We start from the raw sequence: 54887 nt of genomic DNA, 5'->3' as shown, positions 1-54887 counted from the left end.
ATGAGGAAATGCTGCTGGCGCGCGGCGCGCGCTACGTCGCCGGCGTCGATGAGGCCGGGCGCGGTCCGCTGGCCGGTCCGGTCGTCGTAGCGGCCGTGCGGCTCGATCCGGACAGCATTCCCGAAGGCCTCAACGATTCCAAGAAGCTGAGTGCCGAGCGGCGCGATGCCCTCTATGACGCCATCATGGGCTCGGCCCAGGTCGCTATCGTTTCGGCACCGCCCGGCGACATCTTTACCCGCAATATTCGCGGCGCGACCCTGGCCGCCATGGCGCGGGCGGTTGCGGCCCTGCCCTGCCCGGTCGATCGCGCGCTGATTGATGGGCGCGATGTGCCGCCCGAGCTCCCCTGCCCCGGCATCGCCCTGATCGGCGGGGATAGACGTAGCGTGTCGATTGCCGCCGCCTCGATCGTGGCCAAGGTCACGCGCGACCGCATGTGCGCCATCATGGATTGCGATGCGCCGCAGTTCGGTTTTTCGGGCCATAAGGGCTATGGTACGGTGGCGCATCTGGCCGCGCTGCAGCTGCATGGCCCGAGCCGCCACCACCGGCGCGATTTTGCTCCCGTGGCAGCGCTTCTGCTGCGCGAAACGGTCATTGAGATGGCGGATTAACCCCTCGCTAACCCCTTGCGAACGCTCCATTAACCTCGGCGTCCTATAACGGGCTTGTTAGTACTGCGTTAGGGTTAAGTGTATGTTGCGTACCGCGCGTACGGCCAAAAAGGCCGATGCGGAAAGGCAGGCCACACGCCTGCCGATCGACACTATCCTTGTGGGCGATTGCATCGACCGCATGAATAGTTTGCCGGCCGGCTCCGTCGATCTGATTTTCGCAGATCCTCCATATAACCTGCAACTCGAGCAGGGTCTGACTCGCCCCGATCAATCCAGGGTCGATGCGGTCGATGATGAATGGGACAAGTTCGACAGCTTTGCCCATTACGACCAATTCACCCGCGCTTGGATGAGCGCTGCCAAACGGGTGCTCAAGCCCGATGGTGCGATGTGGGTGATCGGCTCGTATCACAACATTTTCCGGGTCGGCACGGCGTTGCAGGATCTGGGCTTCTGGATGCTCAACGACGTGATCTGGCGCAAGGCCAATCCGATGCCCAATTTCCGCGGCACGCGCTTTACCAATGCGCATGAGACGCTGATCTGGGCGGCAAAAAGCCAGAAAAGCCGCGTCACCTTCAATTATGAAGCCATGAAGCTGGCCAACGACGACACGCAGATGCGCTCGGACTGGCTGTTTCCCATCTGCACTGGCTCGGAGCGCCTCAAGGACGAGGACGACGGCAAGCTGCATCCCACGCAGAAGCCCGAAGCGCTGTTGTTCCGCATTCTCAATGCCACCACCAAGCCGGGCGACATCGTGCTCGATCCGTTCTTTGGCACCGGCACCACCGGCGCGGTCGCGCGCAAGCTCGGGCGTCACTTTATCGGCATCGAGCGCGAGCCCGACTATATCGCGGGCGCCCGCCAGCGCATCGCCACCATTCGCCCGGGCGTTTTCGAAGCGCTGCAATCGGTGACGCCCAAGCGCAAGGAAACCCGCATTCCCTTCGGCTCGCTGGTCGAACAGGGCGTGCTCGATGTTGGCACGCAACTTTTCGACGCCAAGCGACGTTACTGGGCCATGGTTCGTGCAGACGGCTCGCTCGTCTCGGGTCCACACCAGGGGTCGATCCACAGGGTCGGCGCGCTGGTTCAGGGGGCCGAGTCATGCAACGGGTGGACCTTCTGGCACCACGAACAATCCGGACGAATGGAGCCGATCGATACTTTGCGCGCCGACATTCGTCAAAAACTTGATTTGCTTTCTGCCTGATCCTGACCTCCAATCAGCTCACAGGCTCTAAAAACTGGCCGCCGGTTTGCCCCGGCGGCCTTTTTGTTGGCCGTTGCCTTCCGCATGTCCACGCGGTACCCGGGAGCAATGAGCGTCACCATCCGCCCCATAACCCTGGACGATGCCGGGGGATTTCACGCCGCACTCGACAGCGTCGCGCGCGAACGACGGTTTCTACGCCTCACCGAGGCTCCACCCTTGGCGAGGTCGCTTCAATTCGTCGCCAGCAATCTTGCAAGTGGCAACCCGCAATTCGTCGCTGTCGATGAAGATGAGATCGTGGGCTGGTGCGATATCTGCCGCAGCAACGAACAGGATTCGGAGCACTGTGGCGGGCTTGGCATGGGGTTGCTGGCCAGCCATCGCGGCAAGGGGATCGGCACTAACCTAGTGACCGCAGCGCTCGATGCGGCGCGGGGTAAATTCGAACGTGTGGAACTGGAAGTCTATGCCTCCAACATCCCGGCTATCGCGCTCTATCAAAAGACCGGCTTCACCCACGAAGGCCGCCGCCGGCGGGCGCTGCTGCGCGATGGCGTCCACGACGATATCGTGATGATGGGCCTGCTGCTCAGCTAAGCCCAGCCTCCGCCAACACCTTCCTGAACAATGTCGGCAGCGCCTCGCCCTTGAGGGCCCCTGGCGGCGCCCACCAGCCGGCATCGAGACCATCAGGCGCAACCAGAGCCGACCACACCTCCAGCTCCAGCCGGAAATGGGTGAAGACATGGATCACCTGTCCATGCCGGCGCCAATCGCCTTCTGCAGGAAAATCCGGCTCCCCCAGCTTCTCGCCCAAATCTGAAGTCGGCACTTCGGTCATACTGGCGAGCAGGCCCTTGCCCGGGCGGGATTGCAGGTAAACATCGCCAGCCGCGTCGCGCATGACAAAGGCATGGCCCTTGCGAACCGGGCGCTCGGCCTTGACCGGCTTGACCGGATAGCGCGTCGGTTCGCCCTGTTCCCGGGCTTTGCAGCCATCGTGCAAGGGGCAGACCAGGCACATGGCGGCGCGCGGGGCGCAGATGGTGGCGCCCAGGTCCATCATGGCCTGGGCGAAATCCCCGGCCCGCTCCGGCACGGCCAGTTGCAGGGCGCCGCGCAACGCGTCCTTGGCCTCGCGCACCGGCACGTCCAGCGCATAGTAGCGCGCCAGCACCCGGTCGAGATTGCCATCGAGCACGGCAACACGTTCGTCAAAGCAGATCGCGGCAATGGCGGCGCTGGTATAGGCGCCGATGCCGGGCAGGTTCTGCAGGCCGGCGGCGCTGTCGGGAAACACCCCTCCATGCTCCGCCACCACGGCCCTGGCGCAGGCATGCAGATTGCGCGCCCTGGCATAATAGCCAAGCCCAGCCCATTCACGCAGAACGTTGTCGAGCGGGGTGGCCGCCAAGTCCTGCACGCTTGGCCAGAGCGTGGTGAAGCGTACAAAATAGGCCTTCACGGCCGCCACCGTGGTCTGTTGCAACATCACTTCGCTCAACCACACCCGATAGGGGTCGGGCCGTATGCCCTGGCGCCGATCCGCCGGCGAAACCCGCCAGGGCAAATCGCGGGCATGGCGGTCGTACCAGGCGAGCACGGAAGTTGAATCAAGGGGTTGGGAATGTGCGAGGGGCATAACCCCTCATACCCTCTTGAGGAAATCAGTGCGCGCCAAAAAACTCGGCAATCACCGGTGCAATGGCCTCGACGCTGACATCATGCCCCTGCCCGGCCATAATATGCCGGTGCGCCCCCGGCACGCCGGCAGCGACCCAAGCCGCCCCGGCGTCAATAAATGGAAAGCTGCTGTCGCCGTTCACGACCAGCACGGGCACGCCAATCTGCTGCCAGCGTGCCGGGTGGTGATCGCCATCGGTTGCCTCCGCCAAGATCCGATAGTCGTGCTCTATGGTCCCGCCCACCGCCGCAAAACCCGGCCAGGCCGGCGATTGCTTGAACCCGGCCAGTTCCTCGGGTGACATGAACGCGCCCATGAACAGGCTCATCATCGCCTCGGCTTCGCCCCGTTCTGCCAGTGCCGCCATTTCGCTGTGCTGCCTCCATGAGTCTGCCGAAGGCTGGTCGACATCGATCGGCGGCTCATAGAGCATCACCGAGGTCACCTTGCCGGGCAAGGCAACACCGGCCTCAAGCGCCAGCACCGCGCCCGACGACGTCCCATAGAGCCCCGCCCGACCGCCGAACAGATCGATCAGCGCTTCGATGTCCTCGATTTCCCGGGCAACGGCATAGGGCGCCGTATCGGTGGATTGCCCGCGTCCCCGCCGATCAAAATTGACGAGTGTGAACCGGTCCGAGAGCTGATCGATCAGCCTTGGCGTCGTTGGATCGATTGAGCGATATTGCGTGGCGCCGGCAACCATCACGATCACCGGGCCGCTGCCTTTTGCCTCGTAACCGATGGTCGTTCCGTCCTTCGAGATAAGCGTGGGCATATCAACCGTCTCCTGTGTTCCTGGCGGATCGACGAAACACCGAACAATAATTCGACATTAGCGGGGTGGGCTTGTGCATCCAGCATCACGAGCGATATCTGGTGCATGGCAAAAGACGCGCTGCCCGAACCCAAACGCCGCAACAAGACGCTCTCGGTTTCCGACGCGCTTTCGGGTGCGCTCGACCCGGTGCTGAAAAAGCGCGGCTTTGCCGGGCGCGACATCATCGCCCAGTGGCGCCACATTGCTCCTCCGCCTTTCGACCAGACAACCCTCCCCGACAAATTGAGCTGGCCGCGCAGCAATCACGGGGCCGAAGGCGCCACGCTCTATCTGCGTTGTGCGCCGGGCCAGGCCCTGTTTGCCCAGCATGAGGCGCCGGCCATTGCCGCCGCGGTCAATCGCTATTTCGGCTATGTGCTGGTCAATGATGTCAGATTGTCGGCCGCGCCATTCACCCCCGGTTCAGGCCAGAGGGTGCAAAAACCGTATCAACCGAGCCAGAGCGAACTCGCAAAGGTCGGCAAGGCGACCGAAATGGTCGAAGATGACGATCTGCGGGAAGCGTTGAGGACCCTGGGTCTGGCGCTCTCGCGCAGGTCGAACATGAAGAAACAATAATATCGTTCACCCCCAAGTGATGAGCGTGCCCACTTGCCGACACCATCCCTGTGTGTAGTGTCCCCCAGCAAAAATTTTCAGGAGCCTGAGACGTGAAATTCAACCGCCGCGAAACAATCATCCTGGCCGCTGCCGCTTCGGCGGTGAGCCTTTCGGGCATTTCGGCATCGCAGGCTGCTGAAGGCGACATGGTCGATCAGGCCGCGTTGATGGCGCCAGCGGGTGGCCTCACGGACAAGGTCGAAGGCAATGCCGAAGCGCCGGTCACCGTCATCGAGTACGCGTCACCGACCTGTCCGCACTGTGCTTCCTTCCACAATACGGTCTACGAACCGTTCAAAGAACAGTATATCGACACTGGCAAGGTCAAGTTCATCGTGCGGCCATTCGCCCGCAATGCACTGGACGCCGCCATCTTCCTGCTCGCCGAGGCAGCCGGGGAAGAGAACTATCACAATGTGGTTGCAACCTATTTCAAGACCCAGAACGAGTGGGGCATGTCCGACAAGCCGCGCGACGCTATCTACTCGGTGGCCCAGCAGCTCGGTTTTACAGAGGAAAGCTTCTCGGCTGCCTTGACGAATCAGGAGGTGTTCGCCGGGATCGAAGCTCAGCGCGAGCAGGCTCTGGATGAGTTCGGGCTGACGGGGACACCAACCTTCTATGTCAATGGCAAGACGCTTTCGGGAGGCAAGACGCTCGAGCAGCTCGCTGCCGAGATCGACCCGCTTGTGCCCGCTGATTTCGTCGCCCCGGCTGCAGCTGACGCAATGGCACCCGCAGCCGATGCGATGGCGCCTGCCAACTAATTTTGCCTTCAGGCGGGTGAACCCATGAAGTTCTCCCGCCTGAAGCTGCACGGCTTCAAGTCTTTTTCCGACGAAACTGTGCTCGTCATGGAGCCAGGCCTGACCGGCATTGTCGGACCCAATGGCTGTGGCAAATCCAATCTGGTCGAGGCCATGCGCTGGGTGATGGGCGAAAGCTCATACAAGGCCATGCGCGCCTCGGGCATGGATGATGTCATCTTTTCCGGCTCCGGCAATCGCCCGGCGCGCAACAGCGCCGAAGTCACCCTTGTCCTTGACAATTCCGACCGCACCGCGCCCGCCGTTCTCAACACTGCCGACGTGCTTGAAGTCACGCGCCGCATTGAGCGCGAGTCAGGCTCGGTCTATCGCGTCAATGGCAAGGAAGTGCGCGCCCGCGACGTGCAATTGCTGTTTGCCGACGCGTCCACTGGCGCCCATTCCCCCGCGATGGTGCGGCAGGGACAGATTGGCGAGCTGATCGCGGCAAAACCCACCGCCCGCCGTGCCCTGCTCGAAGAGGCCGCTGGCATTTCGGGCCTGCACTCCCGCCGCCACGAGGCCGAATTGCGTCTGCGCGCCGCCGAAGGCAATCTCGAACGAGTTGATGACGTTATCGCACAGGTAGAAAGCCAGCTTGAAACCCTCAAGCGCCAGGCGCGGCTGGCCAATCGCTATCGCGGCCTCTCGGGCGACATTCGCCGCGCCGAGGCGACCCTGTTTCACATTCGATGGGTGGCCACGCGCGCTGCAGAAAAGGAAACCGAAGCGGCCCAGGCCGTGCTGATCCGGCAATTGGCCGATGCGACCCATGCCGAGCTCACTGCGCAAAAATCCGTTGCAACGGCGGAAGCCGCCCTGACGCCGCTGCGCGAGCGCGAAGCGGTCACCGGGGCCGTCTTGCAGCGCTACACCATTCTGCGCGAGCAATTGGCCGAGGAAGCGCGCCGCATGGGCCAGCGCCGGGCCGAACTAGAGGATCGGCTGCGCCAGATTGCGGCGGACGGCACCCGCGAACGCGAATTGGTCGGTGAAGCCGAGGTGACGCTGGCCGCCTATGCCGAGGAACAGACCCAGCTTACCGCCGAACAGCAGGCCGCGCAGGCCGCGTTCGACGCCGCCCGCGTTGAGGCCGAGGCGGCCAAAGCCGCTGTTGCCGAAGCGGACGCCGCCACGCGCGAGGCCGCCGATGCCCTGGCGCAGATGCGCGCCCGCCGCATCCAGGCCGAACGCAATCTGAGCGACGCCCGCAACCGCCGCGCCCGACTGGCCCAGCAACTGGCCGAGGTCGAAGCCGATCAGGCCCGCGTCATTGCGGCGCTCGAAGCCGATGAATCGCTTGCTGCCCGGCGCGCCGCGCTCGAAGCGGCGCAGGCCGCTACCGCGACGGCAGAGACCGCGGCACTCGCTGCCGAGGAGGCTTCCGGCGCCGCTCAGGCCAAGCTCGACGCGGCCCGGCCGCGCCTGTCCGAACTCGATGCGCTGGTGACCCGGCTTGAGGCCGAGGCCTCGACGCTGGGCAAGATGCTCAATACCGGCGCCAGCCTCTGGCCCGCCGTGGTCGACGAACTCTCGGTCGAGCCCGGCTATGAAACCGCGCTGGGTGCTGCGCTGGGGGATGATCTGGAAGCCTCGTCCGATGCCGGGGCGCCGATGCACTGGTCCATCGCCATTGACGGCTATGACGACCCGGCCTTGCCGCAGGGCGCCGAACCGCTTTCGCGCCATGTCACCGGCACCGGATTGCTCAAGCGCCGGCTCGACCAGATCGGTCTGGTCGATGCGGTCGACGGGCCGGGGCTGATGAAGGCGCTCAAGCCCGGCCAGAGGTTGGTAACGCTGGACGGTGCGCTGTGGCGCTGGGACGGTTTCATTGCCGCCGCCGATGCCCCGAGCGCTGCCGCGCAGCGTCTGGCCCAGCGCAATCGCCTGGCCGAACTCGACGAGGAAATCCTGCGCGCCAAGGGCGAGCGCAACAGTTGGCGCCGGGATGTCGATGCCCTGGTGGCCGCGCTCGACACGGCCCGCCAGAGCGAGCGCACCTGCCGCGAGGACTGGCGCAAGGCTCAGCACGCGATCGGCGCGGCGCAGGCCGAACTCGACAAGGCGCAGCGCGCCATGGGCGATCTCGCCACCCGCCGCTCGACGCTTGAAGAAGCCCAGGCGCGGCTGGCCGCCAGCGTCACCGAAGCCGAAGCCATGCTGGCCGATGCCGAGGCCTCGCTGGCCGAAGCTGGCGACGAAACCGAAATGGCCGCTGCCGCGGCGGCAGGCCAACAGAAGCTGACTGCCCTGCGCGACAAGGCCGACCAGGCCCGCCTCAAGCTCAGCACAGTGGAATCGGCGGCGCGCATGCGGGCCGCGCGACTGGATCAGCTCGAGCGGGACAGCGCTGCATGGCAGCGCCGCCGCGATGGCGCGCAAGCGCAATTGGCCACGCTCGACCAGCGCATGGCCGAGGTGCAGGCCCAACTCGGCAATCTGGCAGAGGCGCCGGAGGGTTTCGACAGTCGCAAGGCCCAATTGGATGACCAGATTGAAATCGCGCAGGTGGACCACAAGGCCGCGGGCGACCGCCTGAGCGCGGCCCAGACCGCCTGGCGCGACGCCGAAAAAACCCTCAAGGGCGCAGGTGACACGCTCAATGCGGTTCGCATCGAGCTGACCCGCATCGAGGAGCGGCTGAAAGGCGCAATCGCCCAGCGCCAGCAGATCGAGCGCCAGGTCGAGGAATCTCTGGGCATTCCGGCCTCGAAAACGCTCGAAGCCTCAGGCATCCGCCCCGCCGAAGCGCTGCCCAATGAGCATGCAACCGAGCAGAAGCTGGACCGGCTCAAGGCCGAGCGCGAGCGGCTGGGCGGGGTCAACCTGTCAGCGGAAAAGGAAGCCGAGGAGGTCCAGGACAAGCTGGACACCATGGTGCGCGACCGCGACGACATCATCGAGGCCATTGCCAAGCTGCGCGGCGGCATTGCTGCGCTCAACCGCGAAGGCCGGGCCCGCCTCAATGAAGCCTTCGGCAAGGTCAATGCGCATTTCCAGGAGCTGTTCACCACCCTGTTCGGCGGTGGGACGGCCGAGCTGAGTTTTGTGGAAAGCGATGATCCGCTTGAAGCGGGCCTGGAAATCATAGCCCGTCCGCCCGGCAAGAAGCCGCAGACCATGACCCTGCTTTCGGGCGGCGAGCAGGCACTGACTGCGATGTCGCTTATCTTCGCGGTGTTCCTGACCAATCCCGCGCCGATCTGCGTGCTCGACGAGGTGGATGCGCCGCTCGACGACGCCAATGTCGAGCGCTTCTGCAATCTGCTCGATTCCATGCGCCAGCGTACCAATACCCGCTTCATGGTCATCACCCATAATCCCATCACCATGAGCCGGGTGGATCGCCTGTTCGGCGTCACCATGGCCGAGCGCGGCGTATCGCAACTCGTCTCGGTCGATCTGACGACGGCAGAGAGCTTCCGGGAAGCGAGTTGACCCGTCGATCGGCGGTGCTCTTCACCACCCCGCGCAAAGCCAGGCAGGGGGAGAATCCCCCCACCCTGCCCTGACTCTGCCACGATCGCGGTGTGGACAGCATGCCGCACCCCCACCACACAGCAAATCGTCTTGTTAAAACAGACACTTACATAAGCCGCGCGCGCCTTGACACCAATTGGGGCCACCACTATGTTGCGCGCGACTTAAAAGGGCGTCCGGAAATTCCGGAAAATGGCCGGCCAAAGGGAGCAGCGGATGACCAGTTCGCCAGACGACCAGGGCCGATCAGAAAGCGCCCGGGGGGTGACGCACGATCTTGCATCGCGTATCGCCTCTGCCAAGCGGGAGCGCGACCGGGAGGACAACAGATCCGCCCGAGATGCTTCCCCGGAGATGAGCGGTATGGCGCGCGGCATGCGCATCGGCACCGAGTTCATCGCCGCGGTCCTGGTGGGCGCCGGTCTCGGCTACCTCATCGACCTTGGCCTGGGAACCAGCCCCTGGGGCTTGCTCATCCTGCTGTTGATGGGCTTTGCCGCTGGAATCCTGAACGTCATCCGTGTGGTGGCGGAAATGAATGCCGCATCGCCTGCCCCCAAGGGTGCCGATCTTGGCCCCGAGGCGGAAGACGAAGAGCGGAATGAGAATTGATGACGCTTAGAGGGCTCCATGGCCGGTACTGACCCGATCCACCAGTTTGTCATCTATGACATCTTCGAGCTGTTCACCCTTGGTGGTGACGGCACCGAAGGGTCGGGAACGACATTTGCGTTCACCAATTCGGCACTGTTCATGGTGCTGACCGTGGCCACGATCACCCTGTTCCTGCTGCTCACCACCTCGGGCAAGAAGCTGGTCCCGACCCGCGCGCAGCTTACGTCCGAACTGTTATACGAGTTCGTGGCGGGGATGGTCCGAAGTTCTGCGGGCACCGCCGGCATGAAGTTCTTCCCGCTGGTGTTCAGCCTGTTCACGTTCATCTTTGCCGCCAACATGTTCGGCATGGTACCGTATTTCTTCACCGTCACCAGCCACATCATCGTTACCTTTGCCCTGTCGATGCTGGTGTTCCTCACGGTCATCATCTACGGCTTCGTCAAGAACGGCCCCAAATTCCTCAAGCTCTTCGTGCCTGCCGGTGTGCCGGGCTATATTCTCCCCATTGTGACGCCGATCGAGGTCATTTCCTTCCTCTCGCGTCCCATCAGCCTCTCGGTTCGTCTGTTCGGCAACATCCTTGCCGGCCACATCACCCTCAAGGTCTTCACCGGCTTTGCGGTCATGATGATTGCGGGCCTTGGCGCTTTCGGCTGGGCCGCCGCTATCCTGCCCATGCTGATGGCAATCGCCCTTACGGGCCTCGAGTTTCTCGTCGGTGCAGTCCAGGCCTATGTCTTTGCGGTCCTGACCTGCATGTATCTCAACGACGCGATCCACCCGTCCCACTAACCACCCATTCCCGGTGGATGACCCACCGGAACCCAAAAGTCGCTTGAAAGGACATAAAAATGGAAGCTGAAGCCGCAAAGTACATCGGTGCTGGTATTGCCACCTTCGGTATGGCTGGTGCCGCCCTGGGCGTGGCCAACATCTTCGGCAACTTCCTCTCGGGTGCCCTGCGCAACCCGTCGGCTGCTCCGAGCCAGTTCGGTAACCTGATCTTCGGCTTCGCCGTGACCGAAGCTCTGGGCATCTTCTCGTTCCTGGTTGCCCTGATCCTGCTGTTCGTCGCCTAATAGCGCGGCTGCACCAAGATTGCCGCAGCCGGACACAAAGTTCGGCTGCGTTCCCTTCTCCAGTCAATCGTGACTGGATGACCGGATTTAACGGGACCTCTACCAGATGGTAACGCAAGCCTACGCTCAAGAAGCGGAAACCCCGGCAGACGACCACGGCGCAGAAGCCGCGGGCGCCGCTGATGCCGTGCATGTCGAGGACGGCGTTCACGCCGATCCGACCGCAGACACGCATGCCACGACCGAAGCATACGGCGATGCCGGCCATTCGGACGTGTTCCCGCCTTTCGACCCGGCCACTTTCCCCAGCCAGCTTCTCTGGCTCGCCATTACCTTTGGCGCGCTCTATCTGTTGATGAGCAAGCTGGCCCTGCCCCGCATTGGCGGCATTCTGGACAACCGCAAGACGCTGATCGACACCGATCTGGCGGCTGCCGATGCGGATCGCCAGAAGACCGACGCTGCCATCGCGGCCTATGAGAAGGCCCTGGCGGAAGCCAAGGCCAAGGCCCAGGGCATTGCCAACGAAACGCGCGAATCCATTCAGGCCGATCTCAGCGCCAAGCGCGCCGCCGCCGAGGCCGATCTTTCTGCCAAGGTCAGCACTGCTGAAGCCAGCATCGCCAAGACCAAGGCCGAGGCCCTCACCCATGTCGACGAAATCGCGGCCGAAACGGCTCAGGCCGTGGTTGGCCAGATCGTCGGCGATGTTCCAGCCGACAGCGTTCGCGCTGCCGTGGCCAAGGTTAAGGGGTAAGTCTGATGCCAGATTGGTTGGATAACAGCTTCTTTGCCATGGTCGGCCTGGTGATTTTCCTGGGCCTCATGGTGTTCTTCGGCGTGCCGGGGATCATCGCCAAGATGCTCGATGGCAAGATCAAGCAGATCGAGACCGATATCGCAGAGGCCAAGCGCCTGCGCGAGGAAGCCGCCGCCCTGCTCGTTGAATATGAGCAGAAGCGCGTCGCTGCCGAAAAGGAAGCCGAAGGCATTGTTGCCGCTGCCAAGGAAGAGGCCGAGCGCCTGACCGTGGAAGCCCAGGCGTCGCTGGCTGATCTCGTCGCTCGCCGCACGGCTGCGGTGGAAGACAAGATTGCCCAGGCCGAAGCACAGGCGATTGCCGAAGTGCGGGCCCGCTCCGCCGACATCGCCATCGAAGCCGCCCGCAGCGTTCTCTCCGACGAGATGAACAAGAATGGCGGCAAGGTCGTCGACGCGGCCATCGCCGATGTGGCCAGCCGGCTGAACTGATCCGGTTCGAATTCGAATGACAAAGGCGGGCAGCGATGCCCGCCTTTTTTGTTTTCGGAGCCTGCTCGCGAGACCTCAACAATCACAAGAGCGGCACCTCCCCCTTGACGGGGGAGGTTGGGAGGGGTGCCCACGGGCCGGATTCTGAAGACGCGAACACCCTCCCCATCCCTCCCTGTCAAGGGGAGGGTGTTCCATCCAGTGCGCTTGCGCAGCGGGGACAAAACCAAACCCCAATTGACGGCCCGGTGAATCTCCACCATGGTGCCGACAACTGCGGGAGAGACTGGTCACGCGCCAGCGCCGAAGGAGCAACCGCCCCGGAAACTCTCAGGCCAACGGACCGCAGTTGGGTCAAACACTCTGGAAAGCAGGCTGATCCAGCCTCTCCGAAGGAGCAACCGGCGCTCAGCCGGGAAATCTCTCAGGGCAAGGACAGAGGGGGCACGTATTCCGCTTTGCAGCGGAGCCTTGACGTGTCGCCTTTGAACCCGAGTGGTGCCCATGGCCGAAGCCAGTTCCGAAGATCTTTTGCGTACCCCGCTCTACGAGCGTCATGTGGCTGCCGGTGGCCGTATCGTGCCGTTCGGCGGTTATGCCCTGCCCGTGCAATATCCCACCGGCATCATGGCCGAGCACAAATGGACCCGCGAGCAGGCTGGTCTGTTCGACGTGAGCCATATGGGTCCAAGCTTTCTCACCCTCAAGGATCGCAGCGGCGATGCCGCGGCCGATCATGCCGCCGTCGCCGCGCTGGTCGAGCCGCTGATCTGCGGTGACATTGCCGGCCTCAAGCCCGGCCAGGTCCGCTATACACTGCTGCTGAACGAAAGCGGTGGCACCCTGGATGACCTGATGGTCGCCCGTTCACCCCGCTTCCCCGGCGCCCTCTATATCGTGGTCAATGCCGGCACCAAGGAGGCCGACTTCGCGCTGCTGGCAAAGGCCGCCGGTGACAAGGCTGATTTCCAGCGGGTCGATGACAATGCGCTGCTGGCTCTCCAGGGCCCCGAGGCTGTCGGCGTGCTTGCTGCCATGGTGCCGGGCGTGGTCGAACTGGGCTTCATGCAGTTCGGCGCGTTCCAGTGGGATGACGAGGAACTGATCATTTCCCGCTCCGGCTATACCGGCGAGGATGGTTTCGAGCTGCTCTGCTCAGCCAAGAATGCTGCCCGCCTGTGGGACGCGCTCCTGGCCGACCCACGCGTCAAGCCAATTGGGCTGGGCGCGCGCGACAGTCTGCGCCTTGAGGCCGCCCTGCCGCTCTATGGGCATGATTTGGATGAAACCGTCTCGCCCATCGAGGCCGATCTGGGATTTGCCGTTTCAAAGCGCCGTCGCGAGGCGGCCGACTTTCCCGGCGCAGCCCGCATTCTCGCCGAACGCGAAGGCCAGCTCACCCGCAAGCGCGTTGGCCTGATCGTCCAGGGCGCCCCGGCCCGTGAGGGTGCCGAAATTCTCGATGCTTCGGGCAAGACCATTGGCGTGGTGACCAGCGGCGGCTTCGCGCCGTCACTGGGCAAGGCGATTGCCCTCGGCTTTGTGCCGCTCGAACACACCGCCATTGGTACAAAACTCCAGGTTTCGGTGCGCGGCCGCGCCCAGCCGGCCGAGATCGTGCCCACGCCCTTTGTCCCCCACCGCTATTTCCGCAAGTCAGTCTGAGGCCCCCGCCATGACCACCAAATTCACCCCCGACCACGAATATATCCGCGTTGAAGGCTCCACCGGCACTGTCGGCATCACCAGCTATGCCCAGGAGCAGCTGGGCGACATCGTCTTTGTCGAGCTGCCAGAAGTGGGCAAGGTGCTGAAAAAGGGCGACGAGGCCGCCGTAGTGGAGTCGGTCAAGGCCGCTTCGGAAATCTATGCCCCAGTGTCAGGCACAGTCACCGCGGTCAATGATGCGCTCAACGGTGAACCGGGCATGGTCAACGCCGATCCGGAAGCCGGCGGCTGGATGTTCAAGATCGAGGTCAGCGAGCCCGGCGAACTGGACAAGCTGCTCGATGCCGACGGCTATGCCGAACTGACCGTGTAGCGTTTTCGCTCGCGCGAACGCACCGGCTCCAGCGACCCCTCGCCCCTTCGCCCCTCAAGGGAGAAGGGAGCAAGCCGCCAGTGAACCAATCAAACCACAGCAAACTGGAACCTCCCATCCATGCGCTACCTTCCCCATTCTGCCCATGAGCGCGCCGAGATGCTTGGCGTCATCGGTGCAGCCGATATCGAGGCGCTGTTTTCGGCCGTACCGAAATCCGCGCTGAAATCGTTCAGGCTCGACCTGCCCGACCACAGCCCTGAATTTATGGTCGAGGCGCATATGCGCGCGCTGGCCAACAAGAACCAGGCAGGCGGCGACGGCCCGTTCTTTGTCGGCGCCGGCGCCTATCGCCACCATGTGCCGGCCACAGTCGATCACCTGATCCAGCGCTCGGAATGGTTGACCGCCTATACGCCCTATCAGCCTGAAATCTCGCAGGGCACGCTGCAGATGCTGTTCGAGTTCCAGACCCAGGTGGCCAAGATCACTGGCATGGATGTGGCAAACGCCTCGCTCTATGACGGCTCGACCGGCACTGCCGAGGCCGTGCTGATGGCCCGCCGCCTCACCCGCCGCAGCAAGATTGTCCTCTCGGGCGGCCTGCACCCGCATTACCGCGACGTGGTCAAGGCCTATCTCAAGGACGACGCGGATCTCGTCTGCCTCTCCCCATCTCCCGAGGGCCAGGGCGACATTCTTGAGCATATCGACGGCAACACGGCCGCCATCGTCATCCAGACCCCCGATTTCTATGGCCATCTCCGCGATCTCAAGGGCGCTGCCGAGGCCGCCCATGCCCAGGGCGCGCTGCTGATCGTGGTGGTCACCGAGGTGGTCTCTCTGGGCCTGCTCGAAGCGCCTGGTGCCCTGGGCGCCGATATCGTGGTGGCCGAAGGCCAGTCCATCGGCAATGCGCTCAATTTCGGCGGCCCCTATCTTGGCCTCATGGCCACTCGCAAGGAGTTCATCCGCCAGATGCCGGGCCGGGTCTGCGGCGAAACGGTGGATGCCGACGGCAATCGCGGTTTTGTCCTCACCCTTTCCACCCGCGAGCAGCATATCCGCCGCGAAAAGGCGACGAGCAATATCTGCACCAATTCGGGCCTGTGTGCCCTCGCCTTCTCGATCCATATGGGCCTATTGGGTGAAGCCGGCTTCGTGCGCCTCGCCCGCCTTAACCATGCAAATGCGATCCGCCTCGCCGACGCTCTCGACGGCGTACCCGGCGTCACCCTGCTCAACCAGACTTTCTTCAACGAAATGACCATTCGTGTGACCCAGCCCGCTGCTGGTCTGGTCGAGCGCCTTGCCCGACGCGGCATTTTGGCGGGCGTCCCTGCCAGCCGTCTGTTGCCCGAGGATCCCGAGGTCAACAACCTCCTTATCCTGGCTGCAACCGAACTGACCACCGAAGCCGATATCGCTGCCCTTTGTACCGCGCTGACGGAGGAACTGGCATGAGCATGAACAATCAGGGCCGCCCCACTGGCATTGGCACAGCGGGCACAGGTGCGTCCGGCTCGGCATTGCTGCCAGACGAACCGCTGCTGTTCGAAATTGGCGATACCGAGCATTCCGGTGTCGACCTGCCCGAGGTGACGCTCACCAATGATCGCCTGGGCGGGTTTGGTCGGAACACCCGGCTCGATCTGGCTGGTCTCACCGAGCCGGAGGCGATGCGCCACTACGTGCGCCTGTCGCGCCTCAACCACTCGATCGACAGCGGCATGTACCCTTTGGGCTCGTGCACAATGAAGCACAATCCGCGCCTCAACGAGAAAATGGCCCGCCTGCCCGGTTTTGCCGATATTCACCCGCTGCAGCCGGTCTCCACGGTGCAGGGCGCCCTGGAACTGATGAACCAGCTTTCGTACTGGCTGATGACGCTGACCAACACGGCCGCCGTAGCCCTGTCACCCAAGGCCGGTGCGCATGGTGAGTTGCTGGGCATGATGGCGATCAAGGCCGCCCAGGAGGCCAAGGGAGAAACGCATCGCAGAATAGTGCTCGTTCCCGAAAGCGCCCATGGCACCAACCCGGCCACTGCCGCCTTCCTGGGCTATAGCGTCAAACCGATCCCGGCCCGCGACGACGGTACGGTTGATGTGCAGGCGGTCAAGGACGCCCTGTCCCCGGACGTTGCCGCGATCATGCTGACCAATCCCAATACCTGCGGATTGTTTGAGCCGCAGGTGATCGAGATTGCCCAGGCCGTGCATGATGCCGGGGCGTTCTTCTACTGCGACGGTGCCAATTTCAACGCCATCATGGGCGTGGTGCGGCCGGGCGACCTCGGCATCGATGCCATGCATATCAACCTGCACAAGACCTTCTCGACCCCGCATGGTGGCGGTGGGCCGGGCGCCGGTCCGGTGGTGCTCTCTGAGGCGCTGGCGCCTTTTGCACCCGTCCCCTTCGTCCGCAAGGGCCAGGATGGTCTGGAGTTGGTCGAGCATGTCGAGGGCAAGGCCCTGGGCCGTGTCACCGCCTTCCATGGCCAGATGGGCATGTATGTGCGCGCGCTCACCTATATGCTCAGCCACGGCGCCGACGGGCTGGCGCAGGCAGCCGAGGACGCCGTGCTCAACGCCAATTACGTCAAGGCGCGGCTCGAGCACGCCTTCTCGGTGCCCTTCCCCGACTACCCCACCATGCATGAGGCCCTGTTCGACGACAGCTTCCTCAAGGGCACCGATGTCTCCACGCTCGATTTCGCCAAGGCGCTGATCGACGAGGGTTTCCACCCCATGACCATGTATTTCCCGCTGGTCGTGCATGGTGCCATGTTGATCGAGCCCACCGAGAGCGAAAGCAAGCAGACGCTGGACCGCTTCTGCGACGTGATGGCCGAACTGGCAACGGACGCGAAGTCCGGAAATTCGGCCCGCTTTACAGCTGCGCCGATGAAGGCGCCGCGCCGACGGCTGGACGAAACCCGCGCCGCCCGCCAACCCATTCTCAAATGGGAACGCCCGGCGGATGTGCCACAGGCCGCCGAATAGCAGAAAGGCCCGGAGCGATCCGGGCCTTATTCATCTTGGGGTGCCAGGGCTGTTATCCCCGGGTGTCGAAACCAACCCAGATGGTGATGGATTCGCCGCCCAGATAAGGGATGGTCACGTTCTCGACCACCTTGACGAATTCGGCGGTCTGGCTCGGCGGCGTCAGCGGCACGCTCAGCGTGTATTTCTCCGAGAAGATCGCCTGTCCATCGCGCTCGACGGCGAAACGGATCGGCGCGTTGACGCTGGACTGCGAGCCAGCCGGCCCCAGCAGCACGCGCCCGGTAACGCCCATGTTGACGGTGATCTGTCCGTTCGAGACCACGCAATTGCGCGAGGTCTCGTCAATCACCCCCTGATATTGCAGGGCTTTGGCATCTCCCACGCGTCCGCTGCCATAATAATACATGGCCTCGCCACCACGCCGCACCTTGATGGGCGGGCATTCTGTCGCGATGACCGGCAGGGCGCTGGTCTGGGCCTGGGCAACGGCTTCGGGCGTTGCGGCGGCGTTTTGCAGATCGGCGTTCGAGGCGGCACCGCCACCGAACATGGAGCCCATGGAGCAGCCGGCCAGCAGCACGGCAAGCCCGCCAAGGGTAGAGAAACGCAGAATGGACGTCAGGGTCAGGGTCGTGATCATTGTCTTGGTTGGCTCCTGGCGACTACGCAACGGCTTCGAGAGCCATAAGAATAGCGGGTGCACCGGTGGCCGTCACGCCGGGTGCGTCTTCCACGAAGACAGCATCGACCATACCATCGCGAGCGATTAATGCGGCGCGGGCAAAGCGCGTCCCCATACCGGCCCCGCTCATATCCTTTTCAAGGCCAAGTGCCTTGGCGAGGGCGCCATTGCCGTCGGCAAGAAAGATAATGTCATCAAGCGCTTGGGTTGCTTCGGCCCAGGCCTTGACCACATGGTGGTCATTGGTGGCAGCGCACACGATCCGGTCGACACCGGCGGCGCGCAATTTGGCGGCATTGGTCACAAAGCCGGGCAGATGGTTGACGTGACAGGTCGGGGTGAAGGCGCCTGGGACGGTAAACAGCACAGCTGTGCCTTGTCCCAGTATTGCGTCACTGGTGGTGTCTTGCACACCGTCCGCCGTCACAAGCTTGGTCCCAACGGACGGGACCGGTTTGCCGCGTTCGATCATCGGTGGATTTGCCCCATAACTGGCGGCCGGGCCGCCCTACTCCATTACGCTTGCACCTGCGATATGCGGCATTGGCCATCGACACAAGGCCATTGGCCTATTCGGCCAATTCGTCCACATCCGCATCGGGGCCGGTTTCTAGTGTCCGGCTGACCTGATAGGCGCCCCTCGGCGACATGAAGGAGAATTCGACCTCCATGCCTTCCAGGGCACTATTGTCGGTTTTGCCCAGGATGGGAAGCAGCACTAGGTTGTCTTGCGGGCTTTTTTGCGGCGCCCCGAACAGGGGACCATCCAGATCGGTAGCCGCGATCAGGCTGGAGGGATCGAGCAGGGTCGGGTCGATTTCCACGGCAATGGCGCCCGCATCGAGCAGAAGCGTCGCCGCGCCGATCGGCTGGGCGGCGCCATCCCAGGCGATGGGCACATCGGCCAGGGCCTGATCGATCCGCAAGGCATTGGCGCTGTCGGGCGCCATTTCCGCCAACGGCAAGGTCAGGCGCGCCTGCGCCGGCACGCAGATATCCGAGCAGACGCCAAGCGTGGCTTCGATGTCGACCAGCCCATCCTCGCTGGCTACAGCCAGTTCGAGGGGCAGAACCGTGTGCCCGTAATAGACATAGTCGAGATAACCGGCGACCTTCTCGCGCTGGGGCAGAGGCCAGTGCTGATCTACGAGGGTCACGCCCCTCGATCCGGCAAAGTCGAGCTCAAGCGGCAGCCCTGTCTCACCCGGCACGCGCCAATAGGTCTTGGTGTCCTCCGGCATATCGATTTCAAGCGCAAAAAGCGCCTTGCCGGAGGCATCGGGCGCGCCCGCGCTGATCAGCCGCACAGCTACGCCGGGGGCGATCTCCTGCCATGCGGTCTCACCCGCCTGGGCGGGCAGGCAGGCAAGGCAGGCGGAGATTAGCAGCGCAATGGAAATTCGCATGACAAGGCATTAGCGCATGTAAGTATGAACAGCCAGATAGCGCCGCATCAGGCCTTCGTGAAGGATGTGACGGCGCGTGCGCTTGGCAGGCCGGAACCCGGCGCATACAATTGACCCCATGAAATCACTCGAAGGTCAATTCCTGGTCGCCATGCCCGACATGGCCGATGAGCGCTTCGCCGAAAGCGTGATCCTGATCGTGGGTCACGGCGAAGAAGGCGCGATGGGCCTGGTGGTCAATCATGAACTGGCCAATCTGCGCTTTGCCGATATTCTGGACGAGCTCGATCTGGGTGATCCGGACGCAGTTATCCGACTGCCCGAGAGCATTCGTGACCGTGCGGTGATGCGCGGCGGGCCGGTCGAGAAAGGACGCGGCTTCGTGCTGCATTCGGGTGACTACCACAGCGGCAATACCTATAAGGTCACCGAGGAAATCGGTCTGACCGCCACGCTCGATATTCTCAAGGCGATGGCCTTCGGTCCCGCGCCAAAAGCCGCACTTTTTGCTCTGGGATGCTGCGGCTGGTCGCCGGGGCAATTGGAAGACGAGATCAGCGCCAATGGCTGGCTGACTGTCCCGTTCCAGCGCGACTTGCTGTTCGAGGTGCCGGTGGAACGCCGCTATGACCAGGCCCTCGCGAGCCTCAATATTACGCGGGCCACCTTGAGCACCGAGGCCGGGCACGGGTAATCCCCCGCGCCGGGCGCGGCCCGCTCACTTCCCCATCTGCGCGGCGAGCTTCTTGCCCAGTTCGACACCGACAACGGCCGGACCGAAGGCAAAGCCCTGGGCATAGCGGCAATTGAGCTGGCGCAGGCGCTCGATCTCGTCGAGACTTTCGACACCCTCGGAAATGACCATCAGATCGAGATCATTGGCCAGGGCCACAATCGCCCGAATGATCGGTCCTTGGGTATGGGCAATGCCGGTATCGCTGCCCATCCTCACGAAAGGCGCGGGGATCTTGATGGTGTCGAAGGGGAAGCGGTGCAGATAGCTCAGCGACGAGTGTCCCGTGCCGAAATCATCGAGCGCCAGTCCCAGCCCCATGCTGCGCAACGCCTCGAGCATGTAGGCGGAGTGCTCGGGATTGGTCATCACCTGGCTTTCGGTGATTTCGAGCTTGAGATGGCTGGCCAGATCCCGGTCCTGCGCCACCAGATTGCGCATATCGGTCAACAGGGTGTCGGTCGCCAATTGGGTGGGCGAGAGATTGACCGAGATGAAGAATTCTTCGGGCAGGCCGAATGTGGTCAGCCAGTCCTTGGCCTGAGCGGCTGACTGCTCGAAGGCCAGCCGTCCGAGCTTTTCGATCTGACCTGAGCGTTCCGCCAGCGGCACGAATTCGTCGGGGGTCACCAGGCCCCGCGTGGGGTGGTTCCAGCGCATCAGCGCCTCTGCCCCGGCAATCTGGCCGGACTGGATGTCCATCACCGGCTGGAACTGCACATGCAGCTCGCCCTGCTTCAGCCCGCGCTCCAGATCTTCCTCGCTGGCCTTGCTGTAGGACGCGATAGAGCGGGCCGAAGCACGATAGGCCTCGATCCGGTCGCCGCCCAGCCGCTTGGCGTAATACATCGCCAGTTCGGCGTCGCGCAGCACATCAGCAGCGGTCGAGGGATTGCTGTCATAGATGGTGACGCCGATCGAGGCGGTCAGCACCAGGTCGCGATCGCCGAAATTGAACGGGGCCTTGAGCGCCTTGCGGATCTGCTCAGCAGTCTCGGCAATCTTGGCGGCCGCCTGTTCAGAAGCCAGGATCACCGCATACTGGTCGCCACCGATGCGTGCCACCGTGTCGAGCGGCCGCATGATCCGGGCAATGCGGCGCGATATCGCGAGCAAGACCGAATCCGCCGCCGCATGACCGATACGCTCCTCAAGTTCCATGAAGCGATCGATATCGATCAGAAAAACCGCCGGCTTGGTGCCCCCGGGGGTGCGCGCGCGGACCAGCGAACGTTCCAGCCGATCCAGGAAGAGCTGACGATTGGGCAGGCCGGTCAGGCTGTCATGCACCGCGTCATGCAACAGGCGCTCACGCGCCGCGCGGTCCTCGGTGACATCCTGTAGCGTGCCGACGATGCGGTTAACCTGGCCATCGCCACCCAGCACCGGCTTCACCCGCATGCGGAAGGTGCGGTAATTTCCATCATGACCGGCCACCCGCATGTCGGCCGACACCTTGCCACGGCGCAGTTCGACCAGCGTGTCGAAGGCGGTGCGGAAGCGGTCACGATCATCAGGATGCACCCGGTCGAGCCAGCGCTTGATGGCCCCGCGCAGCGCCCCGCGCTTTTCACCCAGTCGTGTCGTCAGTTCGTCGCTGACGGTGACGCGGTCACGCTCGATATTCCAGTCAAAGACGAAATCGCCCGAACCGGTCAGGGCCAGTGCGCGGCGTTCCACCTCGCTCAGCGTGCCGATCGACACCTGCCCTTCCGAGAAGGCGTGCTGAACGGCGGTAAAGCCGAGCAGCATGACGATCAGCACCAGGCCGCCACCTACGGCAGGCTGGGCGACATCATTGGTTACCTGTCCCGAGATCACCAGCCAGGCGTAGAACAGCCAGGCGATATAGATGATCCAGGTGGGCACCAGCAACACCGCGCGGTCATAGCCGCGCAGGGCCAGGAGCAGAATCAGGAAAAAGCCTGAGACCCCCAGCAGGGCCAGCACCAGCCGGGAGATGGTTGCGGCAATGGCGGGCTGGAAAAAGGCAAACAGGAACAGGGCCAGGAATAGCGCGGCCAGCCCCAGGGCCAGGTGAATGAACCGCAGATGCCAGCGATGGAGGTTGAGATAGATGAACAGAAACCCGGCCAGCGTGGTGGCGATGCCCGCCTCCGCCGCCGCGCGCCAAGGTTGCATGCCATTGGCCGACAGCCCCAGAATGCGCCCCAGCAAGCCGAAGTCGATCAGCAGATAGGCCAGCACGGCCCAGGCAAAGGCAGCCGTAGCCGGGAACACGCCCCGCCCCTTGACCACGAACATGATGGTGAGAAACACCGAAGCCAGCGCGGCCACGCCCAGCACCACGCCACGGAACAGGGTGAAGGCATTGATATAGTCGCGATAGGCGTTCGGCTCCCAGAGATAGAACTCGGCAAGATCGTTTGACGCCAGCTCGACGATCACCGTCATGGTGGCGCCAGGGTCCAGGGTGACTTCGAAGACATCAGCTTCCGGGTCGGGCTGGCGCTCGGGACGAATCCCGGCGCTGGGGGTAATGGCGGTGACGCGGTTTTCCCCCAGATCGGGCTGGAACACGCCCGAACCCGGCAGGCGGAAAAAGGGCGCCACGAGAAGGCGCTGGATCTGCTGGTCGCTATCATTGCGCAGTGCGATCAGAGCAAAATAGGGATCGGACTGGGGGTCGCTGGCCAGCACTTCGATGCGGCGGATAATGCCGTCGGCGTCGGGCGCGGTGGACAATTGAACGCGCCCACCCCGGCCGGGCACGATCTCGACCACGTCGGAAAGATTGACGGCGTTGACATCCTCGGGAACCGAGATGACCTCGAAGCCCTTGGCGGGCGCGAGGCCGAACAGCGCGAACGCTAGACAGAACGCGAATGCAAGAAAATGACGCATCAAAAGCAGTTAAATCCGGCGCTAGGCTTCTTTATGGCGGCAGTCCGGTGACAGCGCGTGCGGTGCGGACAGGCCCTTGTCTTCTTGATCCTCCAGCGGAACGTTCACTTGGTACGAGAGATTGACGCTTGCGACAAGCGTCCTTGCCTGTTGCCATCGCGCAACACACAGGGATTTGGGGTCAAACGAAGCGGGAATGATCGATATGGCGCTGGCCCAGCCGCGCCAGTTCCCAGCGCTCTCGCGTCAGGCCCATCAGCACGTGATCTTCCCAGCGCCCATTGATCTGCAGATAGTTCTCGGCAAAGCCTTCTTCGACAAAGCCATTCTTTTCCAATACGCGCCGCGAGGCGATATTGCCGGGCAGGAAGGCGGCATGAATGCGATGCAGGTCGAGCGCTTCGAAAATAAACGGCACCACCACACCAACCGCCTCGGTCATCAGGCCCTTGCCGGCATGGTTCTGCCCCATCCAATAGCCCAGACTGACGAACTGGGCGGCGCGGCGGCGAATATTGGACAGCGTGATGCCGCCCACCAATTGCTCGTGCCGCCCGCCGGTGAGAAAAATAAAGAAGGTGTAGTCGGTCCCCTCTTCCACCTCCTGCCGGGCGCGGCGGACGCGCATGGCATAGACGCGGCGGGCCAGGTCGAGTTCCGTCCAGCGCGGCTCGTACGGGCGCAGGAACTCCTGGCTGTCGCGGCGCAGCCTGTGCCAGGCCTCATAGTCACGCATTTGCGGCAAGCGCAGCAAGACGCGCTGCCCGCGCAGGGTGACCAGAGGCGCCGGCGAGGACCAGGGCCAGAACATGGGATCAGCGCTTGAGCGTATCGCCGATGCTTTCGACATCGGCGAGGCGGCTGATCGGCCCGATACCGGCAAGCGTCGGGGTGCCCGAGGTGAAAATCTGCTCGGCCACGTCCCGCACCCGCTGGGCGGTGATGCGGTTGATGCGCTCCACGGTCTCATGCATCTCGATGGGGCGGCCCCATAGAATCTGCTGGCGCGCAAGCTGTCCGGCGCGGGCCGAGGGGCTCTCGAGCGACATCAGCAACCCGGCGCGGATCTGATTGCGCACGCGCACCACTTCCTCATCGGTGATGGTTTCAGTGGCACGACGCAATTCATCGGTCACAACCGGCATAAGCTCTGCCACTTCATCCTCGCCGGTGGCCGCCGCGACGCCAAACACGCCGCTATCGGCAAAGGCCCAGTGGAAGGAATAGACGGAGTAGCAGAGGCCCCGCCTTTCGCGGATCTCCTGGAACAGGCGCGAGCTCATGCCGCCGCCAAGAATAGAGGCCAGCACCTGGGCAGCATAAAACCCGTCCGAATTATAGGCACGTCCCTCAAAGCCAAGCACAATATGGGCCTGCTCGTGGTCGGAAATCAGCCTTTCCTGGCCGCCGTGATACTCAGCCCGCTGCGGATCCGGAGCGCCATTGGGCGCGAGATCGGCAAAGCGCTGCTCGGCGACCCGCACCAGCCCCTCGTGATCGACATTGCCGGCGGCGGCGATCACCATGCGGTCACCCACATAATTGCGGCGCATATATTTGCGGATCATGTCCGGGTTGAATTCGCGCACCGAATCCACTGTGCCCAGAATGGTGCGGCCGATGGGCTGGGTGGGATAGGCCGCTTCCTGAAACAGGTCGAAGACATGGTCGTCCGGATTGTCGCGCGCAGCGCCAATCTCCTGGACGATCACCTGCTTTTCGCGCGTCAACTCGCCCTCATCAAGGGTCGAATTCTGCAGAATGTCAGCCAGGATATCGGCGGCCAGGACGACATCGTCCTTGAGCACACGGGCAAAATACCCGGTATGCTCGATGGATGTCGCGGCGTTCAGATCGCCCCCCACATTCTCGATCGCCTCGGCGATCTCGAGCGCCGAGCGCGAGCTGGTGCCCTTGAAGGCCATGTGTTCGAGCAGATGCGAGATGCCATGCTCGGTCTTGCGCTCGGACCGCGCCCCGGCCTTTACCCAGACGCCCAGAGAGGCGCTTTCGAGATGGGGCATATTGTCGGTGAGCACCACCATGCCGTTTTTCAAGGTCGTCGATCTTACGCTCACACTGGTCCTCCTGAACCGGCGGCCGAAACGACCGCGGCTCTTCCGTGTCGTTCAAGCGCGGCTGCGGGCCACGATGAAGTCTTCAATCTGACGCTGGTCATTGTCCAGCACCGTGACCCGTTCAGGCCGCTCGTAGAGATCACCCAGCCAGTCGGGCAGAGCGGGCTCAATGCCCGATGCCTTGGCCACTGCGGCCGGAAACTTGGCCGGATGCGCCGTTGCCAGCGTGATCATGGGAATTTGACTATGTGCCTGGCTGCGCGCCACCCCGACGCCGACCGCCGTATGCGGATCGAGCAGGTAGCCCGAGCCCTTCTGGGTTTCGGCAATCACCTGGCGCGTTGCCGCCTCGTCGGTCGTGCCGGCGGCGAAATCACGGCGAATGGCCGCAATGGCCGTATCAGGCAGATCGAAGCCGCGCGACTGCTTGAGCCCCGCCATCATGCGATTGACCATTTCGGCATCGCGCCCGGCGCTCTCAAACAGCAGGCGCTCGAAATTGGACGAAATCTGGATATCCATTGACGGGCTGATGGTGGGCGCGACGCCCGCCATTTCGTAGCGCCCGGTGTCGAGTGTGCGTTTCAGGATATCGTTGGCATTGGTGGCAATCACCAGCTTCTCGATCGGCAGACCCATCTGCCTGGCGCAATAGCCGGCAAAAATGTCACCGAAATTGCCGGTCGGCACGGTGAAGCTCACCTTGCGCTGCGGTGCGCCAAGTGAAACGGCGGCCGTGAAATAATAGACGATCTGCGCAACGATCCGGCCCCAATTGATCGAATTGACGCCAGACAGGCGCACCCGGTCACGGAAGGCGTGATTGTTGAACATGGCCTTCACCGCGTCCTGGCAGTCGTCAAACGTGCCTTCAAGCGCGATATTGTGGACATTGTCGTCGAGCACCGTGGTCATCTGCCGGCGCTGCACCTCGGAGGTGCGCCCCTTGGGGTGCAGAATGAAGATGTCGGTGGTGTCGCGCCCTCGAAATGCCTCGATAGCCGCGGAGCCGGTGTCACCCGAAGTGGCCCCGACAATGGTCGCGCGCAGGCCCCGCTCGGCCAGAATGTGATCCACCACCCGGCTGAGGAACTGCATGGCCACATCCTTGAAGGCCAGCGTCGGCCCATGGAACAGCTCGAGCACAAAATGGCCCGGCTCCAGCTCCACCAGCGGCGCCACTGAGGGATGGCGGAAGCTGGCATAGGCCCCGTCGATGATGGCTTTGAGCTTGTGCGCGGGAATCTCGTCGCCGGTAAATCGGGAAATGACCGCATAGGCCACATCGGCATAGGGCTTGCCGGCAAAACCGGCGATCTCGTCGGCGCCGATCTGGGGCCAGGAGGCCGGAACATAAAGACCGCCATCAGCGGCAAGACCTGCCAGAACTGCGTCGGAGAAGCCGAGCGCTGGCGCCTGGCCGCGCGTGGAAACAAACTGCATCGGGGGGAAGAGCCCTTCTAGAATTGTCGCAACCTAGTCAAACCAGACCGTAGCTGCAAGGTTTGGCCAGCATCAAGCGAATGGTACCGGCGCCCGGCGTTGCCGCCACAGCCAGAAACCGAGCATCACGACAGCGACAATGGCAAAGCCATACCAGGTCAGCGCATAGCCGAAATGATTATTGGTGAAGCTCACCACCGTCTCCCCGCCCTGGGGCAAATCGCCCGAGCCAGCGGCCAGCAGATCGACATAGAAGGGCGCGATCGGGGCCAGGGCCGGATCGACCATGGCCGCCAGCCGCTCGGGATTGCGCACCCATTCGATGCGGTCGGACATATTGGGTTCCGGCGCCATGAAGCCGACCGCCTCGCCGGGACGGAACAGCCCGGCAATGGTAACGCTGCCCGGATCGTCGCCGTGCAGATCGCCGAGCGCCGCCTGTTCCTGATATTCCTGTGGCACGAAACCGCGATTGACGAAGACTGTTCCCCCGGTATCCAGCTCGAAGGGCGTGACCACCCAGTAGCCGGGGCCCGAGAAGCGGCCGCGTGCATTGGCAAGGCTGGTGAACACCGTCACCGTCTGCGTATAGCGATAGCTGCCGGTGAGGGTGACGGGCTGGAAGTTCCACTGCTCCATATCGAGAGCGGGCCAGTCCGCGGCTTCCGGCGCGGTGACCGGGTCGGAGGCCAGCCGTTGGTCGACGGCGGCCACCAGGGCTTCCTTTTCCGCCAGCCGCGCCATCTGCCAATTGCCCAGAAACACGCAGACGACGGCCAGGCCCAGCATCAGCGCGGCAAATAGCCAATCGGTCCAGCGCTGCCCCGATCGGCGCTCAGCTTCAGCTTTGCTCATTGCGGGTCTCCAAAGAAAAAGGGCGCAGCCATGCCGCGCCCCTTTTTCATCATACGCCTGGCCTTAGTGGCTCAGGGCGACGCCCCAGGCGCCCCAGACATAGACCGAGGCGAACAGGAACAGCCAAACCACGTCCACGAAGTGCCAGTACCAGGCGGCGAACTCGAAGCCGAGGTGACGTTCCGGCGTAAACTGGCCCATTTCAGCGCGGATCAGGCAGACGGCCAGGAAGATCGTCCCGATCAGGACGTGGAAGCCGTGGAAGCCGGTCGCCATGAAGAAGGTGGCGCCGTAGTAATTGCCCGAGAACGAGAAGGCAGCGTGGCTGTATTCGAGATACTGCACGAAGGAGAACAGGATGCCCAGGGCGACGGTCAGCACCAGGCCCCAGCGCAGCCCCTGGCGGTCGTTCTCCAGCAGCGCATGGTGCGCCCAGGTGACGGTCGTGCCCGAGGTGAGCAGGATCAGCGTGTTGAACAGCGGCAGGTGGAACGGATCGAACAATTCCACGCCCATCGGGGGCCAGTGACCGCCAGTGGCAGCGACGCGGGCATATTGCTCGACATCGTCTAGGCGGAAGAAACCGTCGAAATAGGCCCAGAACCAGGCGACGAAGAACATCACTTCCGAAGCGATGAACAGCATCATGCCGTAGCGGTGGTGCATCTGCACGACCGGGGTATGGTCGACGCCGTTATTGGCTTCCTTCACCACGTCGGCCCACCAGGCGTAAAATGTGTAAAGCACACCGGCCAGGCCAATGAAGAACAGCCAGGGCGTCCAGTCCTGCATCCAGGCAATGGCACCGATCATCATCACGAAGACCGAGACCGAAATTACGAACGGCCAGGGGCTGGGTTCGACCATGTGATAGTCATGGTTCTTCTCAATGGCAGCCATGGTCAGCTTCCCTCACTGTCTGAAGCGTAGAACGTATAAGAGAGTGTGATCTCTTTGATGGTGTCGAGTTCGCGGTTTTCATCGATATCAGGATCGACGAAAAACACGATGGGCATTTCAACTGTTTCACCAGGCTGAAGCGTCTGTTCGGTGAAGCAGAAGCACTCGATCTTGTTGAAGTAGTATCCCGCTTTTTCCGGCACCACGTTGAAGATCGCCTGGCCGGTGACCGGCTTGTCGGAATTATTGGTTGCGATGTAGTTGACCGTATCGACCCGACCGATCTGGTCGGTGATCGGCGCTGCCGCGGTCACGGTCCAGTCCAGTGCGCGGTCGATGTTGACATCGAACCGCACCTTCATGTCGCGGGCAATGACACCCTTGGGATTTTCCGAGGCCACCTGGGTGGTCCCGCCAAAGCCGGTGACCTGGCAGAACAGCTGGTAAAGCGGCACCGAGGCAAAGGCCAGCCCCACCATGCCAGCTGCCACGCCAGCCAGCATCACGGCCACGCGCTTATTGCGCTTGCCCGGTTCGGTCTGGTGGTAGGACGCGGTCGTATCGGCCATCACATTGCCCGGTCGAACAGGGCCGGACCCATCTTGATGACGGTCAGCACGTAAAAGGTCAGGGCGAACAGCGCCAGGGCTCCGGCCAACGCCAGCGAACGCCGGCGGCGTTGCTTGCGGAAGGCCTCCTGCTGCTCTTCGGTCATCCCGTTGGGGGCGAGCTTGGCGCCGGTGGATTCAGCCATGGTCAGATTACTCCCAGCCGCAAGGCGATATTGTCAGTCAGCAGCGCCAGGAACAGCACGAAGAGATAGCTCAGGGAAAAGGTGAACAATGTTCGCGCGGTGCGGCGCATGGAGATGCTGTCAGGCGCGCGCAACAGGCGCAGGGACAGCCAGATGAAGCTCAGGCCGGTCAACACGGCAACCGTGCCGTAGATCCAGCCCGAAAAGCCGAGCAGATTGGGCAGCACGCTCGAGGCGGCCAGGACGATGGAATAGCCAAAAATCTGCCACTTGGTGGATTTTTCACCTGCCACATTCGGCATCATGGGGATACCGGCGGCGCCGTAATCGCCCTGCTTGTAGAGCGCCAGCGCCCAGAAATGCGGCGGGGTCCAGAGGAAGATGATGAGAAAGAGCGCAAAGCTTTCCCAGCTCAGCGTGCCTGTCACGGCGGCCCAACCGACCATGGGTGGAAACGCCCCGGCGGCGCCACCAATAACGATGTTCTGCGGCGTCGAGCGCTTGAGCCACATCGTATAGACGACCGCATAAAAGAAGATGGTGAAGGCGAGAAACCCGCCGGCGACCCAATTGGTCGCCAGCCCCAGCAGGGTCACCGAGAACACCGAAAGGATCAGGCCGAAGGCCAAGGCCTCGCCGGCGGTCATGCGGCCAGCCGGGATCGGGCGGTTCTGCGTGCGGCTCATCACCGCATCGATATCGGCATCGTACCACATGTTGAGGGCGCCCGAGGCGCCTGCCCCGATGGCAATGCAGACAATGGCGACAAGGCCGACAAAGGGATTGATCCCGCCCGGCGCCACCAGCATGCCCACCAATGCCGTGAACACGACCAGCGACATGACACGCGGCTTCAGCAGCGCGAGGTAGTCCTCGACGCGCGCACCGCCTGCAAGGGCGGGAACATCACTGCTGTTGTCGATATAAGCCACGGGTCTTTCCTTGGTGAACGGACCGCACCCTGGGGCGCGATCCGCAATTCTGTCCGTCCGGAGCGCCTAGTGCGCGTCCTTGCTCTCGATCTTGGGCAGCGTCGAGAACTGGTGGAACGGCGGAGGCGAGCTCAGGGTCCATTCCAGAGTGGTCGCGCCATCACCCCAGGGATTGTCACCGGCTGGGCGCTTCTTCCGGCTGGCTTCCCAAGTGGCGTAGAAGAAGATGATCATAGCCACGAAGGTCACATAGTAGCCGATGGATGAAACACGGTTCCACAGCGCGAAAGCATCGGGGTAGTCGATATAGCGGCGCGGCATGCCGGCGAGACCCAGGAAGTGCTGCGGGAAGAAGATCAGGTTCACACCGGCGAACATGACCCAGAAGTGCAGCTTGCCCAGGAACTCGTTGTACATGTAGCCGAACATCTTGGGGTACCAGTAGTACCAGCCGGCGAAGATCGAGAACACGGCGCCAAGCGAGAGCACGTAGTGGAAGTGGGCCACCACGTAATAGGTGTCGTGCAGCGCACGGTCAGCACCGGCATTGGCCAGCACCACGCCCGTGACACCGCCAACGGTGAACAGGAAGATGAAGCCGATGGCCCAGAGCATGGGAATGCGGAAGGTGATTGATCCGCCCCACATTGTGGCGATCCAGGAGAAGATCTTCACGCCTGTGGGAACCGCGATCACCATGGTGGCGGCCACGAAGTAGCGCTGAACGTCGAGGCTCAGGCCCGTGGTGTACATGTGGTGCGCCCACACGACGAAACCGACGAAGCCAATGGCCACCATGGCATAGGCCATGGCCATGTAGCCGAAGACGGGCTTGCGGGAGAAAGTCGCCACAATGTGGCTGACGATGCCGAAGCCCGGCAGGATCATGATGTACACTTCAGGGTGACCGAAGAACCAGAACAAGTGCTGGTAAAGGATCGGATCACCACCGCCATCGGGGTTGAAGAATGTGGTGCCGAAATTGCGGTCGGTCAGCATCATGGTGATGGCGCCCGCCAGCACCGGCAGGGCCAGCAGCAGCAGGAAGGCGGTCACCAGCACGGACCATGCAAACAGCGGCATCTTGTGCAGCGTCATGCCCGGGGCGCGCATGTTGAGAATGGTGGTGATCAGGTTGATCGCACCCAGGATCGAGCTCACACCCGCCACGTGCAGCGAGAAGATCACGAAGTCGGTTGCGGGGCCCGGATGACCACTGGTGGAGAGCGGCGGGTACGCCGTCCAGCCACCACCAAAGCCAAGAGCACCGGCCGGACCTTCGAAGAACATCGAGAGCACGGTCAACAGCAGGGCCGGCGGCAGCAACCAGAAGGCCACATTGTTGATGCGGGGGAAGGCCGTATCAGGCGCACCGATCATCAGCGGGGCAAAATAGTTGGCAAAGCCACCCATGGTCGCGGGCATCACGGTGAAGAACACCATGATCAGGGCGTGGGCGGACACAAACACATTGAACATGTGCTTGCCGGCATCCAGAGCAGCATCACCCTCCAGACCATAAGACATGGCAGCCAGGCCATGGAAAATCTGGATACCCGGCTCCTGCAGCTCCATGCGCATGGCACCCGAGAGCAGACCGCCGATGACACCGGCAATGATCGAGAACACGAGATACATGATCCCGATGTCCTTGTGATTGGTCGAATAGACCCAGCGCCGCCAGCCCGTAGGGGTATGGTGATCGTGGCTGGCGTGGCCGTGCCCGGTGGCGTGGGCTTCGAGGTTAGCGGTATTTGCCATTGTCTTGTCCTCTGACCCTTCGCTTAGAGAGCCGGCAGCACGGAGGCTGCTTCGGCATAGTTGCGGCTTTCGGCGAACGCGGTGATGAAGGCTTCATACTCTTCGGCACTCACCACACGCACGGCGATCGGCATGTAGGCGTGGTCCTTGCCGCACAGCTCGGAGCACTGACCGTAATAGATGCCGGTTTCGCGCGCATTGAACCAGGTTTCGTTGAGGCGACCCGGGACAGCGTCGACCTTGACGCCGAACGAGGGCACCGCGAAGGCGTGGATTACGCCGGTCGGGCTGGAGGTCACCTGCAGACGCACAGTGGTATCGACGGGCACGACCAGCTCGTTATTCACGGCCAGAAGGCGCGGCTGGCCGGGTTTGAGCTCGGCGATTTCCTCTTCGGAGAGAATGTTGGAATCGAAGGCAACGCCCTGATCCACATATTCATAGTTCCAATACCACTGCTCGCCGGATGCCTTGACGGTGATGGTTGCTTCAGGAACCTCGACTTCGCCGAGCGAGAAGATGTTGGCGCCAAGATACTTGCGCTCGCCATCGGGTACGGTCATCTGGTCGGACAGCACCCCGAAGGACGGGATGGCAATGACCACCAGGATCAGGATCGGCACGACCGTCCAGACCACTTCGATCAGCGTGTTGTGGGTGAAGCGCGCCGGCACGGGATTGGCCTTGGCGTTGAACCGCACCACGATGACCACCAGCAGGGCCAAAACGAAAAGCACGATCAGCGTGATGGTCCACATCAGGATGCCATCATGGAAGGCAACGATGGAGTCCATGATCGGCGTCACCGATTCCTGCAGGTGGAACTGGCCCGGTGCAGCGTACCCACCGGCATCATCCTGGGCTGAAACCGCAACCGGCACCAACGCCGTCGCGCCCGCAATCGCGGCACCCATCTTCCTGAAGAACTGTCCGGTCACCATATACCCCCTATCGACACGTTCTGGCGGCGTGCACCGAAGCGGGAGGGACTTATAGCGGCATAGCGAACGCCGCCCCGACTCAACTTCGGAGCGCAAAACTCGTGCTTGACCTAAATCACATTGCTTACCCCGAGTCTATTCTGTGCTTGGGGGTGCGCACTGCGGCATATTGGTGCTGCCTGATGCTGCCCTCGCCTCATGCGCGCCGCAGTTTCTACCCACAACGGGCCGGAAATCTGGGGGTTTGGTTGACAGCTTCGAGTGCGTGTCGGAAACAGGCTGACCCCACGCGCAAAACGTCGATTCGACGGGAGAATTGGAAGAAGTGATGGTCTGGGCAAAGCGGCTTGGTGTGATCGGTGCATGTGCAATGGCCCTGCTGGCGGCGCCCGCCCTGGCCCAGGGCACCGTGCGCGCGGAATATGGCGACTGGCAGATGAGCTGCGATACGCCACCGGGCGCCAGCTTTGAACAATGCGCCATCATCCAGAATGTGCTGGCCGAAGATCAGCCCAATGTGGGCCTCTCCGTCATTGTGCTGCGCACGGCTGATCGTGAAGCGCGGCTGCTGCGGGTTCTGGCGCCGCTGGGCGTGCTGCTGCCCAATGGCCTGGGCCTCAATGTCGATGGCACCGATATGGGGCGCGTCGCCTTCGTGCGCTGCCTGCCCAATGGCTGCATAGCGGAAGTTGAACTCGATGATGACATCATCAGCGTGCTCTCCGAGGGAACCACTGCCATCTTCGTGGTCTTCAAGACCCCCGAGGAAGGCGTTGGCATTCCGGTCTCCCTCGACGGATTTTCCGAGGGCTTTGCAGCCCTACCCTGATTACGGAGGCAAAATCGCGTGAGCAACGAGGAACGCGGGGCCCAGCGGCATCGCACCCTGAAACGCGGCAAGATCGTCTTCAATGACGGCCGGTCCACTTTCGACTGCGTAATCCGCAATCTCTCGGACACAGGCGCCAAGCTGACCGTGACGAGCGCCTTTGGTGTGCCGCAGCGCTTCGTTCTGGCGATGGCCGATGGTCGCAAGCTGGACTGCGAACTTGCCTGGCACAGCGAAACCGAGATCGGCGTGCGTTTCATCTGAGGCAAAAAACCGGGCACATGCGCTGCACGGCCCGGCAAGTTTTCAGGAAACGGGGCCGGTGGGAAAACCGGCCCGGGAGATGGGACGCGCACCGGCAAAAGTGATCGTCCCAACTTTCGGCGCGGCGTTCAGCGATAGCCGCGAATTCCCATGTGCTCAGAGGCGGGCGTTGCGGGCCCGGGCAGCATTGAGGACCATGCCGGGGGTCCGGCCGTTGCGGGCCTGGCTGGCCTCGACAATGTCGCCACGGGTGATCCCGAGATCATCAAGCTGGGTCGTATCGAGTTCCAGCAGCCCACGAAGTGTCTTGCGACGGGCGCGCGCCAGCTTCGCGCTGGCGAACCAGGCGGAAAGAGCACGTACAGGGTTGACGTGCGAGCCGGCCACAACTGACCGCTCGCCGGGAAGCGAAAGAGCCATCTTCTTCTCCAATGGACAGGACTGGCCGCCGGAGGGAGGCCGGCGTGCGTCGACACGACGTTGTATCGATGATCCCTAGATAAGGCTCTGGACTTCCATTCGTCCAACAAATAGATTTCATCCACTCGATCAATTTGGGTGATGGAACGATGGCTGCCCCTCTTGACCTCGATCAGTTGCAGAGTTTCTGCGCCATTGCCGATTGCGGTAGCTTCACGGAAGCGGCGCGGCGGGTGAACAAAACCCAGTCCGCCGTGTCAATGCAGATCAAGCGCCTGGAAGAGAGACTGGGCCAGACTCTGCTCGCCCGCGATGGACGCAGTGTCAGCCTCACCCACCACGGCGAGGTGCTCTATGAGCGGGCGCGCAAGATGCTGCGCACCAATGCGGAAATCCTCGACCACTTCAACGACAGCGATTTGGCCGGCTCCATCCGTTTCGGTGTGCCGGACGATTATGCCGTGCGCTTGCTTCCGGTCATCCTCTCAAGCTTCCAGCGCACCCATCCGCGTATTGCGGTGGACGTGAGCTGCATGGCCTCGGAGGAATTGCTGAACGGGATGAAGGCGGGGCGCTACGATCTCATCGTCTTCACACAGGGCACCGATCACAATTTCGGGGAGCTGTTCCGCACGGAAAAAATGTTCTGGGTGGCCAGCCATGGCGGCCGCGCTTTGGCCAGCGAGCCACTGGCCATCGCCTGCGGACCCAATTGCTGCATCTGGCGCAAGGACGCCATGGAACAGCTCGACCGCAGCGGGCTGGACTATCGCGTCGCCTATACCTCGTCCAATGCCACGGCGATCTCCTCGGCGGTTCTGTCCGACCTTGCCATCGGCTTCCTGCCCGAAAGCGCCCTGCAGCCGGGCATGCGCGTGATCGGCGAAGAATATGGCCTGCCCCGGCTGGCCGATGCGCAGATCGCCCTCACCCGCGCCAGCCACGCCTATGGCGGCATATATGACGCGCTGGCCAATCACATCGTCCAGTCCATGGGCAATCTGGAGGGCGTGGTCCAGGTGGAAGCGGCCGAGTAGCAGCTTGACCCGTTCCCGGCTTTGTCGCACCAGAGGCATATGTCCCAGCTTCTGACCAATGCCGCCGAGTTCACCGTTTCCGAGATTGCCCAGGCGGTCAAACGCACGGTCGAGGATGAATTCGGCCATGTAAGGGTGCGCGGCGAGATATCCGGCTTTCGCGGGCAGCATTCCTCCGGTCACGCCTATTTCACCCTAAAGGACGATGCGGCCTCCATCGACGCCGTCGTCTGGAAGGGCAATTATGCGCGCCTGGCCTTCAAGCCAGAGGAGGGTCTGGAAGTCATTGCCACGGGACGGCTGACCACTTTCCCGCGCTCCTCGAAATATCAGATCGTCATCGAAAACATCGAGCCGGCCGGCGCGGGCGCCCTGATGGCGTTGCTCGAAGAGCGCCGCAAGAAGCTGCTCGCCGAGGGGCTGTTCGCCCGCGAGCGCAAGCGCCCCCTGCCCTATTTGCCCAAGGTCATCGGCGTCATTACCTCACCGACCGGCGCGGTGATCCGCGATATCCTGCACCGGCTTGATGACCGGTTTCCCAGCCATGTGCTGGTCTGGCCCGTACGGGTGCAGGGCGACACCTGCGCTCCCGAGGTGGTCAATGCCATTGAGGGCTTCAACGCGTTGCTGCCCGAGGGACCGATTCCCCGGCCCGATCTCTTGATCGTGGCGCGCGGTGGCGGCTCGATCGAAGATCTCTGGGGGTTCAACGAGGAGGCCGTGGTTCGTGCCGTTGCCGGCTCGGAAATCCCGGTCATTACCGCTGTCGGCCACGAGACGGACACGACGCTGGTTGACTACGCCTCGGACATGCGGGCGCCCACGCCGACCGCTGCTGCCGAAGCCTCGGTGCCGGTGCGCGCCGAGCTGATCGCCTATGTCGATGACCAGGGCCTGCGCCAGCGTCAGGCGATGCGGCGGGAGCTGTCGAGCCTCAAGGACCGTTTGCGGGCCGCCGGGGCTGGTCTGCCTCGCCCGGCAGATCTGGTCTCGACGCAACGACAGAGCCTTGATCTCGCCAGCAGCCAGCTTTCCGGAGCGCTCCGGCACTTCGTTCAGGCGCGGCGCATCCGCTTTTCAAATCTGGCGGCCTCGGTGCAGCCGCGCCTGGTCCGGCAGCGTCACGTTGAACTGGGCGAACGCCTGGAGGCACTAGGGCGCCGCAGGACGGCGGGGCTCCTGACCACAATCGACCGCGCGCGCCTCACCTTTGCGCCGCGCGCGCGTCAATTGCCCCAAGCGGCCGCCACTGCGCTCGAGCGCAAACAGACGGCCCTGGCGCGCCTGCTGCCCCGACTGTCCGACCAGCCGCTGCGCGCCGAACTGCGACACGCCCAGGGGCGGCTTTCGCCCATTGGTGCCCGGCTCGACGCTGCTGCAATGCAAACTGCCCAGGCGCGCCGCGTGCAATGGGAGCAATTGGGCAAGCTTTTGGAAACCCTGAGTTATCGAAATGTCTTGGCACGCGGCTATGCACTGGTACAGGACGAAGCCGGCCAGATCGTCACCAGCCAGGCGGCGACCCGGCCGGGGGATACGCTCAAGCTGAGCTTTGCCGATGGCGAGGTTGGCGTGGTCGTTGCCGGCGCCCCCGCAGCCAAGCGGAAACCTGCCCGGTCCGGCCCGGATGATGGTTCACAGGAAAGCCTCTTTTGATGAGCATTTCAGTCCGGTATAACAGCGCGTCAGCCGAGGAATGAGAAAATGAACATTTTCGACAAGGGGTTTGCGCCTGCAGAAGCGAACCTGCGCTATCTCGATGGCGATTATGTCGTGCTCAAGCCGGGCAGCTTTGTGCGCTGCGCCATCACGGGAAAGCCAATACCGCTCGATGAACTGTTCTATTGGAGCGTGGACCGGCAGGAACCCTATGCCGACGCCATTGCCGCCAATACGGCCTTTGAACGCTTCGGCCGGGGCCATTAGGAGTGGTCGAGGCGGCGCCGCGTCAGCGCTTCTTGGTCATTTCGAACGGGCATGGCGAGGATTGGATCGCCTCCGCAATTGCCAAACATCTCACCGATAGATTTCTGGTCGAAGCCTGGCCGGTGCTGGGGGGCGGCAATGCCTATGCCGGCATCTGCCCGATCGTGGGACCAAGAGCCCGGCTTGAATCGGGAGGCGCACGCACGGCCAAGGGCTCGCTGCGCCGCGACCTGACCAAGGGCGGGCTGGCCACCATTCCTCCAGCCCTGCGTTACATGCGCTCGATCCGAAATCGCTATGACCGCATTCTGGTGGTGGGTGACGCCATCGTGCCCTTGCTGGCCTGGATCACCGGCCATCGCGGCCTTTATTATGTCGACTGCTACAAGACGGGCGCGGCCCGTCTCTATTCGGGCCTGGAACGGCATGTGATTTCCCGCACCTGCCGCCGGGTGTTTTGCCGGGCCGATAATCTTGCGGAAATTCTGCGCCAGGTGGGCGTCGAGGCGACCGCGCCGGGCAATCTGATGATGGATACCATCCCCTATGGCGACTACGACGCCCAGAGCCGCCGCAGCCAGCCGCTTGCAGTGACGCTGCTGCCCGGCAGCCGGGGCGAAACGCCGGCCAATTTCGCCCGGCAAGTAGAGGCATTGCGCCGCATGCCGGTCGAGCACCGGCCCGATGCCTTTCTGGCCGTAGCGGGGGAAATCCCGGTCACCGACCTGGCCGAGGCCAGTGGCCTGCAACGAACCAACCTGCTCAGCGCCGAGGGCGACGATCTGGGCAGCCTCTCGGACGGCGATGTCACGGTACATCTGCTGCGCGGCCGGGCCATGGGCAATGTGCTGGCCGTTTCCGACATCGTGCTTTCACAGGCCGGGACCGCAACTACCCAGGCGCTCGGCCTGGGCAAGCCCGTCATCTACATGACCAGCCCGAAAGACCGGCAATCCCGCTTCGAGGACGAACAGCGTCTTTATGGCGAGGCCCGCATCGCCGTACCTGGCGAGGCCGACGCTATCGCCAAGGCGCTCGGAAGGCTCATCGATTCTCCCGATGAACGCGCGCGCCTCGGCGCCATTGGCCGGGAACGTATTGGCGGCGCGGGAGCTATTGACGAGGTTCTGGCTGCGCTTGGATCCTGACCCGCGCCTGATGGCCCAAGGCCATCAGCCCACCCAGGGCCGCAGCGAACAAGGCAGTCTGCGGCAGCACGCCGAACATGGCATTGGTCAGCCCAAGCGTGGCATAGCCAATGATCAGCACCACAGCCGCAAGCCACAATCCCGGAAAATCTCGCAGGCGCAGGCCCCTCAGGGCGAGTGCCGGCGAAAGCAGCAGCAGGAAATAGGCGGCAAGGCCCAAAGCACCCCCCAGCGCAGCAAAATCGGCGATATCGCTATGCAGGTTTTCCAGCGTATGGAGCGATGTCATATCCGGGTAGAGTTCGCGCACCAGGGGCATCATCTGCCCATAGCCGATCCCCACAATGGGCGCGGATTGCAGCGCCTGCCAGCCCGCTTCATAAAGAGCCGTGCGATAGGGATCGTTTGCCGTCATGAACCCCAGCAAGGCCGTGACCGGATCTTCTGCGGAAAGGGCCGAGGCCAGACTGGACGGGATAATCAGCAACCGCTGCACCAACAGGCTGTCCGCTGCCAGAACGACGAACAGCACCGCACCCGCGACTGCGGCGGCAATGGTCGCGAAGGCGAGGCGCCAACTCTTGAAACCGATCAGCAGGATCGGCAAGCTGACCACGGCCAGCGACAACCAGGCGAGTAGCGGTCCTCTTGAGCCGGAGAGGACCACGCCCACCAGGGCCAGCGCCGGTCCGGCTAGATAGATCACACGCCACCGCGCCGCGTTGGACACCATGCCCACGAGGGCCAGAAAGCCCAGAATCGTGGTGATGCCGCCAAAATGGATCGGATTGTTGCCCACGCCAGCGCGAGCCGTTCCGGTGGACATTGCCTCCCACAGGCCAAAGCCGACAGCGCTGCCCACACCGAAGAGGCACAATAGTGGGAAGATATGGGTACCGAGCCTGTCGAGCCCCGCCCGGCCTCGCTCCAGAAGCGCCGCAATGCCCGGCGCCGCCAGCATGGGCAGGCAGGCAGCCAGCGGCAGCAGGTCCATGGAAGAGCGATAAACTAAGGGCAGAGTCGCAGCCAGCAGCAGCAACGCGGCATAGATCATGACTGCGGCAGGTCCAACCAGGGCCCTGCTGCTGGCGAATGCGGCAAGGCCGAGGCCGACCAACCCGCAGACGATGACGACATAGTCCGCAATAAAGGGCGCCGTACCCATGAAGCCGAGCCCAGCCACCAGGGCTAGTCCGCCAATGGCGGACCAGGGATCAAGCCTCAAGTTCAGGCCCCGGCCTTATCGCTATCGGGGTCCAGCAGGCGGTGCAGATGCACGATGAAGTAGCGGGTCTGGGCGCTATCGACGGTCTGCTGCGCCTTGGCCCGCCAGACTTTTTCGGCCGCGGCGTAATTGGGATAGACGCCCACGATGTCCACCTGGTCGAGATCGGCAAAGGTGATGCCGTCCGTGCTGGCGAGCTCGCCACCAATCACCAGGTGCAGCAGTTGCTTGTCGGTCGTTTCAGCCATCGGTCAGTCTCGCGTTTGAGGCAATTGCGTTTCGGCAGTATCCGCGCTGTCCTGGGCTTGGGGGCAACCATAAACCTTGATCAGCGCAGCATGCACGAGGGGTTTTAGGCTGATGTCCCCCAGGGCCGCAAGCGCCCCGTGACGCACATCTCGTTTGTTCAATTGTGGGAACCCGATGCAGACATCGGCGAAGTCGAGACCGCACTCACTCAGGATAACCGCTGCTCCGGCTATGTCCCAATCCTGCGAGCCGCGCCGGGCCACCGCCGCATCGAGCCTTCCAGTGGCTACCTGCACCAGCCGGTAGGCCAACGAGGGATAAGCAGGGCCGCGTGCATAATCGAGGCCAGCGGCCTGCAATTCCTGATGCACCGCACCGGGGGCCGGGATCAGCGGCGGCGCTCCCGCCCTGCGGGAGCGGGTCAAGGGTTTGCCGTTGAGCCGCGCGCCGCCACCCTTGTGAGCGTCATAGAGCTCGTCGCGCGCCGGCGCGTAAACCACGCCGGCAACCGGAACCCCGTTCTCCACCACCGCCAGCGAGACAGTCCAGTAGTCCTCGCCGCGGAGGAAGGCGCGGGTGCCGTCTATGGGATCGACCACAAATACCCGGTCACAGTCCAGACGCGAAGGATTGTCGACGGTTTCCTCACTGAGCCAGCCATAAGCGGGCCGCGCCTGCAGCAGGTTTGCCGCCAGGAACCGGTCGACCACGATATCGGCCTCGCTCACGGGCGAGGCATTGTCCTTGGTCCAGGACTTGATATCGCGCCTGAAATAGCTCGAGGCGATGATGCCCGCTGCCACCGCCGTCGAGCGGAGCAGTTCAAGATCATCATCATAGGGTGGGGCGAAAGCCGGCATTGTGCGGGCCTTTTAGGCTTGGTGGCGCTTTTCCACAAGAGCGCGCCGCTCAGAGGCAAATGTGGCAGGGTAAACAGGGTTGCAAGAGGCTGGGTTAACCGCTTCTGACTGGGTGCAATACCCTGCTAACCCTCCGGTAAAACAACATAAATTTAACCCAACCGATTAAGGCCGTGGGTAAGGGGCTGGGGTAGATTGGCCCTACAAACGGAGCACAAAAAACAAGCTCTCGAAGTTACAGGAAGGCATCAAAAAATGGTTCATGGCGTTGCGATGGAAGGCACATCAGTGGTTCTGGCCTTTGGCCGCCCGGCCGTAGCCGAGCGCCGCTTCATGGCGGCCAACGACAACGGTCCCAAGGACCCGGTCAAGACTGTCACCGTCCGCAAGATGCTCGAACAGAGCGGCGTGGCGATCAAGATCAAGGTGCCGGTCACCGAATTCATCGGCGTGGCCGTGGCCACCGCGATTTCCGAAGACGGCATGCTGACCAGCTCGATCGAACTGGTCCATTCCGATGCGGAATTGAACTACAAGGTGTTCGAGGAAGAGGGCAACCACAACGTCGTCGCCGAATGGCAGAACTGGGGCAAGAAGCTCCGCCTGCCGCTGTTCATCAAGGCCGGCGATGGTGCCTATATGCCCTATAGCCAGCAGGTCGATGGCGTCATGCTGGGCCATACCGCCCCGCGCCGGAAGCTGGCCGCCGATGCTTCGCGCCGCCCCCGCTTCCTCAACCGCCGCAAGCCCGGCCAGGCCGACGCGCACTAAATCTATTGCTCTCCAAAGCAAGCCGAAAAGGGTCAACCGGTGGTGCGGTTGGCCCTTTCGGCTTTTCTGGCGGCAACTACCACACCCACTCGGCCAGCAGCGCCAGTGTCAGCGCCATGCCGACATAGTGGTTGTTGTAGAAGCGGTTGAACGGATTGAGCGGAACCTCCTTGTCCAGCGTCCAGAGCTGCCAGGCCAGCAGGCCCGCCGCCACCAGCGAGAGACCGGCGAAGATCACTCCACCGCCCGCCATCAGTGAGGCCACATTCCAGAGCAGGAAGGCTCCGGCATAGAGCACCGCCACGGCCGGGCGCACATTGTCGCCGAACAGGCGCGCGGTGGATTTGACGCCAACCAGCGCATCATCCTCGATATCCTGCAGCGCATAGATGGTGTCATAGCCGATGACCCAGAGGATGGTGCCGAGGTAGAGCACCACCGGCGCCCAGCTCAGGCCCCCGGTCTGGCTCGACCAGCCCACCAGCGCCCCATAGGAAAAGGCGAGGCCGAGGAACAGTTGCGGCCACCAGGTGATCCGTTTCATGAAGGGGTAGATCGCCACCAGCACCAGCGAGGCAATGGCGGCGTAAACCGTGAAGCGGTTGAACTGGAACAGGATCGCCGAGGCCAGCAGCGCCTGGGCCACCAGAAAATAGAAGGCCTCGCGGGACGTGACCTGTCCCGAGGGAATGGGGCGCGAGCGGGTGCGGGCGACCTTCATGTCGATGTCGCGATCGACAATGTCGTTGAAGGTACACCCCGCGCCGCGCATCAATATGGCGCCGAGAAACATCAGAATGGCCGCCCACCAGCCAAAGCCAAATGCCGGTTGGGCGAGCGCAGCCAGCCCAATACCCCAGGCGCAGGGCCAGAACAGCAGGTAAAAGCCGATAGGCCGGTCCCAGCGTGCCAGCCGGCCATAGGGCTTGATCGGCTCGGGCGCATAGCGATCAAGCCAGTTGTCCTTGCTTGCGTCGGCCACGGTGCCGGTGGGGTCTGGGGTATTCATGTGCGTCTCTCGCGTGCCACCGATTTCCCCTCTCCCCTTGTGGGAAAGGGACGGATTTTCTGCGTTCAGCAGAAAATCAGGTTGAGGGGTTCTCTCCACGCATACAGCGTTTATGGTGGCGCGCAAAACCCCTCATCCGCCCCTTCGGGGCACCTTCTCCCACAAGGGGAGAAGGAAAAATGGTGCCTAGTCATGCCCCGCAGCCACGCCTCTATTCCGCGCCTGTTCGTCGAATCCGATCTTGCGGCCGGGACAGAACTGACCCTGAACAAGGACCAGTCGCTCTATCTCGCCGCGGTCCTGCGCAAGAGCGTGGGCGATGCGGTGGTGCTGTTCAATGGCCGGGACGGCGCCTGGCTTTGTCGGCTGACCAGCGATTCGAAAAAGTCGGTCGCGCTGGCAATCGTCGAGCAAATCGCTCCCCAGACCCCGCCATCCGATCTCTGGTATGGCTTTGCCCCGCTCAAGAGCGAACGGCTCGATTACATGGTCCAGAAGGCGGTCGAGATGGGCGTGGGCACCATCCAGCCGGTCATGACCCAGTTTACCCAGCTTCACCGCCTCAAGGCCGAACGCCTTGCTGCCAACGCCGTGGAGGCGGCCGAGCAATGCGAAGTGCTTAGCGTGCCGCAGATTGCGCCGGCCATTGATCTTGATACCCTGCTCGATGGCTGGGTTGCGGCGCATGGTGACCGCAAGCTGGTATTCGCCGACGAAGGCGAAGCGTCTTCCTCGCCGGTCATTGCCATGGAACAACTGGGCGGGCAGCGTATTGGCCTCCTCATCGGCCCGGAGGGCGGATTTTCAGACACCGAGCGGGAAAAACTGCGCGCCCTGCCCTTCGTTGTCCCCATCAGCCTTGGGCCCAGAATCCTGCGCGCCGACACCGCGGCCGTGGCCGGCTTGGCGGTCATACAGGCGATCATCGGTGATTGGCGATAAAAGGCGATTGCTTTCCGTCTTGCTCTCGCTATGTTCGCGCCCCAGTTTAGACCCTCGAACATGAGGACCATATGGCCGGTGCCGACACCCCCTCGCCCCTGATTTCTTCACGGGCAGATCTTATCGAGGCGATGGAACGCGGCGCCAAGCCGGCGGATCAGTGGCGCATCGGCACTGAACACGAAAAGCACGTGTTCCATACCAATCCGTTGCGCCCGGTTGCCTATGAAGGCGAACAGGGTATTCGCGCGCTTCTGGACGGCATTGAGAAGGAGACAGGCTGGCATCCCTTCTATGATGGCGACCACCCAATCGGTCTTCGGAACAACGAGATCGCCGGCGGCATTTCGCTCGAACCGGGTGGCCAGTTCGAGCTTTCCGGCTCGCCCATGGCCGACCTGCACGGCACGGCCGCCGAACTGGCAGAGCATATGCGTGTCTCCAAGAAGGTCGCCGAACCGCTCGACATTCACTTTCTCGGGCTGGGTGTCACGCCGATCTGGGCCGTGGACGAGATCGCCTCCATGCCCAAGTCGCGCTACGCCATCATGACCAAATATATGGGCCAGACCGGCACGCTGGGCACATCGATGATGTATCGCTCGGCCACGGTGCAGACCAATCTCGACTTTTCCGGCGAAGCCGACATGGTCAAGAAGCTGCGCGTCTCGCTGGCGCTACAGCCTATCGCCACGGCCCTGTTTGCCAATTCGCCATTCGCGGGCGGCCGCGACACCGGCTATCTCAGCTTCCGCAGCGAAATCTGGCGCAATACCGACGATGAGCGCACCGGCATGCTGCCCTTTGTGTTCGAACCCGGCTTCGGGTTCGAGCGCTATGCCGATTACGCGCTCGACGTGCCGATGTATTTCGTCATCCGCGACAAGAAATACATCAACGTCGCCGGAGAAAGCTTCCGCGACTTTCTCGATGGTCGCCTGCCGCAGCTTCGGGGCGAAAAACCGACCATCAAGGATTGGGAGGATCACCTTTCGACCCTTTTCCCCGAAGTGCGCCTCAAGCAGTTCCTGGAGATGCGCGGCGCCGATATGGGCGATGAGGCCCATGTGGTGGCGCTCTCCGCCTTCTGGACGGGCCTGCTCTATGACGACATCTCTCTGGAAGGCGCCTGGGAATTGGTGCGCAACTGGACCGATGATGATCGTGAGCATTTGCGCCGCGAAGTGCCCCGGCTCGGGCTCAACACGCCGTTTGACCGCTCCTCGATTTTCGACGTTGCCGCCCAGGCCGTGGGCATCGCCGAAGCGGGCCTGGTGCGCCGCAACCGCCTCAACGCCAAAGGCCAGGACGAAACCATCTATCTCGCCCCGCTCGAAGAAACCGTGCGCAGCGGCAAGGCCCCGGCCCAGCGCTGGCTCGACAAATTCCACGGCGAATGGAAGGGCGACCTGACGCACATCTTCGAGGAAGCCGAGCTTTAAGGGAGTCGCGTCCGGCGGGTGAGCGGGCCTTCCCGGCTATAACCCGCAGCTCCCCCTTGCCCTAGCCCGTACTTTCCTGCATCACGCCCGCAAACGGCACGGAGGCAAGACATGCGCGTAATGGTCATTGGTTCGGGTGGGCGCGAACATGCCCTGGCCTGGAAGATCGCGCAGTCGCCGCTGGTGGATGCCTTGTTCGTTGCGCCGGGCAATGGCGGGACGGAGGGAGTCGCCACCAACCTCAACATCGACATCACCAACCATGCCGCGGTCATCGCCGCGGCGCAGGAACACGCCATCGACTTCGTCGTGGTCGGCCCCGATGCGCAGGTCGTGGCCGGGCTGGGCGATGACATTCGTGCCGCTGGCATCGCCTGTTTCTGCCCGTCCAAACAGGCCGGTCAGCTTGAAGGTTCGAAGAGCTTCACCAAGGCGCTCTGCGACGAGTTCGATATCCCCACAGCCGCCTATGGCCGGTTCGAGGACGAGGCCTCGGCCCTCGCCTATCTCTATACGCAGGGCGCGCCCATCGTGATCAAGGCCGATGGCCTGGCTGCCGGCAAGGGTGTCACCGTAGCGATGAGCGTCGAGGAGGCAGAGGCCGCCATTATCGACTGCTTTGCCGGAGCCTTCGGCGCATCTGGCGCGTCCGTGGTCATCGAGGAGTTCATGCAGGGCGAGGAAGTCAGCCTTTTCGTGCTCACCGATGGCAGCGCCATTCTGCCCCTCACGACCGCTCAGGACCATAAGCGCGCCTTTGACGGCGATACCGGCCCCAATACCGGCGGCATGGGCGCCTATTCGCCGGCCCCGGTGATGAGCCGCGAAATCTATGACGAGACCATGGCCCGCATCGTCGAGCCGACCGTGCGCGGCATGGCCCAGCGCGGCACCCCCTATGCGGGTGTTCTCTATGCCGGACTGATGCTGACCGAGGCCGGGCCCAAGCTTGTGGAATACAATGCCCGCTTCGGCGATCCGGAGTGCCAGGTGATGATGATGCGCATGGAGAGCGACATCGTGCCCCTGCTCCACGCGGTCGCCACCGGCACCCTGGCCGGCCAAAATGTCGCCTGGAAAGACCAGTTTGCGCTGACGGTCATCATGGCCACCCAAGGCTATCCCGGCGACTACGGCAAGGGCAGCGAGATAAAAGGGGTCGACGGCCTCGATAATAATGCGCTGACCGTGTTCCACGCCGGAACGAAGCGTGATGGCAACCGTTTACTGGCCAATGGTGGGCGCGTGCTTAATGTTACCGCGCTCGGGGCATCGGTCAAAGAGGCACAGGAAAGTGCTTACAGAGGCGTGGACGCAATTGATTGGCCAGAAGGCTTCTGCCGACGCGACATCGGCTGGCGCGAAATCGCCCGAGAAGGCTGAACCATTTTTCAATCTTAAATCACTAAGCTTGCTGCGAACCGTCTTTGACGCGGCCCCGCCGCAGCGCCCGCTGACGCCATTGCAACAGCGCGGCATGGCGCTGGCGGACAGGCTGCGCATGAAGGGTGCGGAGCGTGGCAGGATGAACACGAGCAGCGAACCGAAAATCGGAGTGGCCCTGGGCGGCGGCTCGGCCCGTGGCCTCACCCATATTCCCTATATCGAGGCCATGGACGAACTCGGCCTCAAGCCTACGGTAATATCGGGCACCTCGATCGGCGCCCTGATCGGCGCGGGCTGGGCCTCGGGCATGACTGGTCGGGAATTGCGCGAGCATTCCTTCGAGGTGCTGGGCACGTTGCGCACCATTGCGAGCAGGCTCTGGGCCACGCAGATCCGCGGCCTTGGCGGCATGCTCAAGAATGGCATCTCCATGCAGATCGAGGCCACCAGCGTGGTCGACGCTTTCCTGCCCGACAATTTCCCGCTCGAGTTCAAGGACCTCAAGGTCCCGCTTTATGTCGTGGCCACCGATTTCCAGTCCTGGCACCAGGTGGTGTTCAATTCGGGCCTGTTGCGCCCCGCCATTGCTGGTTCCCTGGCAATACCGAGCTTTTTCAAGCCGGTGGTCTATAATAATCACCTGCTGGTCGATGGCGGTGTGGTCAATCCGCTACCGCTCGACCAGGCCGATATCGGCACCGATTTCCTGATCGGCATCGATGTGGCCGGCGACCCTTCGGCCAACATCACCAAGACCGACCACAAGGCCATCGACATCTGGTTCGGCTCGGCCCAGATCATGATGCATTCCCTGACGGCACACATGATGGCGGCCTATCCGCCCGACATCTATATCCGCCCGCGCGTCTCGCATATCGGGGCCATGGAATTCTGGCGGGTGCGGGAAATCATCGCCCATGCCGATGCGGAAAAAGACCGCTTCAAGCGCATGCTGGAGCACAGGATCGAGGCCTATATCCAGGACCGCATCGAGCCGATCGACAGCAATCCCAGGGACTGACTCTATTCAGCGACCTGCACCACGACGCTGCCCCGCTTGCGGCCGGTATCGGCATGGGCATGGGCGGCCGGCATGTTGGTGAAGGCATAGACCTTGTCGATATGCGGTCGGTACTGGCCCAGCGCGGCGAGGCGCCCGAGTTCGACAATATCCTCAAGCCGCTCATCGGCCGGCCCGGCAATCATCCGCTTTCCTTCGGGTCCCTTGCGCAGGCTACCCAGCATTTCCTTAAGCGTCCCGGCAATGGCGAGATAGCGTCCACCGGGCTTGAGCAACTTCTGCGCCCTGGCGAAATCCATCGCTTCAACCGTGTCGGCGATGACGTCAAAACGCGCGTTGTGCCGGCTCACATCGGTGCTGTGATAATCGATCACGGTGTCGGCACCATGCGTCCTGACCAAGTCCAGATTGCCTGCGCTGGTCGTGGCAGTGACATGCACCCCCGCCAGCTTGCCCAGTTGCACCATGGCCGAACCGACAGCACCCGCCCCCCCGAGCACCAGCATGGACTGCCCTTCCCGCACGTCACCCCGGCGCAGATAGGTCAGGGCCGTGGTGCCGCCGAAACAGAGCGCGGCACCGGTCAGCATGTCGACGCCTTCAGGCAGATGAGCGACTGGCCCGGTTTCCTTGAGCAGCACATATTCGGCATGCGTACCCATCCTGCCGCCGGGAAAGGCATAGACCGCCTCGCCGGGCGAAAACCGTGTTACGCCCTGCCCCACGGTCTCGACCTTGCCCGCAAGTTCCGTCCCCAGGATCGGCTGGCGCGGCCGGTTCCAGCCCAGCGCCAGGCGGCCGAGCGTTTTCATGCCCGGTGGAAAGTCGCAGGCGCGGATGCGGCGGTCTCCCGAATTGACCGTGGTCGCATGTACTTTCACCAGGATTTCTCCGGGCTGGGGGACGGGCTTGCCGACCTCTTCGAGGCGTAGCACTTCGGGGCCGCCATAATCGCGGGCAAACCAGGCTTTCATTTCAGGCTCCTTGGGGCCGCTAGCGGCCCTGTTTCTCATCGGCCTTCCACTGGAAGACCGCACCAATCTCGACGCCAAAGACCTCGGCAATGCGGAAGGCGGCCTCCAGAGAGGGAGAATACTTGTTCTGCTCGATGGCGGCGACGGTCTGCCGGGTCATGCCGATGGCATCGGCCAGTTGCTGCTGGGTCATCTCGCCATGCTCGAAACGCAGCCGCCGAATGGTGTTGGATATGGGAGGCGGCGCCGGCATCACGCATACCGCCGGTACTGGATGATGACGATGATCTCGCGCACGACGGCCGCAAAGGCGGTGACGAAGAGGATCAGATTGACCAGCATGATCGCCGTCGCCCCCACCGGATCGAGGGTGAAATCGGCGCGCGCGATATCGGTGATCCACTTGCTCGCCAGCACGATGGTGACCAGAAGGATTTCGAGCAGCGCCAACCCGAAGCGGTTCGAGATGGCCTCGATCCGCACTTCCATTTCGTCAGCCGGCGGGTCGAATGCCTGCCCGCCCAGCCGCGCCGCGATGATCGCCGCCGGCAACATGATGACCAGGGCAATCCCGAAGCACCACAGGAAGCGCCAGAACAGAATATCCCCATCCAGTTGGCGCGCGGCAAAGTCGGCCCAGGCGCTCCAGAAATACCAGCCAAAAATCACCAGCGAAGTCGTTACCGCGATCCACGCTACTTTTTCCCGCATCGCCATTCGACGTCTCCATGGAAAAGATTACCGCCGCCATATCGATCATTTCGAACATAGTGTCAAGTATGTTTAACATTACGTTCGATATTTCACGCATCAGCTGGCGGGGTGAATACCGCGTAATAAACCGTTTGCTTAATTATCTATATGGTTTATTATTAGACACATGGAAGACGCAGAAGCACTCGATGCCGTGTTCGCGGCACTGGCGAACCCCACCCGGCGTGCCATTCTAGCCCGGCTCTCCAAGGGCGACGCTACGGTGAATGCGTTGGCAGAACCGTTTGACATGAGCCTGCCCGCCATCTCGAAACATCTCAGGGTTCTTGAACAGGCAGAGCTGATCACGCGCAGCAAGGACGCGCAATTTCGTCCCTGCAGGCTGAATGCTGAGCGGCTGAAGGACGTGGCCCTATGGACCGAACAATATCGCCACATCTGGGATGCCAGGTTTGACGCCATGGCCAGGGCAATCGAAGATTTAAGGGAGACCACGGATGACCAAGGCACCGGAATGGGTGAAGATCACGCGTGAAGTCGATGCTCCGATCGATCTGGTCTGGGAGATGTGGACCGACCCGGAACAGTTCAAGAAATGGTATGGCCCCAGGGGGATGACCGTGCCGACCGCCCAGATGGACGTGGTGGTGGGTGGCACACGGAAAATCTGCATGGAAAAGCGCTCCCCCGACCGCACCATGACGATGTGGTTTACCGGCGTTTACAAGGAGGTCAGCAAGCCCGGCCGCCTGGTCTATACCGAGAGCCTGTGTGACGCCGATGGCGTGTTGATCGCGCCTCAGGCCATGGGCATGCCGGACGGACACCCGGACATCACCGAGGTCATCGTCGAACTCGCCGAAGCCGGCGAGAGGACGGTGATGACCATGACGCATGTCGGCGTGCCCGAAGGCACCGCGGGCGGAGGCGGCTGGTCACAGGCCTTCGACAAGCTCGCGGAGCTGCTCGCCGGAGCTTAGTCCCGCAGCTTCCTGAAGAAATCCACCAGCATCGTCTCGGCGCGGCCGGCCGACAGTCCGCCGATCACCTCGGGGCGATGGTGGCAGGTGGGCTGGTCGAACAGGCGGATACCGTTCTCGACCGCCCCGGCCTTGATATCCTCGGCCGCGAAATAAATCCGGCGCAGTCGGGTGTGGGCAATGGCCCCGGCGCACATGGCGCAGGGTTCGAGCGTCACATAGAGGTCGCAGCCATCCAGCCGCCCGGTGCCGCGCACCGCCAGAGCCGACTTGATCGCCAGCATCTCGGCATGAGCGGTCGGGTCGGCCAGCGCCCGCATGCGATTGCGCTCGGCAGCCAGAACGGTCTGCCCCTCGACAATGACCGCACCCACCGGCGCCTCGCCCTGGGCAGCGGCCTCTTCAGCCAGGGCCAAGGCCAGTTCCATGGGCGAAGGCGCGCTCGACATCCGTCTCGTCCTCAGTTTCCCTTGCGCCGGCCCGCCGCCAGCGTCGCAATGCCAATCCCGCCCAGAATGATCGCCGAGCTGACCACCAGCCGCGCGTCGAGCGCTTCGCCGATGAACAGCACAGCGCCGAAGGCCGACAAAGCCGGCACGGAAAGCTGCACGATGGCCGCCCGCGTGCGAGTCAGGGCCGGAAGCACCGCATACCACACCGCATAGCCAAGACCAGAGGCAACTGCGCCCGAAGCAATGGCATAGACAAGCCCGTCCCATCTGGGTGCATTGTCCCATACGCCGATCACCAGCAGCAGTATCGCCACCGGCGCGCAGCGTAGAAAATTGCCCGCCGTGTCGTCCAGCGGCCGCTCCGATCCACGCCCAAGCAGGGAATAGGCGGCCCAGCACAGCCCAGCCAGCACCATGAGCAGGGAACCCAGGGGATCCGGCGCGGTGAGGCCGGGCGAAACGAGATAGGCGAATGCGCCAAGGGCCACGAGCAGGCCGAGCCATTCGAGCAGACCGGGCCGGTCACCCGCTGCGATCGCGCGGGCCACCATGCCGATCTGCACGCTGGCGAACAGGATCAGCGCGCCGGTCGCTGCGCCCAGCCATCCATAGGCCAAGGAGAACCCCAATGCGTAGCCAAGCAACGCTCCCGCCTGCAGCCAATGTCCCGCAAGGGAAAATCCCGCTCCACTTTGGCGCGTACGCCACCGGACCAGCAAAAACAGGATGACGGCACCGGCCAGAATGCGAATGCCGGTATAGCTCAGCGCATCCATGGCACCATCGGCCAAAGCGAGCCGGGCCAGCACCGAATTGGCGGCAAAGGCAATCATCGCCAGCGCTGTAAGCAGGACTATGCGCATCCGTCACCCCCGGCGCCACCATAAGCGTCAGCTGGTGGCCTGTCTTGCAGATTTGCTGCGGCGCGCATGCTCAGGACGGCGCGTATTCAACGGGATCAATGGCCGCCTTCAGCGCCTCCAGCTCGCCCTCGGTCCAACCCTCTGGCTGCGTGACCTCCACCCAGGCATCGATATAGTCCGCCGGGGCATAGACATGGCCATGCCCCACCGGCGGAGTTTGCGCCAGTGCCGCATCGAGGGCCAGTTGCAGGAAGGTGATGACCGGATACCAGTTAAGCGCAGGAGAGACATCGGGGCCGCGCGGTGCATTGAGCCAGTCCGGTCGCTGCCAGTCGGCATCGAAAGAAAAGAATACGATCGGGTCACTGGCATATTGCAGGAAGACGATCCGCATCGGTCCCCAGGACAGGCCCTCCCAATCCCTGGCGCCCGTCTGGTTCATGAAACGCACCGCCGAGGAATTGCCGAAGCGGGGCAGCCAGGCAGGCGACCCCGGCACCCGGCTCTCGGTCATGCGCGACCAGATCGGGCTGGAAAAGGGCGGCCCGGCCCAGAGCGCTCCATCGAAAGGGTCGGCCAGCACATCATAGACCGTTGTCGAATTCTGCGAGGCCAGCGCCCCCAGGCTCAATCCGTGCAGATAAAGCCGTGGCCGGTCATCGCGCGGCAATTGCGTCCAGTAATCATAGACCGTGTTGAACAGCGCCTGGGCGGTTTCGGTGCCCAGTTCGGGTTCGATAAAGAGCGAAAGCACGCTGGTGAGATAGGAATATTGCACCGCCACGCTCGCCACATCGCCCCCGTGGAGATATTCGAGCGTGTCGATCGCCGCCGGGTCGACCCAGCCTGTGCCCACCGGCATCACCAGCACCAGCACCGAGCGCTCAAAGGCGCCGATGCGCACCAGTTCGGCCAGGGCAAGCTGGGCGCGTTCCATCACCGTGGGGGCCGAACGCAGGCCAACATAGGTGCGCAACGGCTGCAGCGCGGGCTTGCCGGTCATGGCCTCAATCGCGGCCGCATCGGGCCCGGACTGCACATAGACCCGGGAATCCCGGCCAATGGTCTCCCAGTCGATCAGGGACTCGGCGCTGCCGGTCTGAAACCATTGGCTAGGCGCTTCGGCCTCGGTCTGCACCAGGGCGTCGAGCCGCTCATAGAAATTGTCGGCCGCCCGCAGCGCCGCGCGCAGGAACAGATTGTTGACCAGAATGCTGATCAACAGGGCCACCAGCGCCGTCGCCACCACAAAGGCGGCCCGGCGTGGCATATGCGGCAACAGCCAGCGCCAGATCAGCCGGATGATGGTGACCAGCAGCTTGCCGACAATCAGAATGGCCGCGGCAATGGGCAGGGCAAAAGTCGCGATCTGCAGCGGCTGGTTTTCTTCTACCGGCGGCATGTCCATGACCGCGCGCACCGAGTTCTGCCAGGTGTTGGAATACCACAGCGCCACCAGCACCAGCCCCAGGCAGACCAGCCCGACCAGCAGGCCCAGCGCGCGCGTCACGCGCCCCGGCGGCACCTTGAGCCCGAGGAACCCCCATAGCCAATGCGCCAGATTGCCGAAGCCATAACCGATGGCAAAGCAGCACCCCGACAAAATGCCCTGCACCGTCTCGGTGCGCGGCAGCAGCGAAGGCGTCAGCGACAGCGCAAAAAAGATCGACCCGACCAAGAGGCCCGGCGGCGAGAGATGATAGGCCACCGCATCCCAAAAGGCATTTGCCCTTTGGGCCCAATCCTTTGGCGGGCGGGAACCAGTTCTCGACATGGTGCTTAGGTGAACCCGGAAGAGTGACGGGGTCAATGCTGGGGAGGGGGCGGCCGGGTGGTGGTGCTCGGGCTGGCTTGGGGTGGGGGCGGACTGGCGGCTCTGTTGTACGAAGTATGCGAAACGGACATTAGCGTGTCGGGAAATCCGGTCCCCAAGCCGGATCTCCACTTCAGACTAACATATGCTTCACCAACTGCGGAAAATAATCCCGAGGGTAGTAATCGTGGGGACTAGAAGCAGGGTGAATCCCACGGCGTAGACCACAGCTACAGTCACACGTCGAGCGAATGCTGAATAGTCCAGAGAAATATATTCGAGGAAGAACACATCCTTTGGATTTTTGACAACCTCATTAAGGAATTCGTACTGAAACGGACGATCAATGTTGCGACCAGACTGGAGTATTTCCATTATCGAGTCAGTGCGAACGTTACCAGAGCCAGTCACGAGAGACTCTCTAGCCTCATCCCCATAATCAAGCGCATCGTGCTCTAAGATGTCTATATCCGTATCGGTGCCCTCGAACATAGACCTAATAAAGGGATGAAGCGCTGATGAGACTCTGTCGAGTGAACTTAGGGAGCCACCTGAGAACATAGGATGACGCTGCTCTTCGTTATTATATCGTCGGTAAAGTGATATCGTACTAAGAAAGCTATCGCGGACGATGTTTGGCGTGTTCAGATCGGACATGTGCCGAACGTAATCTACCGCACTTGCCGAAGTCTTGATTGGCTCCGGCGCCAATGCAGCATAAAGCGCCGTCGCTAGACCAACCCCCAAGACGCCCAGATATAAGAAATACAGACGTTTGCTATGCAGATAGTCGATGGCGTTAATTCCAATAGGCTCGGCGCCAAACGGCGACACCAAAGCCACGTATTCTGATAGTGTTGAGTTGAATACAACCAAGTAGCCGATAATTGGCGCAAATATGGTGATCGTCGCTATCCGGGAATTGCCGATTTTTGACAGGCTGGACCACCGAACCCCTTCCGACAGAGCGACAAAAATTGCTCGAAGCATCATTGTGAAGCTTCTCTTGCTAATCGTATCAACTCTTCCATACGTGCTGTCGTGCTTACCAGGGCGTTTGCGACCAATGCCAATGCCGTGCCACACAAGGCAAACTGGAACTCGGAAATTCCGCTGAATCCTACCTGATGTTGTTCGGCGCGAAAGAAGCTCATTGGCATAGAATGGATATATGCAGAAAAATAGGATTCGAAGAAGTCGTAGTCAGCCACATCCCAACCGGCCATCCTCACTGCGTTTCGTATGCCCCCGATATAGTAGTCCCGAGACTTCAATATCCGTTCCCGTTGTTCCGGGGTTAGCTTGGAAAACTCCGCATTAGCTAGAATTTCGGACGCAATACGGTCAATGTGAAACCGATACTCGGCACGCATCTGCTTCACCTCCTCCCCATTTTCACCTGCCTCCCTTGCACGAAACATTCGGCTGCGGTGCGAGGTATCGTGGAGTTGCAGTATTAGGTGTCGCAACTCCCATTGCTCGGGACTGAGGCTCGGATCCGAGATGTAGAGCATCATGAGGGCTGCCTCGACTGCAGTGCGAGCGATTGAGGCGACAGAAAAATGGTCGAGGGGCCTCGCCTCGCCGCCTGAGCGGACGCCCGCATCGATGACATCGAAGATCGTCATGGTGTTGACGATTGTGCGCGCATGTAGAAATGCGGCCCAGTGCCCCTGCCATCCGTCCAGAAGCCCTATACCTGCATCCGAGACCGCGACAGCGGCAGCGAGCGCTGTCTCACAGGTATCGCGCTCGGTTTGATAGTGGTCCTCGCTCATCGCTTCACCCATGCATGCATTGTCTGCTTCCGAGACTAGTGCAACTGGTGCCGAATGTCCGCGATGGTGAAGGGTTTCGGGCGCTGTTTGGCGTACGAAAGCCACCCATGCAGGAACCCGCGGTCCGAATTCTCTGGGCTATGGGGTTTTCCGTTTTGGCGTGACTGAGGTTCTGCTGTGCGCC

Annotated in this window: 58 protein-coding genes and 1 riboswitch (1 of these 59 running past the window's edge); of the genes, 29 read left to right on the top strand and 29 right to left on the bottom strand. The window is 62.6% G+C overall.

Annotation, left to right across the window (positions count from 1 at the left end):
- The 3 genes from GO014_RS16095 to GO014_RS16085 form a co-directional block, all read left to right on the top strand.
- A protein-coding gene (locus GO014_RS16095) for a ribonuclease HII (protein WP_157291336.1) crosses the window boundary here: on the top strand, positions 1–617 show its 3' portion. It extends 76 nt beyond the left edge of the window; only the last 617 of its 693 coding nucleotides appear in the window; its start codon lies beyond the left edge, outside the window; its stop codon occupies positions 615–617.
- An 82-nt stretch (positions 618–699) separates the two neighbouring features.
- Positions 700–1836: a site-specific DNA-methyltransferase gene (locus GO014_RS16090; RefSeq protein WP_157291334.1), complete on the top strand. Its 1137-nt coding sequence runs from the start codon at positions 700–702 to the stop codon at positions 1834–1836.
- Positions 1837–1944: 108 nt separating this feature from the next.
- A complete protein-coding gene (locus GO014_RS16085; RefSeq protein ID WP_157291333.1) occupies positions 1945–2436 on the top strand; it encodes a GNAT family N-acetyltransferase in 492 nt (163 codons plus the stop codon).
- Here GO014_RS16085 and GO014_RS16080 read toward each other — a convergent pair.
- Complete coding sequence (locus GO014_RS16080; RefSeq protein ID WP_157291331.1) at positions 2429–3481, bottom strand: A/G-specific adenine glycosylase; 1053 nt, start codon at positions 3479–3481, stop codon at positions 2429–2431. The two genes, GO014_RS16085 and GO014_RS16080, sit on opposite strands and share 8 nt — an antisense overlap.
- Positions 3482–3506: 25 nt before the next feature.
- Positions 3507–4301, bottom strand: a complete 795-nt coding sequence (locus tag GO014_RS16075; protein ID WP_157291330.1) for an alpha/beta fold hydrolase — start codon at positions 4299–4301, stop codon at positions 3507–3509.
- 105 nt (positions 4302–4406) lie between these two features.
- On the opposite strand from GO014_RS16075, the gene GO014_RS16070 reads away from it, so the two are divergent.
- The 12 genes from GO014_RS16070 (at position 4407) to gcvPB (ending at position 17247) form a co-directional block, all read left to right on the top strand.
- On the top strand, positions 4407–4922 hold the full coding sequence (locus GO014_RS16070; protein ID WP_157291328.1) for a DUF721 domain-containing protein: 516 nt from the start codon (positions 4407–4409) through the stop codon (positions 4920–4922).
- Between the two features lie 92 nt (positions 4923–5014).
- Positions 5015–5731 (top strand): thioredoxin domain-containing protein, encoded by a 717-nt coding sequence (locus GO014_RS16065; protein WP_157291326.1) that lies wholly within the window; start codon positions 5015–5017, stop codon positions 5729–5731.
- Between the two features lie 24 nt (positions 5732–5755).
- Positions 5756–9211: an AAA family ATPase gene (locus tag GO014_RS16060; RefSeq protein WP_157291325.1), complete on the top strand. Its 3456-nt coding sequence runs from the start codon at positions 5756–5758 to the stop codon at positions 9209–9211.
- A 258-nt stretch (positions 9212–9469) separates the two neighbouring features.
- On the top strand, positions 9470–9865 hold the full coding sequence (locus GO014_RS16055) for an AtpZ/AtpI family protein (protein WP_157291323.1): 396 nt from the start codon (positions 9470–9472) through the stop codon (positions 9863–9865).
- A gap of 18 nt (positions 9866–9883) precedes the next feature.
- Complete coding sequence (locus tag GO014_RS16050; RefSeq protein ID WP_157291321.1) at positions 9884–10663, top strand: F0F1 ATP synthase subunit A; 780 nt, start codon at positions 9884–9886, stop codon at positions 10661–10663.
- Between the two features lie 59 nt (positions 10664–10722).
- A complete protein-coding gene (locus tag GO014_RS16045; RefSeq protein ID WP_116589250.1) occupies positions 10723–10950 on the top strand; it encodes a F0F1 ATP synthase subunit C in 228 nt (75 codons plus the stop codon).
- A 106-nt stretch (positions 10951–11056) separates the two neighbouring features.
- Positions 11057–11707: a F0F1 ATP synthase subunit B family protein gene (locus GO014_RS16040; RefSeq protein ID WP_157291319.1), complete on the top strand. Its 651-nt coding sequence runs from the start codon at positions 11057–11059 to the stop codon at positions 11705–11707.
- A gap of 5 nt (positions 11708–11712) precedes the next feature.
- The gene (locus GO014_RS16035; RefSeq protein ID WP_157291317.1) at positions 11713–12201 is read left to right on the top strand and encodes a F0F1 ATP synthase subunit B family protein; all 489 of its coding nucleotides are present in this window, start codon (positions 11713–11715) and stop codon (positions 12199–12201) included.
- 267 nt (positions 12202–12468) lie between these two features.
- Positions 12469–12557, top strand: a riboswitch (glycine riboswitch).
- Positions 12558–12705: 148 nt separating this feature from the next.
- A complete protein-coding gene (gene gcvT, locus GO014_RS16030; RefSeq protein WP_157291316.1) occupies positions 12706–13866 on the top strand; it encodes a glycine cleavage system aminomethyltransferase GcvT in 1161 nt (386 codons plus the stop codon).
- Positions 13867–13876: 10 nt separating this feature from the next.
- Positions 13877–14242, top strand: a complete 366-nt coding sequence (gene gcvH, locus GO014_RS16025; protein ID WP_116589254.1) for a glycine cleavage system protein GcvH — start codon at positions 13877–13879, stop codon at positions 14240–14242.
- Between the two features lie 120 nt (positions 14243–14362).
- Entirely contained in the window at positions 14363–15706 is a 1344-nt protein-coding gene (gcvPA, locus tag GO014_RS16020) for an aminomethyl-transferring glycine dehydrogenase subunit GcvPA (RefSeq protein WP_157291315.1), read from the top strand.
- The gene (gene gcvPB / locus GO014_RS16015) at positions 15703–17247 is read left to right on the top strand and encodes an aminomethyl-transferring glycine dehydrogenase subunit GcvPB (RefSeq protein ID WP_157291313.1); all 1545 of its coding nucleotides are present in this window, start codon (positions 15703–15705) and stop codon (positions 17245–17247) included. Before gcvPA ends, gcvPB begins: the two co-directional genes overlap by 4 nt.
- A 52-nt stretch (positions 17248–17299) precedes the next feature.
- Here gcvPB and GO014_RS16010 read toward each other — a convergent pair whose 3' ends face one another.
- The 3 genes from GO014_RS16010 to GO014_RS16000 all read right to left on the bottom strand — a co-directional run bounded on the left by GO014_RS16010 (position 17300) and on the right by GO014_RS16000 (position 19338).
- Positions 17300–17890, bottom strand: a complete 591-nt coding sequence (locus tag GO014_RS16010) for a hypothetical protein (RefSeq protein WP_116589257.1) — start codon at positions 17888–17890, stop codon at positions 17300–17302.
- Between the two features lie 22 nt (positions 17891–17912).
- The gene (locus tag GO014_RS16005; RefSeq protein ID WP_157291311.1) at positions 17913–18404 is read right to left on the bottom strand and encodes a peroxiredoxin family protein; all 492 of its coding nucleotides are present in this window, start codon (positions 18402–18404) and stop codon (positions 17913–17915) included.
- Positions 18405–18501: 97 nt separating this feature from the next.
- Positions 18502–19338, bottom strand: coding sequence for a protein-disulfide reductase DsbD domain-containing protein (locus tag GO014_RS16000; RefSeq protein WP_157291309.1), 837 nt, complete (start codon positions 19336–19338; stop codon positions 18502–18504).
- A 118-nt stretch (positions 19339–19456) separates the two neighbouring features.
- Between GO014_RS16000 and GO014_RS15995 the strand changes: the two genes are divergently transcribed.
- Positions 19457–20032, top strand: a complete 576-nt coding sequence (locus tag GO014_RS15995) for a YqgE/AlgH family protein (protein WP_157291308.1) — start codon at positions 19457–19459, stop codon at positions 20030–20032.
- Positions 20033–20056: 24 nt separating this feature from the next.
- On the opposite strand, the gene GO014_RS15990 is transcribed toward GO014_RS15995, so the two are convergent.
- The 11 genes from GO014_RS15990 to coxB form a co-directional block, all read right to left on the bottom strand.
- Positions 20057–22936, bottom strand: coding sequence for an EAL domain-containing protein (locus GO014_RS15990; RefSeq protein WP_157291306.1), 2880 nt, complete (start codon positions 22934–22936; stop codon positions 20057–20059).
- A gap of 181 nt (positions 22937–23117) precedes the next feature.
- Positions 23118–23747: a GNAT family N-acetyltransferase gene (locus GO014_RS15985; RefSeq protein ID WP_157291304.1), complete on the bottom strand. Its 630-nt coding sequence runs from the start codon at positions 23745–23747 to the stop codon at positions 23118–23120.
- A 4-nt stretch (positions 23748–23751) separates the two neighbouring features.
- Positions 23752–25014, bottom strand: a complete 1263-nt coding sequence (locus tag GO014_RS15980; RefSeq protein ID WP_343030994.1) for a M16 family metallopeptidase — start codon at positions 25012–25014, stop codon at positions 23752–23754.
- A gap of 51 nt (positions 25015–25065) precedes the next feature.
- Positions 25066–26457 carry a threonine synthase gene (gene thrC, locus GO014_RS15975; protein ID WP_157291303.1) on the bottom strand — a complete coding sequence of 464 codons (1392 nt, stop codon included), beginning with the start codon at positions 26455–26457 and terminating at the stop codon, positions 25066–25068.
- 72 nt (positions 26458–26529) lie between these two features.
- A complete protein-coding gene (locus GO014_RS15970; RefSeq protein ID WP_157291301.1) occupies positions 26530–27312 on the bottom strand; it encodes an SURF1 family protein in 783 nt (260 codons plus the stop codon).
- A 63-nt stretch (positions 27313–27375) separates the two neighbouring features.
- Positions 27376–28212, bottom strand: coding sequence for a cytochrome c oxidase subunit 3 (locus tag GO014_RS15965; protein WP_116589266.1), 837 nt, complete (start codon positions 28210–28212; stop codon positions 27376–27378).
- Between the two features lie 2 nt (positions 28213–28214).
- Complete coding sequence (locus tag GO014_RS15960; protein ID WP_116589267.1) at positions 28215–28781, bottom strand: cytochrome c oxidase assembly protein; 567 nt, start codon at positions 28779–28781, stop codon at positions 28215–28217.
- The gene (locus GO014_RS15955; protein ID WP_116589268.1) at positions 28781–28966 is read right to left on the bottom strand and encodes a hypothetical protein; all 186 of its coding nucleotides are present in this window, start codon (positions 28964–28966) and stop codon (positions 28781–28783) included. Before GO014_RS15955 ends, GO014_RS15960 begins: the two co-directional genes overlap by 1 nt.
- A gap of 2 nt (positions 28967–28968) precedes the next feature.
- Positions 28969–29898 (bottom strand): heme o synthase, encoded by a 930-nt coding sequence (locus GO014_RS15950; RefSeq protein WP_343030993.1) that lies wholly within the window; start codon positions 29896–29898, stop codon positions 28969–28971.
- A gap of 66 nt (positions 29899–29964) precedes the next feature.
- On the bottom strand, positions 29965–31659 hold the full coding sequence (ctaD, locus tag GO014_RS15945) for a cytochrome c oxidase subunit I (RefSeq protein ID WP_157291300.1): 1695 nt from the start codon (positions 31657–31659) through the stop codon (positions 29965–29967).
- A 23-nt stretch (positions 31660–31682) separates the two neighbouring features.
- Positions 31683–32600 (bottom strand): cytochrome c oxidase subunit II, encoded by a 918-nt coding sequence (gene coxB, locus GO014_RS15940; protein ID WP_157291299.1) that lies wholly within the window; start codon positions 32598–32600, stop codon positions 31683–31685.
- A gap of 328 nt (positions 32601–32928) precedes the next feature.
- Between coxB and GO014_RS15935 the strand changes: the two genes are divergently transcribed.
- Both GO014_RS15935 and GO014_RS15930 read left to right on the top strand, forming a co-directional pair.
- Entirely contained in the window at positions 32929–33429 is a 501-nt protein-coding gene (locus GO014_RS15935; RefSeq protein WP_104894731.1) for an invasion associated locus B family protein, read from the top strand.
- Positions 33430–33447: 18 nt separating this feature from the next.
- Positions 33448–33693: a PilZ domain-containing protein gene (locus tag GO014_RS15930; protein ID WP_343030991.1), complete on the top strand. Its 246-nt coding sequence runs from the start codon at positions 33448–33450 to the stop codon at positions 33691–33693.
- A gap of 156 nt (positions 33694–33849) precedes the next feature.
- Here the strand turns inward: GO014_RS15930 and GO014_RS15925 are convergent, their stop codons facing one another.
- Entirely contained in the window at positions 33850–34113 is a 264-nt protein-coding gene (locus GO014_RS15925) for a YjiS-like domain-containing protein (RefSeq protein ID WP_157291298.1), read from the bottom strand.
- Positions 34114–34262: 149 nt separating this feature from the next.
- On the opposite strand from GO014_RS15925, the gene GO014_RS15920 reads away from it, so the two are divergent.
- From GO014_RS15920 to GO014_RS15905, 4 genes are read left to right on the top strand one after another with little or no spacing between them, the layout of a single operon-like run.
- Positions 34263–35150, top strand: coding sequence for a LysR family transcriptional regulator (locus tag GO014_RS15920; RefSeq protein ID WP_116589275.1), 888 nt, complete (start codon positions 34263–34265; stop codon positions 35148–35150).
- Positions 35151–35189: 39 nt separating this feature from the next.
- Positions 35190–36806: an exodeoxyribonuclease VII large subunit gene (xseA, locus tag GO014_RS15915; protein WP_157291296.1), complete on the top strand. Its 1617-nt coding sequence runs from the start codon at positions 35190–35192 to the stop codon at positions 36804–36806.
- A gap of 48 nt (positions 36807–36854) precedes the next feature.
- Entirely contained in the window at positions 36855–37076 is a 222-nt protein-coding gene (locus tag GO014_RS15910; protein ID WP_104891825.1) for a DUF2093 domain-containing protein, read from the top strand.
- Positions 37077–37108: 32 nt separating this feature from the next.
- Complete coding sequence (locus GO014_RS15905) at positions 37109–38224, top strand: glycosyltransferase family protein (RefSeq protein ID WP_157291294.1); 1116 nt, start codon at positions 37109–37111, stop codon at positions 38222–38224.
- On the opposite strand, the gene GO014_RS15900 is transcribed toward GO014_RS15905, so the two are convergent.
- The 3 genes from GO014_RS15900 to GO014_RS15890 are packed head-to-tail and all read right to left on the bottom strand — an operon-like array spanning position 38190 to position 40558.
- On the bottom strand, positions 38190–39449 hold the full coding sequence (locus GO014_RS15900; protein ID WP_157291293.1) for an O-antigen ligase family protein: 1260 nt from the start codon (positions 39447–39449) through the stop codon (positions 38190–38192). The genes GO014_RS15905 and GO014_RS15900 overlap by 35 nt on opposite strands.
- Positions 39450–39451: 2 nt before the next feature.
- The gene (locus tag GO014_RS15895) at positions 39452–39697 is read right to left on the bottom strand and encodes a DUF4170 domain-containing protein (RefSeq protein ID WP_116589279.1); all 246 of its coding nucleotides are present in this window, start codon (positions 39695–39697) and stop codon (positions 39452–39454) included.
- 3 nt (positions 39698–39700) lie between these two features.
- A complete protein-coding gene (locus tag GO014_RS15890) occupies positions 39701–40558 on the bottom strand; it encodes a 3'(2'),5'-bisphosphate nucleotidase CysQ (RefSeq protein WP_157291292.1) in 858 nt (285 codons plus the stop codon).
- Positions 40559–40813: 255 nt separating this feature from the next.
- On the opposite strand from GO014_RS15890, the gene GO014_RS15885 reads away from it, so the two are divergent.
- Positions 40814–41329, top strand: coding sequence for a DUF6101 family protein (locus GO014_RS15885; RefSeq protein ID WP_157291290.1), 516 nt, complete (start codon positions 40814–40816; stop codon positions 41327–41329).
- Positions 41330–41405: 76 nt separating this feature from the next.
- Here the strand turns inward: GO014_RS15885 and ubiA are convergent, their stop codons facing one another.
- Positions 41406–42338: a 4-hydroxybenzoate octaprenyltransferase gene (gene ubiA, locus GO014_RS15880; RefSeq protein WP_157291289.1), complete on the bottom strand. Its 933-nt coding sequence runs from the start codon at positions 42336–42338 to the stop codon at positions 41406–41408.
- Between the two features lie 192 nt (positions 42339–42530).
- Between ubiA and GO014_RS15875 the strand changes: the two genes are divergently transcribed.
- The 4 genes from GO014_RS15875 (at position 42531) to GO014_RS15860 (ending at position 47129) form a co-directional block, all read left to right on the top strand.
- Complete coding sequence (locus GO014_RS15875; protein WP_157291287.1) at positions 42531–43280, top strand: 16S rRNA (uracil(1498)-N(3))-methyltransferase; 750 nt, start codon at positions 42531–42533, stop codon at positions 43278–43280.
- 71 nt (positions 43281–43351) lie between these two features.
- Entirely contained in the window at positions 43352–44722 is a 1371-nt protein-coding gene (locus GO014_RS15870) for a glutamate--cysteine ligase (RefSeq protein ID WP_157291286.1), read from the top strand.
- Between the two features lie 111 nt (positions 44723–44833).
- Positions 44834–46105 (top strand): phosphoribosylamine--glycine ligase, encoded by a 1272-nt coding sequence (gene purD, locus GO014_RS15865; RefSeq protein ID WP_157291284.1) that lies wholly within the window; start codon positions 44834–44836, stop codon positions 46103–46105.
- A 28-nt stretch (positions 46106–46133) separates the two neighbouring features.
- Positions 46134–47129, top strand: coding sequence for a patatin-like phospholipase family protein (locus GO014_RS15860; RefSeq protein ID WP_157291282.1), 996 nt, complete (start codon positions 46134–46136; stop codon positions 47127–47129).
- A 2-nt stretch (positions 47130–47131) separates the two neighbouring features.
- On the opposite strand, the gene GO014_RS15855 is transcribed toward GO014_RS15860, so the two are convergent.
- Genes GO014_RS15855 through GO014_RS15845 form a run of 3 tightly spaced genes read right to left on the bottom strand, consistent with a single transcriptional unit; the run spans position 47132 to position 48820 of the window.
- Positions 47132–48103 carry an NAD(P)-dependent alcohol dehydrogenase gene (locus tag GO014_RS15855; protein ID WP_179952994.1) on the bottom strand — a complete coding sequence of 324 codons (972 nt, stop codon included), beginning with the start codon at positions 48101–48103 and terminating at the stop codon, positions 47132–47134.
- 19 nt (positions 48104–48122) lie between these two features.
- The gene (locus tag GO014_RS15850) at positions 48123–48356 is read right to left on the bottom strand and encodes a helix-turn-helix transcriptional regulator (RefSeq protein WP_157291279.1); all 234 of its coding nucleotides are present in this window, start codon (positions 48354–48356) and stop codon (positions 48123–48125) included.
- Positions 48356–48820: a hypothetical protein gene (locus GO014_RS15845; RefSeq protein WP_157291277.1), complete on the bottom strand. Its 465-nt coding sequence runs from the start codon at positions 48818–48820 to the stop codon at positions 48356–48358. The genes GO014_RS15850 and GO014_RS15845 overlap by 1 nt, the downstream gene beginning before the upstream one ends.
- Before the next feature lie 190 nt (positions 48821–49010).
- Between GO014_RS15845 and GO014_RS15840 the strand changes: the two genes are divergently transcribed.
- Positions 49011–49352 carry an ArsR/SmtB family transcription factor gene (locus GO014_RS15840; protein WP_425482091.1) on the top strand — a complete coding sequence of 114 codons (342 nt, stop codon included), beginning with the start codon at positions 49011–49013 and terminating at the stop codon, positions 49350–49352.
- The gene (locus tag GO014_RS15835) at positions 49315–49797 is read left to right on the top strand and encodes an SRPBCC family protein (protein WP_157291276.1); all 483 of its coding nucleotides are present in this window, start codon (positions 49315–49317) and stop codon (positions 49795–49797) included. The genes GO014_RS15840 and GO014_RS15835 overlap by 38 nt, the downstream gene beginning before the upstream one ends.
- Here the strand turns inward: GO014_RS15835 and GO014_RS15830 are convergent.
- The 5 genes from GO014_RS15830 to GO014_RS15810 all read right to left on the bottom strand — a co-directional run bounded on the left by GO014_RS15830 (position 49794) and on the right by GO014_RS15810 (position 54715).
- Positions 49794–50246 carry a nucleoside deaminase gene (locus GO014_RS15830; RefSeq protein ID WP_157291274.1) on the bottom strand — a complete coding sequence of 151 codons (453 nt, stop codon included), beginning with the start codon at positions 50244–50246 and terminating at the stop codon, positions 49794–49796. The two genes, GO014_RS15835 and GO014_RS15830, sit on opposite strands and share 4 nt — an antisense overlap.
- 11 nt (positions 50247–50257) lie before the next feature.
- A complete protein-coding gene (locus GO014_RS15825) occupies positions 50258–51112 on the bottom strand; it encodes a DMT family transporter (RefSeq protein ID WP_157291273.1) in 855 nt (284 codons plus the stop codon).
- Between the two features lie 70 nt (positions 51113–51182).
- Positions 51183–52820: an alpha/beta hydrolase gene (locus GO014_RS15820; RefSeq protein WP_343030990.1), complete on the bottom strand. Its 1638-nt coding sequence runs from the start codon at positions 52818–52820 to the stop codon at positions 51183–51185.
- A gap of 255 nt (positions 52821–53075) precedes the next feature.
- On the bottom strand, positions 53076–53918 hold the full coding sequence (locus tag GO014_RS15815; protein WP_157291270.1) for a hypothetical protein: 843 nt from the start codon (positions 53916–53918) through the stop codon (positions 53076–53078).
- Positions 53915–54715 carry a hypothetical protein gene (locus tag GO014_RS15810; protein WP_157291268.1) on the bottom strand — a complete coding sequence of 267 codons (801 nt, stop codon included), beginning with the start codon at positions 54713–54715 and terminating at the stop codon, positions 53915–53917. The genes GO014_RS15815 and GO014_RS15810 overlap by 4 nt, the downstream gene beginning before the upstream one ends.
- Positions 54716–54887: the final 172 nt, after the last annotated feature.

This window comes from Devosia marina, from assembly GCF_009758415.1.
GTDB lineage: Bacteria > Pseudomonadota > Alphaproteobacteria > Rhizobiales > Devosiaceae > Devosia > Devosia marina.
The sequence above is the reverse complement of the archived record's forward strand: the minus strand, read 5'-3'. Positions and strand labels throughout refer to the sequence as shown.

Excerpts from the sequence above, each read along its gene's own strand:
- GO014_RS16050 (WP_157291321.1), top strand. The coding sequence starts at position 9,884 with ATGGCCGGTACTGACCCGATCCACCAGTTTGTCATCTATGACATCTTC.
- GO014_RS15920 (WP_116589275.1), top strand. The coding sequence starts at position 34,263 with ATGGCTGCCCCTCTTGACCTCGATCAGTTGCAGAGTTTCTGCGCCATT.
- GO014_RS16090 (WP_157291334.1), top strand. The coding sequence starts at position 700 with ATGTTGCGTACCGCGCGTACGGCCAAAAAGGCCGATGCGGAAAGGCAG.
- GO014_RS16010 (WP_116589257.1), bottom strand. The coding sequence starts at position 17,890 with ATGATCACGACCCTGACCCTGACGTCCATTCTGCGTTTCTCTACCCTT.
- GO014_RS15890 (WP_157291292.1), bottom strand. The coding sequence starts at position 40,558 with ATGCCGGCTTTCGCCCCACCCTATGATGATGATCTTGAACTGCTCCGC.
- GO014_RS15965 (WP_116589266.1), bottom strand. The coding sequence starts at position 28,212 with ATGGCTGCCATTGAGAAGAACCATGACTATCACATGGTCGAACCCAGC.
- GO014_RS15810 (WP_157291268.1), bottom strand. The coding sequence starts at position 54,715 with ATGGGTGAAGCGATGAGCGAGGACCACTATCAAACCGAGCGCGATACC.
- xseA (WP_157291296.1), top strand. The coding sequence starts at position 35,190 with ATGTCCCAGCTTCTGACCAATGCCGCCGAGTTCACCGTTTCCGAGATT.
- GO014_RS15895 (WP_116589279.1), bottom strand. The coding sequence starts at position 39,697 with ATGGCTGAAACGACCGACAAGCAACTGCTGCACCTGGTGATTGGTGGC.
- GO014_RS16055 (WP_157291323.1), top strand. The coding sequence starts at position 9,470 with ATGACCAGTTCGCCAGACGACCAGGGCCGATCAGAAAGCGCCCGGGGG.
- GO014_RS16080 (WP_157291331.1), bottom strand. The coding sequence starts at position 3,481 with ATGCCCCTCGCACATTCCCAACCCCTTGATTCAACTTCCGTGCTCGCC.
- gcvH (WP_116589254.1), top strand. The coding sequence starts at position 13,877 with ATGACCACCAAATTCACCCCCGACCACGAATATATCCGCGTTGAAGGC.
- coxB (WP_157291299.1), bottom strand. The coding sequence starts at position 32,600 with ATGGTGACCGGACAGTTCTTCAGGAAGATGGGTGCCGCGATTGCGGGC.
- GO014_RS15985 (WP_157291304.1), bottom strand. The coding sequence starts at position 23,747 with ATGTTCTGGCCCTGGTCCTCGCCGGCGCCTCTGGTCACCCTGCGCGGG.
- GO014_RS15955 (WP_116589268.1), bottom strand. The coding sequence starts at position 28,966 with ATGGCTGAATCCACCGGCGCCAAGCTCGCCCCCAACGGGATGACCGAA.
- GO014_RS15855 (WP_179952994.1), bottom strand. The coding sequence starts at position 48,103 with ATGAAAGCCTGGTTTGCCCGCGATTATGGCGGCCCCGAAGTGCTACGC.
- GO014_RS15845 (WP_157291277.1), bottom strand. The coding sequence starts at position 48,820 with ATGGCGATGCGGGAAAAAGTAGCGTGGATCGCGGTAACGACTTCGCTG.
- GO014_RS16000 (WP_157291309.1), bottom strand. The coding sequence starts at position 19,338 with ATGCGAATTTCCATTGCGCTGCTAATCTCCGCCTGCCTTGCCTGCCTG.
- GO014_RS15910 (WP_104891825.1), top strand. The coding sequence starts at position 36,855 with ATGAACATTTTCGACAAGGGGTTTGCGCCTGCAGAAGCGAACCTGCGC.
- ubiA (WP_157291289.1), bottom strand. The coding sequence starts at position 42,338 with ATGAATACCCCAGACCCCACCGGCACCGTGGCCGACGCAAGCAAGGAC.
- GO014_RS15815 (WP_157291270.1), bottom strand. The coding sequence starts at position 53,918 with ATGATGCTTCGAGCAATTTTTGTCGCTCTGTCGGAAGGGGTTCGGTGG.
- GO014_RS15825 (WP_157291273.1), bottom strand. The coding sequence starts at position 51,112 with ATGCGCATAGTCCTGCTTACAGCGCTGGCGATGATTGCCTTTGCCGCC.
- GO014_RS16040 (WP_157291319.1), top strand. The coding sequence starts at position 11,057 with ATGGTAACGCAAGCCTACGCTCAAGAAGCGGAAACCCCGGCAGACGAC.
- GO014_RS15935 (WP_104894731.1), top strand. The coding sequence starts at position 32,929 with ATGGTCTGGGCAAAGCGGCTTGGTGTGATCGGTGCATGTGCAATGGCC.
- GO014_RS15970 (WP_157291301.1), bottom strand. The coding sequence starts at position 27,312 with ATGAGCAAAGCTGAAGCTGAGCGCCGATCGGGGCAGCGCTGGACCGAT.
- gcvPB (WP_157291313.1), top strand. The coding sequence starts at position 15,703 with ATGAGCATGAACAATCAGGGCCGCCCCACTGGCATTGGCACAGCGGGC.
- GO014_RS16045 (WP_116589250.1), top strand. The coding sequence starts at position 10,723 with ATGGAAGCTGAAGCCGCAAAGTACATCGGTGCTGGTATTGCCACCTTC.
- purD (WP_157291284.1), top strand. The coding sequence starts at position 44,834 with ATGCGCGTAATGGTCATTGGTTCGGGTGGGCGCGAACATGCCCTGGCC.
- GO014_RS16060 (WP_157291325.1), top strand. The coding sequence starts at position 5,756 with ATGAAGTTCTCCCGCCTGAAGCTGCACGGCTTCAAGTCTTTTTCCGAC.
- ctaD (WP_157291300.1), bottom strand. The coding sequence starts at position 31,659 with ATGGCAAATACCGCTAACCTCGAAGCCCACGCCACCGGGCACGGCCAC.
- GO014_RS15990 (WP_157291306.1), bottom strand. The coding sequence starts at position 22,936 with ATGCGTCATTTTCTTGCATTCGCGTTCTGTCTAGCGTTCGCGCTGTTC.
- GO014_RS15835 (WP_157291276.1), top strand. The coding sequence starts at position 49,315 with ATGACCAAGGCACCGGAATGGGTGAAGATCACGCGTGAAGTCGATGCT.
- GO014_RS15960 (WP_116589267.1), bottom strand. The coding sequence starts at position 28,781 with ATGGCCGATACGACCGCGTCCTACCACCAGACCGAACCGGGCAAGCGC.
- GO014_RS15995 (WP_157291308.1), top strand. The coding sequence starts at position 19,457 with ATGAAATCACTCGAAGGTCAATTCCTGGTCGCCATGCCCGACATGGCC.
- GO014_RS16085 (WP_157291333.1), top strand. The coding sequence starts at position 1,945 with ATGAGCGTCACCATCCGCCCCATAACCCTGGACGATGCCGGGGGATTT.
- GO014_RS16005 (WP_157291311.1), bottom strand. The coding sequence starts at position 18,404 with ATGATCGAACGCGGCAAACCGGTCCCGTCCGTTGGGACCAAGCTTGTG.
- GO014_RS15870 (WP_157291286.1), top strand. The coding sequence starts at position 43,352 with ATGGCCGGTGCCGACACCCCCTCGCCCCTGATTTCTTCACGGGCAGAT.
- gcvT (WP_157291316.1), top strand. The coding sequence starts at position 12,706 with ATGGCCGAAGCCAGTTCCGAAGATCTTTTGCGTACCCCGCTCTACGAG.
- GO014_RS16070 (WP_157291328.1), top strand. The coding sequence starts at position 4,407 with ATGGCAAAAGACGCGCTGCCCGAACCCAAACGCCGCAACAAGACGCTC.
- thrC (WP_157291303.1), bottom strand. The coding sequence starts at position 26,457 with ATGCAGTTTGTTTCCACGCGCGGCCAGGCGCCAGCGCTCGGCTTCTCC.
- GO014_RS16035 (WP_157291317.1), top strand. The coding sequence starts at position 11,713 with ATGCCAGATTGGTTGGATAACAGCTTCTTTGCCATGGTCGGCCTGGTG.
- GO014_RS16075 (WP_157291330.1), bottom strand. The coding sequence starts at position 4,301 with ATGCCCACGCTTATCTCGAAGGACGGAACGACCATCGGTTACGAGGCA.
- GO014_RS15925 (WP_157291298.1), bottom strand. The coding sequence starts at position 34,113 with ATGGCTCTTTCGCTTCCCGGCGAGCGGTCAGTTGTGGCCGGCTCGCAC.
- GO014_RS15875 (WP_157291287.1), top strand. The coding sequence starts at position 42,531 with ATGCCCCGCAGCCACGCCTCTATTCCGCGCCTGTTCGTCGAATCCGAT.
- GO014_RS15885 (WP_157291290.1), top strand. The coding sequence starts at position 40,814 with ATGGTTCATGGCGTTGCGATGGAAGGCACATCAGTGGTTCTGGCCTTT.
- gcvPA (WP_157291315.1), top strand. The coding sequence starts at position 14,363 with ATGCGCTACCTTCCCCATTCTGCCCATGAGCGCGCCGAGATGCTTGGC.
- GO014_RS15830 (WP_157291274.1), bottom strand. The coding sequence starts at position 50,246 with ATGTCGAGCGCGCCTTCGCCCATGGAACTGGCCTTGGCCCTGGCTGAA.
- GO014_RS15850 (WP_157291279.1), bottom strand. The coding sequence starts at position 48,356 with ATGCCGGCGCCGCCTCCCATATCCAACACCATTCGGCGGCTGCGTTTC.